The 46,626-nt window shown below is 72.6% G+C and carries 36 protein-coding genes and 2 riboswitches; of the genes, 22 read left to right on the top strand and 14 right to left on the bottom strand.

The annotated features are described in order from the left end of the window. On the bottom strand, positions 1–687 hold a 687-nt coding region (locus ACFOSY_RS31680; protein WP_394313600.1), incomplete at its 3' end, for a maltotransferase domain-containing protein. Positions 688–1,478: 791 nt separating this feature from the next. On the opposite strand from ACFOSY_RS31680, the gene ACFOSY_RS31675 reads away from it, so the two are divergent. After that, a complete protein-coding gene (locus tag ACFOSY_RS31675; protein WP_394313598.1) occupies positions 1,479–4,097 on the top strand; it encodes a glycosyltransferase family 1 protein in 2,619 nt (872 codons plus the stop codon). A gap of 341 nt (positions 4,098–4,438) precedes the next feature. Here ACFOSY_RS31675 and ACFOSY_RS31670 read toward each other — a convergent pair whose 3' ends face one another. From ACFOSY_RS31670 to ACFOSY_RS31640, 7 genes are all read right to left on the bottom strand, one after another. Next, positions 4,439–4,960, bottom strand: coding sequence for a DUF1990 domain-containing protein (locus ACFOSY_RS31670; protein ID WP_394313596.1), 522 nt, complete (start codon positions 4,958–4,960; stop codon positions 4,439–4,441). Between the two features lie 52 nt (positions 4,961–5,012). Beyond that, the gene (locus ACFOSY_RS31665; RefSeq protein ID WP_394313594.1) at positions 5,013–6,662 is read right to left on the bottom strand and encodes a M4 family metallopeptidase; all 1,650 of its coding nucleotides are present in this window, start codon (positions 6,660–6,662) and stop codon (positions 5,013–5,015) included. Positions 6,663–6,933: 271 nt separating this feature from the next. Continuing rightward, complete coding sequence (locus ACFOSY_RS31660) at positions 6,934–8,979, bottom strand: M4 family metallopeptidase (protein ID WP_394313592.1); 2,046 nt, start codon at positions 8,977–8,979, stop codon at positions 6,934–6,936. A gap of 311 nt (positions 8,980–9,290) precedes the next feature. Beyond that, the gene (locus ACFOSY_RS31655) at positions 9,291–11,057 is read right to left on the bottom strand and encodes an ABC transporter ATP-binding protein (RefSeq protein WP_394313589.1); all 1,767 of its coding nucleotides are present in this window, start codon (positions 11,055–11,057) and stop codon (positions 9,291–9,293) included. Beyond that, the gene (locus ACFOSY_RS31650) at positions 11,054–12,775 is read right to left on the bottom strand and encodes an ABC transporter transmembrane domain-containing protein (RefSeq protein WP_394313587.1); all 1,722 of its coding nucleotides are present in this window, start codon (positions 12,773–12,775) and stop codon (positions 11,054–11,056) included. Before ACFOSY_RS31650 ends, ACFOSY_RS31655 begins: the two co-directional genes overlap by 4 nt. A 51-nt stretch (positions 12,776–12,826) precedes the next feature. After that, positions 12,827–14,680, bottom strand: coding sequence for an ABC transporter ATP-binding protein (locus ACFOSY_RS31645; RefSeq protein ID WP_394313585.1), 1,854 nt, complete (start codon positions 14,678–14,680; stop codon positions 12,827–12,829). Beyond that, entirely contained in the window at positions 14,677–16,584 is a 1,908-nt protein-coding gene (locus tag ACFOSY_RS31640) for an ABC transporter ATP-binding protein (RefSeq protein ID WP_394313583.1), read from the bottom strand. Before ACFOSY_RS31640 ends, ACFOSY_RS31645 begins: the two co-directional genes overlap by 4 nt. Before the next feature lie 229 nt (positions 16,585–16,813). Here ACFOSY_RS31640 and ACFOSY_RS31635 point away from each other — a divergent pair, with 229 nt between their 5' ends. Genes ACFOSY_RS31635 through ACFOSY_RS31620 form a run of 4 tightly spaced genes read left to right on the top strand, consistent with a single transcriptional unit; the run spans position 16,814 to position 20,415 of the window. Next, positions 16,814–17,716, top strand: coding sequence for an ABC transporter ATP-binding protein (locus tag ACFOSY_RS31635; protein WP_394313579.1), 903 nt, complete (start codon positions 16,814–16,816; stop codon positions 17,714–17,716). Further along, positions 17,713–18,462, top strand: coding sequence for an ABC transporter permease (locus tag ACFOSY_RS31630; RefSeq protein ID WP_394313577.1), 750 nt, complete (start codon positions 17,713–17,715; stop codon positions 18,460–18,462). The genes ACFOSY_RS31635 and ACFOSY_RS31630 overlap by 4 nt, the downstream gene beginning before the upstream one ends. A gap of 26 nt (positions 18,463–18,488) precedes the next feature. Next, positions 18,489–19,742, top strand: coding sequence for a sensor histidine kinase (locus ACFOSY_RS31625; protein WP_394313575.1), 1,254 nt, complete (start codon positions 18,489–18,491; stop codon positions 19,740–19,742). Then, a complete protein-coding gene (locus ACFOSY_RS31620; RefSeq protein WP_394313573.1) occupies positions 19,732–20,415 on the top strand; it encodes a response regulator in 684 nt (227 codons plus the stop codon). The genes ACFOSY_RS31625 and ACFOSY_RS31620 overlap by 11 nt, the downstream gene beginning before the upstream one ends. Before the next feature lie 773 nt (positions 20,416–21,188). Here ACFOSY_RS31620 and glgX read toward each other — a convergent pair. Further along, positions 21,189–23,441: a glycogen debranching protein GlgX gene (gene glgX, locus ACFOSY_RS31615; RefSeq protein ID WP_394313571.1), complete on the bottom strand. Its 2,253-nt coding sequence runs from the start codon at positions 23,439–23,441 to the stop codon at positions 21,189–21,191. 187 nt (positions 23,442–23,628) lie between these two features. Here glgX and ACFOSY_RS31610 point away from each other — a divergent pair, with 187 nt between their 5' ends. The 7 genes from ACFOSY_RS31610 to ACFOSY_RS31580 all read left to right on the top strand — a co-directional run bounded on the left by ACFOSY_RS31610 (position 23,629) and on the right by ACFOSY_RS31580 (position 30,100). Next, the gene (locus ACFOSY_RS31610) at positions 23,629–24,855 is read left to right on the top strand and encodes a L,D-transpeptidase (RefSeq protein ID WP_394313569.1); all 1,227 of its coding nucleotides are present in this window, start codon (positions 23,629–23,631) and stop codon (positions 24,853–24,855) included. A gap of 152 nt (positions 24,856–25,007) precedes the next feature. Beyond that, positions 25,008–26,249 (top strand): L,D-transpeptidase, encoded by a 1,242-nt coding sequence (locus ACFOSY_RS31605; protein ID WP_394313566.1) that lies wholly within the window; start codon positions 25,008–25,010, stop codon positions 26,247–26,249. A 136-nt stretch (positions 26,250–26,385) separates the two neighbouring features. Next, the gene (locus ACFOSY_RS31600) at positions 26,386–27,153 is read left to right on the top strand and encodes an enoyl-CoA hydratase/isomerase family protein (RefSeq protein ID WP_394313563.1); all 768 of its coding nucleotides are present in this window, start codon (positions 26,386–26,388) and stop codon (positions 27,151–27,153) included. A 232-nt stretch (positions 27,154–27,385) separates the two neighbouring features. Beyond that, positions 27,386–27,994 (top strand): ATP-binding protein, encoded by a 609-nt coding sequence (locus tag ACFOSY_RS31595; RefSeq protein ID WP_394313561.1) that lies wholly within the window; start codon positions 27,386–27,388, stop codon positions 27,992–27,994. An 82-nt stretch (positions 27,995–28,076) separates the two neighbouring features. Beyond that, entirely contained in the window at positions 28,077–28,991 is a 915-nt protein-coding gene (locus ACFOSY_RS31590; RefSeq protein ID WP_394313559.1) for a helix-turn-helix domain-containing protein, read from the top strand. Between the two features lie 42 nt (positions 28,992–29,033). Continuing rightward, on the top strand, positions 29,034–29,246 hold the full coding sequence (locus tag ACFOSY_RS31585; RefSeq protein WP_006134168.1) for an EF-hand domain-containing protein: 213 nt from the start codon (positions 29,034–29,036) through the stop codon (positions 29,244–29,246). A 173-nt stretch (positions 29,247–29,419) separates the two neighbouring features. Further along, positions 29,420–30,100, top strand: coding sequence for an NADPH-dependent F420 reductase (locus tag ACFOSY_RS31580; protein WP_394313557.1), 681 nt, complete (start codon positions 29,420–29,422; stop codon positions 30,098–30,100). Positions 30,101–30,127: 27 nt separating this feature from the next. On the opposite strand, the gene ACFOSY_RS31575 is transcribed toward ACFOSY_RS31580, so the two are convergent. The 5 genes from ACFOSY_RS31575 to gcvT all read right to left on the bottom strand — a co-directional run bounded on the left by ACFOSY_RS31575 (position 30,128) and on the right by gcvT (position 35,215). Then, positions 30,128–30,682 (bottom strand): glycoside hydrolase family 25 protein, encoded by a 555-nt coding sequence (locus ACFOSY_RS31575; protein WP_394313555.1) that lies wholly within the window; start codon positions 30,680–30,682, stop codon positions 30,128–30,130. A 103-nt stretch (positions 30,683–30,785) separates the two neighbouring features. Then, complete coding sequence (locus tag ACFOSY_RS31570; RefSeq protein ID WP_394313553.1) at positions 30,786–32,153, bottom strand: L-serine ammonia-lyase; 1,368 nt, start codon at positions 32,151–32,153, stop codon at positions 30,786–30,788. Positions 32,154–32,309: 156 nt separating this feature from the next. Next, positions 32,310–33,569, bottom strand: coding sequence for a serine hydroxymethyltransferase (glyA, locus tag ACFOSY_RS31565; RefSeq protein WP_394313551.1), 1,260 nt, complete (start codon positions 33,567–33,569; stop codon positions 32,310–32,312). Positions 33,570–33,582: 13 nt separating this feature from the next. Then, a complete protein-coding gene (gcvH, locus tag ACFOSY_RS31560) occupies positions 33,583–33,960 on the bottom strand; it encodes a glycine cleavage system protein GcvH (RefSeq protein WP_006134173.1) in 378 nt (125 codons plus the stop codon). 136 nt (positions 33,961–34,096) lie between these two features. Further along, positions 34,097–35,215 (bottom strand): glycine cleavage system aminomethyltransferase GcvT, encoded by a 1,119-nt coding sequence (gcvT, locus tag ACFOSY_RS31555; RefSeq protein WP_394313548.1) that lies wholly within the window; start codon positions 35,213–35,215, stop codon positions 34,097–34,099. 36 nt (positions 35,216–35,251) lie between these two features. Continuing rightward, a riboswitch (glycine riboswitch) is annotated at positions 35,252–35,374 on the bottom strand. Beyond that, positions 35,375–35,475, bottom strand: a riboswitch (glycine riboswitch). Positions 35,476–35,699: 224 nt separating this feature from the next. Between gcvT and ACFOSY_RS31550 the strand changes: the two genes are divergently transcribed. From ACFOSY_RS31550 to ACFOSY_RS31505, 10 genes are all read left to right on the top strand, one after another. Then, positions 35,700–36,368 carry an AAA family ATPase gene (locus ACFOSY_RS31550; RefSeq protein WP_394313546.1) on the top strand — a complete coding sequence of 223 codons (669 nt, stop codon included), beginning with the start codon at positions 35,700–35,702 and terminating at the stop codon, positions 36,366–36,368. Positions 36,369–36,419: 51 nt separating this feature from the next. Beyond that, the gene (locus ACFOSY_RS31545; protein WP_225655251.1) at positions 36,420–37,196 is read left to right on the top strand and encodes an enhanced serine sensitivity protein SseB; all 777 of its coding nucleotides are present in this window, start codon (positions 36,420–36,422) and stop codon (positions 37,194–37,196) included. Between the two features lie 373 nt (positions 37,197–37,569). Beyond that, a complete protein-coding gene (locus ACFOSY_RS31540; protein WP_394313543.1) occupies positions 37,570–38,352 on the top strand; it encodes an enhanced serine sensitivity protein SseB C-terminal domain-containing protein in 783 nt (260 codons plus the stop codon). A 430-nt stretch (positions 38,353–38,782) separates the two neighbouring features. Further along, on the top strand, positions 38,783–40,453 hold the full coding sequence (locus ACFOSY_RS31535; protein WP_394313541.1) for an ABC transporter substrate-binding protein: 1,671 nt from the start codon (positions 38,783–38,785) through the stop codon (positions 40,451–40,453). Positions 40,454–40,560: 107 nt separating this feature from the next. Further along, positions 40,561–41,565, top strand: coding sequence for an ABC transporter permease (locus ACFOSY_RS31530; RefSeq protein ID WP_394313539.1), 1,005 nt, complete (start codon positions 40,561–40,563; stop codon positions 41,563–41,565). 1 nt (position 41,566) lies between these two features. Next, entirely contained in the window at positions 41,567–42,526 is a 960-nt protein-coding gene (locus ACFOSY_RS31525) for an ABC transporter permease (protein WP_394313536.1), read from the top strand. A gap of 6 nt (positions 42,527–42,532) precedes the next feature. Further along, positions 42,533–43,534, top strand: coding sequence for an ABC transporter ATP-binding protein (locus tag ACFOSY_RS31520; RefSeq protein ID WP_394313533.1), 1,002 nt, complete (start codon positions 42,533–42,535; stop codon positions 43,532–43,534). Further along, the gene (locus ACFOSY_RS31515) at positions 43,531–44,895 is read left to right on the top strand and encodes an ABC transporter ATP-binding protein (protein ID WP_394313531.1); all 1,365 of its coding nucleotides are present in this window, start codon (positions 43,531–43,533) and stop codon (positions 44,893–44,895) included. Before ACFOSY_RS31520 ends, ACFOSY_RS31515 begins: the two co-directional genes overlap by 4 nt. 69 nt (positions 44,896–44,964) lie before the next feature. Further along, a complete protein-coding gene (locus ACFOSY_RS31510; RefSeq protein WP_394313528.1) occupies positions 44,965–45,633 on the top strand; it encodes a trimeric intracellular cation channel family protein in 669 nt (222 codons plus the stop codon). Between the two features lie 81 nt (positions 45,634–45,714). After that, positions 45,715–46,572, top strand: a complete 858-nt coding sequence (locus ACFOSY_RS31505; RefSeq protein ID WP_394313526.1) for a thioesterase family protein — start codon at positions 45,715–45,717, stop codon at positions 46,570–46,572. Positions 46,573–46,626: the final 54 nt, after the last annotated feature.

The raw sequence follows: 46,626 nt of genomic DNA, 5'->3' as shown, positions 1-46,626 counted from the left end.
CAGCTCCCGCAGCGGATGCCTGGCCAGCACCGCGTCCACCTCCGGCGTCAGCGCCGCCGCCAGCCGTGCCGGCGCCGGGCGCTCCGTGTCGCGCAGGGCGTCCACGGCCGCGCGCAGCACCTCCCGGTCACCCGAGCCGGGCGCCTGCTCCGCCGCCCGCTCGTGCAGCCGCGCCCCCTCCTCCAGCACCACCTCGGTGTCCATGCCCGCCGGGATCTTTATCTGCGCGTGGTGCCGCCAGGTGGTGACCGGGTCGCCCCACGCCTCCACCGCGTACGTCCACAGGCCCGTCGCCGCCGGGGTGACGGTCGCCCCCCAGCGGTCCGTGCCGGGCGCCAGCTCCCGCATCGGCGTGAACGGACCCGGACGTCCCTCCGGGTCCCGCAGCACCACGTTGGCCGCCACCGCGTCGTGCCCCTCCCGGAACACGGTCGCCGTCACCTCGAACGACTCGCCCACCACCGCCTTCGCCGGCCGGCGGCCCTGGCGCACCAGCGGCCGGACGTCCAGCACGGGGATGCGTCCCACGGAGGTCTCGGGAGGGGCCGGTGCCGCGGGCGTGGCCGGGGCGGACGGGGCCGGGGCGGACGGGGCGCGCCCGGCGGCGGCCGGCCTGCCGCGTGGGGCGCCGGACGGTGTCCGGGGCGAGCGGGACGAGGGGGACGACGAATGGTGCTTGGCGGGCATGACCGCTCCTGTCCGCGTCAACGAGGGTGGGCGGATGACTGTGGGGAGGTGGGTCCTGCGGGGTCTCAGTGGGGTGTACCCGCAGGAGCCTTCCCACACCGTTCGGGTGGGCAATCCGGCCCTTTGTTAACTACTCACGCGTATGTCGACACTCAAGACCGGCCGGGGCCCTTCGGCACCCGACGGGTCCGGAGGACGCCCGTCCTGGGCGCGTTCCCACCGGCGCGCGGGGGCGAGGGCGCCTTGAAGCACGCGAGGCGCTCCCGCGCACGCGGGCCTCCTAGCGGACGGGGTGCGCGCGCCGTGGGTACGCCGTCCGCCGCACCCCGTGACCAGCGGCTCCGCCGCCCGCCCCGCCCTCCGCCGGCACGGGGTGCGGCGACACGCCCGCGTCCTGCCCGTACGGCGGCATGTGACCGCTGGGGAAGGCGGGGCGGAAGGGGCGCGAGGGGACGGAACACCGGGGGTGACCCGGGTGCGGGTCGGACGGCCGGCGGAAACGGCCGGTTTCTTGCCCCGCCCGGCGTCCGGCCGGGACGCGCGGGACGTCAGGGGTCCGGGCAGGGTCCGGGAGGGGCCGGGGAGGGGTGGCGCGACGCGCGGAGTGAAGTACGACAAGGCCGTACATGGGGGCGGAATCGGCCATGTCCACTGTGCGGTGAATCGTTTGGACGGGGCAGGCGCGGTACCCGTGTCTTCCGGCTTCCCCCGCGGACGGTCTCCGCGCCGGTACTGTCGGCTGCGATACCCGGACGCACACCGCGTCTCTCACGAACGCGCCGAGGTGGCTTGTGAAGGCTATCCGTCGATTCACCGTCCGACCCGTGCTCCCCGAACCCCTCCGGCCGCTGAGCGACCTGGCCCGCAATCTGCGCTGGTCCTGGCACGCCGGGACCCGGGACCTGTTCCGCTCCGTCGACCCCGAACGCTGGGCCGCGGCCGGCGGCGACCCCGTGCGCCTGCTGGGCAGCGTGCCCACCGAGCGGCTCGCCGAACTGGCCGGCGACCGCGACTTTCTCGACCGCCTCGCCGCGGTCGCGGGCGACCTGGACACCTACATGACCGGCGACCGCTGGTACCAGCGGCAGAGCGGCCGGCTGCCCGCGGCCGTCGCCTACTTCTCCCCCGAGTTCGGCATCACCGCCGCCCTGCCGCAGTACTCCGGCGGGCTCGGCATCCTGGCCGGCGACCACCTCAAGGCCGCCAGCGACCTCGGCGCCCCCCTGATCGGCGTCGGCCTGCTCTACCGGCACGGCTACTTCCGCCAGTCCCTGTCCCGGGACGGCTGGCAGCAGGAGCACTACCCCGTCCTCGACCCGCACGAGCTGCCCCTGGACCAGCTCAAGGAGGCCGACGGCGCCCCCGCCCAGATCACCCTCGCCCTGCCCGGCGACCGCTCCCTGCGCGCCCGCGTCTGGGTCGCCCAGGTGGGCAGGATCCCGCTGCTGCTGCTCGACTCCGACATCGAGGAGAACGACCTCATCGAGCGCGGGGTGACCGACCGGCTCTACGGCGGCGGCAGCGAGCACCGGCTGCTCCAGGAGATGCTCCTCGGCATAGGAGGTGTCCGCGCGGTCCGCACGTACTGCCGGCTCACCGGGCACGCGGCGCCGGAGGTGTTCCACACCAACGAGGGGCACGCCGGGTTCCTCGGCCTGGAGCGGATGGCCGAGCTGCGCGCCGAGGGGCTCGACTTCGACGCGGCCCTGGAGGCGGTGCGCGCCGGGACCGTGTTCACCACGCACACGCCCGTGCCGGCCGGCATCGACCGCTTCGACCGCGAACTGGTCGCCCGGCACTTCGGGCCGCACGCGGAGCTGCCCGGCCTGGAGGTCGACCGCATCCTGCGGCTCGGCATGGAGACCTACCCCGGCGGCGAGCCCAACCTGTTCAACATGGCCGTGATGGGCCTGCGCCTGGCGCAGCGGGCCAACGGGGTCTCCGTGCTGCACGGCCAGGTCAGCCGGGAGATGTTCGCCGGACTGTGGCCCGGGTTCGACCCCGAGGAGGTGCCCATCACCTCCGTCACCAACGGGGTGCACGCGCCCACCTGGGTCGCCCCCGAGGTGTACCGGCTCGGCGCCCGGCAGATCGGCACCCAGCGCGCGGAGGAGGCGCTCAGCGTCGGCGACTCCGACCGCTGGGACTCCGTCGCCGACATCCCCGACCAGGACATCTGGGAGCTGCGCCGGTCGCTGCGCGAACTGCTGGTGCTGGAGGTGCGGGAACGGCTGCGGGCCTCCTGGCGGCAGCGCGGCGCCGGGACCGCCGAACTGGGCTGGATCGACGGCGTGCTCGACCCCGACGTGCTCACCATCGGCTTCGCCCGGCGGGTCCCCTCGTACAAGCGGCTGACGCTGATGCTGCGCGACCGGGACCGGCTGATGGACCTGCTGCTGCACCCCGACCGGCCGGTGCAGATCGTGGTCGCGGGCAAGGCGCACCCGGCCGACGACGGCGGCAAGCGGCTCATCCAGGAGCTGGTCCGCTTCGCCGACGACCCGCGCGTGCGGCACCGGATCGTGTTCCTGCCCGACTACGGCATGGCGATGGCGCAGAAGCTGTACCCCGGCTGCGACATCTGGCTGAACAACCCGCTGCGGCCGCTGGAGGCGTGCGGCACCAGCGGGATGAAGGCCGCGCTCAACGGCGGCCTCAACCTGTCCGTGCTGGACGGCTGGTGGGACGAGTGGTTCCAGCCCGACTTCGGCTGGGCGATCCCCACGGCGGACGGCGTCGGAACCGACGCGGACCGGCGCGACGACATAGAGGCCGCGGCGCTGTACGACCTGCTGGAGCAGCGGGTGACCCGCGCCTTCTACGAGCGCGGGCGCAGCGGGCTGCCGGACCGCTGGATCGAGATGGTCCGGCGGACGCTGAGCCTGCTCGGGCCGAAGGTGCTGGCCGGGCGCATGGTGCGGGAGTACGTGGAGCGGCTGTACACGCCGGCCGCGCACGCGCACCGGGCGATGAACGCCGATGCCGCCCGGGAGCTCGCGGAGTGGAAGGCGACGGTGCGGGGGGCGTGGCACGGGGTGACCGTCGACCACGTCGAGACGTCCGTGGCCTCGGCCACCGCCGAACTGGGCAGCACGCTGGCCCTCCGGGTGCGGGTGGGGCTGGGGGGTCTGCGGCCGGAGGACGTCGAGGTGCAGGCGGTCGCGGGGCGGGTCGACGAGGAGGATCGCATCACGGATGCGGCGGCTGTGCCGTTGAAGCCGGTGGGGGCGCCGGGGGCGGGGGGTGAGTGGGTCTACGAGGGCCCGCTGTCCCTCGACCGGACGGGTCCGTTCGGCTACACCGTCCGGGTGCTTCCCAGCCATCGGCTGCTGGCGTCGGGCGCGGAGTTGGGCCTGGTGGCGGTCCCGTCGGAGGACGTGGCGGAGGCAGCGGGCCTACTCATGCGCTGACGCGCCCGTCAGGGGCGCGGGGAACTGCGCCCCCAGCCCCGCACGACCCGCACCCGGCGTGCGACAGTTCTCGGCACCTCGGTGGCCGCCGGGGGCGCGGGGAACTGCGCGACCGGCCCCGTGCGGCCTGCACCCGGCGTGCGACAGTTCCCGGCACCCCGGTGGCCGTACGGGGTTGAACGCAGGCCTGCTGGGGGGTGCCGCCTGCGCCCACCCGTGCCGCCCCAAGCGGCACGACTGCCCGCAGGCGGCAGGCGCCTCAGGGGCGCGGGGAACTGCGTGATCGGCCCCGTGCTGCCCGCACCCGGCGTCGGACCGCCCCCGGCACCCCCGTGCGCCGGTCAGGCGTCCGAGACCCCCCGGGTCGCAAGTCTGCGTAGGACCTTGCCGCAGCGGCGCGCGTAAGCGTGCTGGAGGCTTCGGGTGGCCGGGCCGCCCGCCCGCGCGTACCAGCGGGCCGGCCTGCTGAAGGCCGAGACGGTCAGCCACACCGTCCCGTCCCCCGTCCGGTGGACGACGAACGCCTCCTCCCCGCTCTCCGGATGCCCCGCCAGCGTCCCGTACGCCCAGCCGGCCCGGCGGTACTCCTCCTCCGCCCACACCACCCGGCAGGGCGCCCGCACCACCCCCGCCAGGGTGACGGTCACGTCGACGTCGGACGCCGCCCGCTCCGCGGACGCGTCGACGCCGACGCCCATCTCCCGGTGCATCTCCCAGCCGAACAGCGCGTCCGCGGCCTGGCGGAACACCTTCTCGCCCTCGCCGAGCCGGGTGCGCTCCCTCAGGTGGTGAAAACCCGGAGGGCAGTAGTCGGGATCCCGGCTCGCGCCGACGTGGTCGTAGGTGAAGTCCGCCGAAGACATGGGACCCAAGCCTAGGCGGTGGCCTCGCGGCCACCGCCGGCACCGGTCGGCCTCAGCTGACGTTCACCGCCTTCCAGGCCGCGTCGACCGCCCTGTACTCCGCGCTGCCCGACCCGTACAGCGCCGACGCCGCGCTCAGCGTGCCGGTGCGGGCCGCCTTGTAGTTGGTCGTCGAGGTGAAGTACGTGGTCAGCGCCTTGTACCAGATCTGCAGCGCCTTCGCGCGGCCGATGCCGGTGACCGTGGAGCCGTCGTACGTCGGCGAGTTGTAACTCACGCCGTTGACGGTCCTGGCGCCGCTGCCCTCGCTCAGCAGGAAGAAGAAGTGGTTCGCCGGGCCCGAGGAGTAGTGCACGTCGACCGAGCCGAGGTTGGAGGACCAGTAGTCCCGGGACGCGCCGTCCTTGCTCGGCTTGTCCATGTACCGCAGCGGGCTGCCGTCGCCGTTGATGTCGATCTTCTCGCCGATGAGGTAGTCGCCGGCGTCGGCGGAGTTGGCCGCGTAGAACTCCGCGCCGGTGCCGAAGATGTCGCTGGTCGCCTCGTTGAGGCCGCCGGACTCGCCGCTGTAGCGCAGGCCGGCGGTGTTGGCGGTGACGCCGTGGCTCATCTCGTGGCCGGCGACGTCCAGCGAGGTCAGCGGGTTGACGTTGCCCGTGCCGTCGCCGTAGGTCATGCAGAAGCAGCTGTCCTGCCAGAAGGCGTTGACGTAGTTGCTGCCGTAGTGGACGCGGGAGTAGGCGGCCCTGCCGTCGTTCCTGATGCCGTTGCGCCCGAAGGTGTTCTTGTAGAAGTCCCAGGTGATCTGGGCGCCGTAGGCGGCGTCCACGGCCGCGGTCTGGTCGCTCGAGGAGCTGGAGGCGGTGCCGGTGCCCCAGGTGTCGTCGGCGTCGGTGAACAGGGTGCCGGTGCCGGAGGTGGAGCGCGCCAGGTTGTAGGTCTTGTGACCGCCGCGCGAGGTGTCGTTCAGCTGGTACGTCGAGCCCGACCTGACCGTGCCGAGGGTGACGGTGCCGGAGTACAGGCTCCGGCCGGTGCCGGTGTGCACGGCCTGCCACTCGTGCAGCTTCTCGCCGGTGGTGGCGTCGGTGACGACGTGCAGCTCGTTCGGGGTGCCGTCCTCCTGGCGGCCGCCGACGACGGTCTCGTAGGCGAGGACGGGCGTGCCCTCGGCGGCCCAGATCACCCGGCGGGGCGCGGAGCCGGCCTCGGCGCGCTCCGCGCCGGCCTTCCCGGCGGCGGCGAGGGCCTGCGCCTCGGCCTGGGCCGCGCCGACCTTGGGCGTCACGGAGGGAACCGCGACGGCCGCCCGCACGGCCTTGGTGACGGTTCTGGCGCCGTCCGCCGGCTGGTGCACGACCAGGTCGCCGCCGAGCACGGGCAGTCCGGCGTAGGTGCGCTCGTAGCGGGTGTGGACCGTGCCGTCGACGTCCCGCACGACGTCCTTGACGATCAGCTTCTCCTGGGCGCCGAGGCCTATCGCGTCGGCGGTCGCGTCGGCCGTGGCCTGCTGCTCCTGGATGAGGGAGGTGCGGGCCGCGGCGGACAGCGGCACGGAGGCGCCGCCCAGGGCCGGCGTGCCGGCGGGGGCGGAGCCTGCGGTCGCGGTGCCGGTGGCCAGTCCGGTGGTGAGCAGGGCGCCGGCCACGACCGCGGTGGCGGCGGCCAGGGCGGTACGGCGACGCGCGTAGAGGGGAGTCACTCGAAGCTCCTCGGGGGTGAGTGGGGGGGTGCGGACGGTGGGGGGCCGTCCAGGTGGTGCACCGAGCGAGGGAAGAGTGACACCTGCGTCGCGTACATGTCAGGAGGGTCGGATGACGTTGGCCGAAAATCGACGTCCGGATGAATGTTGCATGCGTGCGAACCCGCGTGACCTCGGCAAAGACGCAACCCGTGGCACGTATGGGGTCGGCAAAAACGGCGCCGTCCCGGGCGGTGGCGACCACCCGGGACGGCGCCGTGACGGGGTCCGTCTACGGGAAGGTCAGGCTCCAGCCGTTGATGTAGCCGGTGTCGTAGCGGGCCACGTCCTGCACCCGCAGCTGCCAGGTGCCGTTGGCCGACTCCGACGACGCGTTGACCGTGTACGTCTCGTTGATGTCGTCCGCCGAACCGCCGGTGCGGTTGCGCAGCCGGTACGACGTGCCGTCCGGGGCGACCAGGTCGACCACCAGGTCACCGCTCCAGGTGTGCACGATGTCCACCGAGACCTGGAGGTTGGCCGGCGCGTTGCCGGTCCGGCCGGTGACGGTGATCGGGGACGTCACCGCGGCGCCGGCGTCCGGGATCGCCACGTCGGCGGAGGACTCGAAGCTGGTGCCGCCGCCCCCGGGACCGCCGGAGCGGGCGCCGACGTTGACGGCCGCCCAGGCGTCCTGCACCGCCTTGTACTCGGCGCCGTCCGTGCCGTACAGCTCACCGGTCGCAGCCAGGGTGCCGGTGCGGGCCGCCGCGTAGTTGGTGGTGGAGGTGAACTTCGTGGTGAGTGCGCGGAACCAGATCTTCTCCGCCTTGTCGCGGCCGATGCCGGTGACCGGCAGGCCGTCGGAGGTGGGGGAGTCGTAGGTGACCCCGTTGATGGTCTTGGTGCCGCTGCCCTCGCTCAGCAGGTAGAAGAAGTGGTTGGCCACGCCCGACGAGTAGTGCACGTCGATCGAGCCGATGCCGGAGTACCAGGAGTCCTTGGACCGGCCGTCCTTGCTCGGCTCGTCCATGTAGCGCAGCGGGGTGCCGTCGCCGTTGATGTCGATCTCCTCGCCGATGAGGTAGTCACCGACGTCGGAGGAGTTGTTCGCGTAGAACTCGACGGTCGCGCCGAAGATGTCGCTGGTCGCCTCGTTGAGGCCGCCGGACTCGCCGCTGTAGATCAGGCCCGCGGTGGACGAGGTGAGACCGTGCGACATCTCGTGCGCGGCCACGTCGATCGACGTGAGCGGGTTGGCGTTGCCGGAGCCGTCGCCGTAGGTCATGCAGAAGCAGCTGTCCGACCAGAAGGCGTTGACGTAGTTGTTGCCGTAGTGGACCCGGGAGTACGCGCCGACGCCGTCCCCGCGGATGCCGCTGCGGCCGTGCACGTTCTTGTAGTAGTCCCAGGTCAGCGCCGCCCCGTAGTGGGCGTCCGCGCCGGCCGACTCCGCGTTGGACGGGCTGCCGTTGCCCCAGACGTCGTCGGAGCCGGAGAACAGCGTCCCGGTGCCGGAGGTGCCGCGGTTGAGGTTGTACGTCCTGTGCCCGCCGCGTGCGCCGTCGGTGAGGTTGTACGACGACCCGGACTGGGTGGTCGTCAGGTCGACGGTGCCGCTGTAGACGGTGTGGCCGGTGCCGTTCTGCACGGCCTGCCACTCGTACAGCTTCTCGCCGGTGGTGGCGTCGGTGACGACGTGCAGCTCCTGCGGGGTGCCGTCGTGCTGGAGGCCGCCGACGACCGTCTCGTACGCGACGACCGGCCTCCCGTCCGCCGCCCAGATCACCTTGCGCGGGGCCCGGTCGACGTCCGCCTTCTCGGCCTTCTCGGCCTTCGCGGCGGACAGGGCCTGCTGCTCGGCCTTCGCGGCCGGCACCGTCGCGGCGGTGGTGGCGGGCTTCACCGCGGCACGGGTCGCCTTCACGACCTTGTCGGCCTCGCCGGCCGTGTCGCCCTGGACGACCAGGTCGCCGCCGAGGACGGGCAGTCCGTCGTAGGTGCGCTCGTAGCGCACGTGCACGGTGCCGTCGCGGTCCTTGAGGACGTCGCGGACGACGAGCTTCTCCTTGGCGCCGAGGCCGAGGTCCTTGGCGGTCTCGGCCTTGACGGAGTCCGCCTGGCGCATCAGCGCGGCACGCTGGGCGGGGGTGAGCGTGACCGACTCCGAGGCGGACGCGGCGGCGCTCGCGGCCCGCGGCGTCGTGCCGGGGGCGGCGGTGGCGGCGCCGGACTGCACGGCCGTGGCGATCAGCGCGGCCACGCCGGCGAGGGCGACGGCGGCGGCGCGGCGCTGCGTGGTGCGGGGGGTGCGTCTGTGGGACGTCCTGCTTCTCAACGCTGACTCCTTCTGCGGGGCCGCGGGGTTGCGCGGCCTGGGGAGACCGGCCGGCGGGTCAGCCGGCCGGGCAGAACGGAAGTGCACTCGAGCAGTGACCGCGCACAACGGGCAGCCGGGGCTGTGGGGTTGCTGTGAAGCGGCCGTGGGAAGAGTGGCAGGGGAGTGCGCTTTCTGTCAGGGGCGCGTCAAGAAGTTGGCCGGATTCCGTCCGGTGTCCGGGAGGGGGTGTCCGGCAATCGGACGACGGCGGACGGGAGGTGCTTCGGACGGCCGGGTGCGCCGCCTTGACGGACCCGGAACACCGGTTCCTACGGCGTGCCGCCGCCCGGCCGGTCCCCGTGCCAGGACCGCCACAGCGCCGCGTACACCCCGTCCGCCGCCACCAGGGCGTCGTGCGTGCCCAGTTCGGAGAGCCGGCCGTCCTCCATCACCGCCACCCGGTCCGCGTCGTGCGCGGTGTGCAGCCGGTGCGCGACGGCGACGACCGTACGGCCCTCCAGCACGGCGGCCAGCGCGCGCTCGGCGTGCCGGGCGGTCGCCGGGTCGAGCAGCGCGGTCGCCTCGTCGAGGACCAGCGTGTGCGGATCGGCCAGCACCACGCGCGCCAGCGCCAGTTGCTGCGCCCGCGGGCCGTCCGTGGGGTGACCGCCCTCGCCCAGCTCGGTGTCCAGACCGCGCGGCAGCTCCCGCACCCAGCCGTCCGCCCCCACCACCGCGAGCGCCGCCCACAGCTCCTCGTCCCCGGCGTCCGGCGCGGCGATCCGCAGATTGTCCCGGACCGACCCCAGGAAGACATGGTGCTCCTGCGTCACCAGCACCACCTGCCGGCGCAGCCGCTCCGGGTCCAGCGACGCCACCGGCACCCCGCCCACGGTCACGCTCCCGGCGGCCGGCGCGTCCACCCCCGCCAGCAGCCGGCTCAGCGTGGTCTTGCCCGCGCCCGACGGCCCCACCACCGCCAGCCGTTCGCCCGGCGTCACCGTCAGGTCCACCCCGCGCAGCACCTCGCCGCCCCCGTCGTACGCGTAGCGCACCCCGGTCACGTCGATCCGGTCGTCCGCCGGGTCCGGGGCGGCGCCGCGCCCGGCCGCGCGCGGCGCCCGGGCCAGACCCTCCACCCGCGCGAACGAGGCCCCGCTGGACTGAAGTTGCTCCATCCGCATCAGCACCTCGTCCAGCGGACCGCTCAGCTGGAGCAGGTACAGCGAGGCCGCCACCACCGCGCCCAGGCTCACCGCGCCCCGCTCGTGCAGCCATCCGCCGCACAGCAGCACCCCGGCCACCGGCACGATGTACGACAGCTCGACCGCCGGGAAGAACACCGAGCGCAGGAACAGCGTCCGCATACGGGTGCGGCGGGACGTCTCCAGCGCCTCCCGGCTCGCCCGGATCCGTACCTCACGCATCCCGAACGCCTCCACCGTGCGGGCGCCCGCCGCCGTCGACGCGACCACCTCCGCCACGTCCGAATTGGCCGCGCCCTCGGCGAGATACGCCTGACGGGCCCGCCGCAGATACCAGCGCAGCACCAGCCAGATCGGGGTCAGGCACAGCAGCCCCAGCGCGCCCAGCAGCGGGTCCACGACCAGGATCGCGGCCGCCACGAACAGCGACTGCACCAGGTTGACCAGCAGCGACGGCCCGGCGTCGCGCAGCGTCGTGCCCACGGCGGTCACGTCCGCCGTGCCCCGCGTCGTCAGGTCGCCGGTGCCCGCCCGCTCCACCACCGCGGACGGCAGCGCCAGCACCCGGTCCACGAACCGCTCCCGCACCCGCGCCAGCGTCCGCTCCCCGAACCGGTGCCCCACGTAGCGGGCCCAGCGGGACAGCAGCAGCTGCGCCACCGCGCACGCCAGGATGACCGGGGCCAGCCGGTCCACCACCGCGGTCCCGCCGCCCGCCCGCACCTCGTCGACGATCCGCCCGAGCAGCCACGGCCCGGCCAGACCGGCGAGCGCCGCCGCGCCGTTCAGCGCCAGCACGCCCGCGAACGCCCGCCCGTCCGCCCGCACCAGCTCCCCGGCCGCCCGGCGCACATCGGCCGGTTCCGCCACCGGCAGCCGCTCCCCGCTCATCCCGCCACCTCCTCGGCGACGCCCTGCTCGGCGTCCCTGGCCACCAGGCGCCGGTACTCCGGTTCGCCGTCCAGCAGGTCGCGGTGGGCGCCGCTCGCCGCCACCTTGCCGTCGACCAGGAACAGCACCCGGTCGGCCCGGTCCAGCACCAGCGGCGACGTGGTGACCAGCACCGTCGTACGGCCCTCGCGCGCGGTTCGCAGCCGGCCGGCGACCAGAGCCTCGGTGTGCGCGTCCAGCGCCGAGGTCGGCTCCACCGCCAGCAGCACCTCCGGGCCGGCCAGCAGCGCCCGCGCCAGCCGCACCCGCTGCCGCTGACCGCCGGACAGGCTGCGGCCCTGCGCCGACACCACCGAGGCCGGTCCGTCCGGCAGCCCGCGCACCACGTCGTCGGCGGCCGCCGCGTGCAGGGCCCGCAGCACCTCCTCGTCGGACGCCTCGCACCCGCCCGCGACCACCTCGCGCAGCGGGCCCGCGAACAGCGCCGCCTCCGGGTCGGCGACCAGGATCCGCTCCCGCACCCGGGCGAGCGCGATCTCGTCCAGCCGGACCCCGCCCCACGTGACCTCCGACGGCGTGTACCGGCCCAGCCGGTCCACCACGGCCGCCGCGTCCGCCGGCCGGGCGCACACCAGCGCGGTCAGCCGCCCCGGCAGCACCCGCACCCCGGACTCCGGGTCCTCCAGCGCGGACGGCTCCGCCGGCGGGTCGGCGGTGGCCGCGTCCGGCGGCGGCTGGATCCGCAGCAGCGCCGTCACCCGGCCGGCCGCGACCACGCCCCGGCTGAGGTAGTAGCCGGACTCGATCAGGAACATCACCGGCCACACCAGCATGGTCACGTACCCGTACACCGACACCAGTTCGCCGATGCTGATGTCCCCCTGCGCGGCCTGCCGCGCCGCGATCCATGTCACCACCGCGAGGAACAGCGTCGGCAGGCCCGCGGACAGCGCCTGCATCCAGCTCGTCACCGCCCCCACCCGGTAGCCCTGCTCCCGCAGCCGCCCCGAGTCCCGGCGGAACGCGTCCGCGACCAGCCCCTTGCCGCCGAGCCCGCTCAGCACCCGCAGCCCGCCCGCGAGATCCCCGATCCGCGCGGTCAGCACGCCCTGCCGCTCCCGGTACTCCGTCTCCGCGCCCTGGAGCCGCCCGGCCAGCGGCCCCACCACCAGCGCGATCACCGGCACCCCCAGCAGCACCACCACGGCCAGCAGCGGCGACACCTCCAGCAGCAGCCCCGCCACCGCCGCGTACGCCACGACCGCGCCGATCCCCGGCCCGACGGCGGTGAGCGCCTGCGCGATCACCTGCACGTCGCCCACGCCGATCGTCACGACCTCCCCGGCCCCCGCCCGCCGCTCCAGCGCCGCGCCCAGCCGCACCGTGTGCCCGACGACCACCTTCACCGTGCGGAAGTTGGCGTCCATCCGCACCTTCGTCATGGTGCGGTGCCGCATCATGCTCAGCCAGGCGTTGAACGCGGTCACCCCGACCAGGGCGGCGGCCCAGCCGGCCAGCGCCGCCATGTCGCCCGTCTGGAGCCCGTCGTCCACCGCCCGGGACATCAGGTACGGCGTGGACGCCAGCAGCACCATCCACACGCTGCCGTACACCGCCCCCGCCGCGCAGCGCCCCGGCTGCCGGCGCACCAGCCACCACAGGTAGCCGGCCCCGCCGCGCCCGTCGGGCGTGCCGGGATCCTCGTAGGCGTCGATCACGTCAGTTCCCCTCCCCTGGACGCGGCTCCCGCGGGCCCGCGACGGTGCTCGTCAGGCCAGGCTGTCCCGCCAGGCCCGGTGCAGATCCGCGAACCGGCCCGTACCGCCGACGAGTTCGTCCGGGGTGCCGTCCTCGACGATCCGCCCGTGCTCCATCACCAGCACCCGGTCCGCGATCTCCACGGTGGACAGCCGGTGCGCGATCACCACCGCCGTACGGCCCTTCAGCACCGTCGCCATGGCCCGCTGCACCGCCCGCTCGCCGGGAATGTCCAGCGAGCTGGTCGCCTCGTCCAGGATCAGCACCGCCGGGTCCGCCAGCAGCGCCCGCGCGAACGCCACCAGCTGCCGCTGACCGGCCGAGATGCGGCCGCCGCGCTTGCGGACGTCCGTGTCGTAGCCGTCGGGCAGCGCGGCGATGAAGTCGTGCGCGCCGATCTCCTTGGCGGCCCGCTCGATCTCCTCCCGGCCCGCCTCCGGACGGCCGATCGCGATGTTCTCGGCGACCGTCCCGGAGAACAGGAACGCCTCCTGGGTCACCATCACCACCTCGCGCCGCAGATCCCGGCCCCTCAGGTCGCGCAGGTCCACGCCGTCGAGCAGCACCCGCCCGTCGGAGGGGTCGTAGAACCGGGCGAGCAGCTTCGCCAGCGTCGACTTGCCCGCGCCGGTGGAGCCGACGACCGCGACCGTCTGCCCGGCCGGCAGGGTGAGGCCGAAGCGGGGCAGCACCTCGCCGCCGGTGCGGTACGCGAACCGCACGTCGTCGAAGACCACCTCGCGCCCGGGCAGACCGGAACGCCGCCCCGGCAGCTCACGGGGCGTCGCAGGCTCCGGCACCGACGGCGTCTGCGCCAGCAGCCCGGCGATCTTCTCCAGCGAGGCCGCCGCCGACTGGTAGGAGTTGAGGAACATGCCGAGCCGGTCGATCGGGTCGTACAGCCGCCGCAGATAGAGCACGGCCGCCGCCAGCACACCCAGCGCCAGCGTCTGACCGGCCACCCGGTAGGCGCCCCACAGCACGATCAGCGCGACCGTGGTGTTGGCGGTCACCCGGGAGCCGACGACGTAGCGCGCCATCTCGATCAGCGCGTCGCCGTTGGTCTTCTCGTGCCGCCGGTTCAGCACCGCGAAGTCGGCGTCGTTGGCCTGCTCGCGGCGGAACGCGCGCACCGGGCGGATGCCGTTCATCGTCTCGACGAACTTCACGATCACCGCGGCGATCGCCGTCGACCGCCTCCGGTACACCCGCTGCGCCCGCCGCTGGTAGGAGCGCACCAGCAGGTACAGCGGCACGAACGACGCCACCGCCACCGCGCCCAGGCCCAGGTCCAGCCAGAGCAGCAGCACCGAGATGTACACGGCGGACAGGATCGTCATCACCAGTTCCTGAAGGCCCTCCTCCAGCAGCTCCCGCAGCGACTCGACGTCGGTGGTGGAGCGGGAGATCAGCCGCCCGGAGGTGTAACGCTCGTGGAAGTCCACGCTCAGCGCCTGCGCGTGCCGGAAGATCCGGCCGCGCAGGTCCAGCAGCACGTCCTGGCTGACCCGCGCGGAGGCGGTGATGAACGCGTACTGCAACGCCCCGGCCGCCGACGCGCACAGCAGATAGCCCACCGCCACCGCGATCAGCGGCCCGTGGTCGTCCCCGCGGAAGGCGGGCACCGCCCGGTCGATCGCGTACGCCACCAGCAGCGGGCCCGCCTGCACGGCGGCCTGCTGGAGCAGCAGCAACAGCGCGGCGACGGCGACCCGGCCGCGCATCGGCGCGAGCAGGGAGCGCAGCAGCGCGCCGGTGGCGCCCGGGGGAGTGGGAAGGACGTCCCGGTCGAAGGGGTCGCCGTCCTTGTGCCTCGCCCGGTCGTCGTCCTCGTCGCGGACCGGTGCGGTCGTGGCCGCCGTCATCGCTGCTCCTCCCGTTCCTCCGCCGGGTCGCCCGACATGAGGTGGGCGTACTCGGCATTGCCCCGCAGCAGTTCGTGATGGGTGCCGACCGCCGTGATCCGCCCGCCGGACAGCAGCGCCACCCGGTCGGCGAGCAGCACCGTGGACGGGCGGTGCGCCACGATCAGCGCGGTGGTGTCGGCGAGCACCCGGCGCAGCGCGGCCTCGACCGCGGCCTCGGTGTGCACGTCCAGTGCGGACAGCGGATCGTCCAGCACCAGGAAGTCGGGGCGCCCGACGACCGCGCGCGCGAGGGCGAGCCGCTGCCGCTGCCCGCCGGAGAGGCTCAGCCCCTGCTCGCCGACCTGGGTGGCGGTGCCCTGGGGCAGGGCGTGGGCGAAGTCGGCCTGGGCGACGGCCAGGGCGCGCTCCAGGTCCTCCTCGCCGGTGCCACCGCCCATCAGGACGTTCTCGCCGACGGTCGCGGAGAACAGGGTGGGTTCCTCGAAGGCGACGGCGACGCGGGAGCGGAGTTCTTCTCTGGACATCTCGGTGATGTCCCGGCCGTCGAGGGTGATGCGGCCCTCGGTGACCTCGTGGAGGCGGGGGACCAGGGCGGTGAGGGTGGTTTTGCCGCTGCCGGTCGCGCCGACGAGGGCGAGGGATTCGCCGGGGTGGATGTGGAGGTCGATGCGGGTCAGGACGGGGGGTGCGCTGTCGGGGGCGTCCGGGTAGCGGAACGTGACGTTCTCGAAGCGTAGGCCTCCAAGGCTGCCGGTGTCGGTGTCCGCCGGGGGTTGGTTGCGCCGCTCGGCGCTGCGAGGTGCCGCTGCGCCCACCCTCCCCCACTCTCGGCTTCGCTCGAGCGGGGGGACCCCCATCGCCCCAGCGGCACGACTGCCCGCAGCGGCGGCGGACGCCGTCGTCCCCGACTCCTGTTCCGCGTCCATCACCTCGAAGTAGCGTTCCGTGGCCGTTGCCGCCTCCTGGCTCATGGCCAGCAGGAAGCCGATCGAGTCCACCGGCCAGCGCAGCGCCAGTGCCGTGGACAGGAACGCCACCAGCGTGCCCGCCGACAGCGTGCCGTCCGCCACCTGCACCGCGCCCAGCACCAGCGCCGCCCCGATGGCGAACTCGGGCAGCGTCACGATGATGCCGAGGATCGTCGCCAGGAGCCGCGCCTTGTGCAGCTCCGTGCCCCGCAGCTTTCCCGACAGCTCCCGGAACGCCAGCGCCTGGCTGCGGTGCCGGCCGAACCCCTTGATGATCCGGATGCCGAGCACGCTCTCCTCGACCACCGTCGTCAGGTCGCCCACCTGGTCCTGGGCCTGCCGCGCGGCCAGCGAGTACCGCTTCTCGAACACCACGCAGGTGATCAGCACGGGCGCCGCCGGCACCAGGATGACCAGCCCCAGCGCCCAGTCCTGCACCAGCATGATGATCACGCCGACCAGGATCGTCACCCCGTTGACCAGCAGGAAGGTCAGCGGGAACGCGAAGAACATGCGCAGCAGCGCGAGGTCCCCGGTGGCCCGGGACAGCAGCTGGCCCGAGGCCCAGCGGTCGTGGAAGGCGATCGGCAGCCGCTGGAGATGCCGGTACAGGTCCGCCCGCATCTCCGCCTCGACGTGCGACAGCGGCCGCGCCACCAGCCACCGCCGGAACCCGAACAGCAGCGCCTCCGCGAGCCCGAGCAGCAGCAGGTACAGCGCGCCGAGCCACACCCCCGCCGGGTCACGGTCGGCGATCGGACCGTCCACCATCCACTTCAGGACGAGCGGGATGACCAGCCCGATGCAGGACGCCAGGACGGCGATGAACGCGGCGGAGAACAGGCGCGCCCGCACGGGGCGCACGTACGGCCACAGCCGCAGCAGCGTCCGCACGGTGGAGCGGGGCTCCCGGGGAGAAGGTGTAGTGGGCATCAGCAGTGAGAGTACGGTTCGCCACTGACGCTGCCCACCGAATTCCGGCCCGGTCCGCCTCGGCCGCGGGTCCTACGACCGGCGTCCCGGGGCGGCCGGACCTGGGCGAACGGCCCTCCGGTGACCCGGGGGACGGGGAGTCGTACCACTCCATCGGCCGATCGGACGATGCGCGGCCGAGCGCGACGGCCGATGTGCGCGCACCCCGCTCGCCGGAACACTGACCGTCATGTCCGTCATCGATGTCACCGACCTGCGCAAGGCCTACGGCGGCCGGCCCGCCGTCGACGGGGTGTCCTTCTCCGTCGACGAGGGCGAGATCTTCGGCGTCCTCGGCCCCAACGGCGCCGGCAAGACCACCACCGTGGAGTGCGTGGAAGGGCTGCGCGTCCCCGACGCCGGGCGGGTGCGGGTCGCCGGACTGGACCCCGTCGCCGACCACGACGAGGTCACCCGCGTCCTCGGCGCGCAGCTCCAGCAGAGCGAACTCCAGCCCAGGCTGACCGTCCGCGAGGCCCTGGAGCTCCACGCCTCCTTCCATTCGCGCCCCGCCGACTGGCGCACGCTCGCCGAACGGCTGGGGCTCACCGCGCAGCTGGGCACCCGGTTCGCGAAGCTGTCCGGAGGCCAGAGGCAGCGCCTGTTCATCGCGCTCGCCCTGATCGGCGACCCGCGGATCGTCGTGCTGGACGAGCTGACCACCGGCCTCGACCCGCGCGCCCGGCGCGACACCTGGGAGCTGATCGAGGACGTCCGCGCGGGCGGCGTCACCGTCCTCCTCGTCACCCACCTGATGGAGGAGGCCCAGCGCCTGTGCGACCGCATCGCGGTCATCGACAAGGGGCGCGTCGCCGCCCTCGACACCCCGGCGGGACTCGTACGCCGCTCGGCCGGGGCCACCGTCATCAGCTTCACCCCGTCCGCCCCGCTCGACGACGCCGACCTGAACGCGCTGCCCGGACTCGCCTCGGTCGCCCGCAAGGACGCCCGGATCACCCTGTCCGGCACCGACGACACGGTCAACGCCGTCGTCACCCTCCTCGCCCGCTCCCGCGTCACCGCCCACCAGCTGCGCGTCACCGACGCCACCCTGGACGACGCCTTCCTCGACCTCACGGAGACCACGGCATGAGCACCGGACTCGTCAACACCGCGGTGCTGCGCACCGAGTTCCGCCTCTTCCGGCGCGAACCCGCCGGTGTCTTCTGGATCACCCTCTTCCCGACCCTGCTGCTGGCGGTCCTCGGCTCCATTCCCTCCTTCCGGGAGGCCGACCCCGCCCTCGGCGGACTGCGCCCGGTCGACGCCTACGTACCGGTCGCCGTCCTCCTCGGCGTGCTCATCGGCGGACTCCAGGGCATGCCGCCCGTCCTCACCGGCTACCGCGAGACCGGCGTGCTGCGCCGCATGTCCACCACCCCGGTCCGCCCCTCCGCCCTGCTCGCCGCGCAGATGACGGTGGTCGGCGGCGCCTCGCTGGTCTCCGCGCTGCTCACCCTCGCCGTCGGGCGGCTCGCCTTCGGCGTCGCCCTGCCCGCACAGCCGTTCGGCCACCTCCTGGCGCTGCTGCTCGCCCTGGCCGCCTCCCTCGCACTCGGCGCGCTGCTCAGCGCCCTGGCCCGCACCGCGAAGATCGTCACCGCGGCCGGTTCCGCCGCGCTCTTCCCGGCCATGTTCACCGCGGGCGTGTGGCTCCCGGTCGAGGCCATGCCGGACCTGATGGCGCGCATCGTCGGCTGGACCCCGTTCGGCGCGGCCGCCCAGGCCCTGAACGAGGCGTCGGCGGGCGACCGGCCGTCAGCGGCGCACCTCGCGGTGACGGCGGGCTGGGCGGTGCTGCTCACCTCCGCCGCCGTGCGCCGCTTCCGCTGGGAGTGAGGACGGCCGTGCCGGACACTGGTGCCATGAGGGAGACGGCCCGTCTGGAGGACCGCTGGGCGGTGTTCCACCGCTGGGGACCGTACGGCCTGCTGCTGATGAGCAGCCTGATGGCGTGGGCGGTCGCCGACGCCCTCGGCATGGGCGCCGGCGAGCTGTCGGCCTGCGGCGCGCTCGTCGTCACGGCCGTCGCCGCCGAGCTGTGGTGGAGCCGGGCCGGGCGCGGCCGGCCCGCGGGACCCTCCCCGGCCGGGGTCCTCCTGTACGCCACGCGCTGGGCCCTCGGCTTCGCCCTCACCTGGCTCAACCCGCTGTTCGCCTTCTACGCCGTCCTCGGCTACTTCACCACCGGCCTGCTGCCGCGCCGGCTGCGCGGGGCGGGCCTGTTCGCCACCGCCGTGACCGTGGCCGGCTCCCAGTCGGGCGGACTGCCGCCGGACGGCCGCACGGGCTGGGCGCTCTTCGGCGGGCTCCTCGCCGCCAACAGCCTCCTGGTGTTGCTCTTCGGCCACTTCGCCGACCTGGAGGAGGACCGCGCCCGCACCCAGGCGACGACCATCGCCGAACTCGAACGCACCAACACCGCCTTGCAGCAGGCGCTCGACGAGAACGCCGCCCTGCACTCCCAGCTGCTGGTCCAGGCGCGGGAGGCCGGGGTCGCCGACGAGCGCCGCAGGCTCGCCGCGGAGATCCACGACACCCTGGCGCAGGGCCTGACCGGCATCATCGCCCAGCTCCAGGTCGCCGCGAACACCCCCGACCCGGCCGCCGGCCGCGCCCATCTGGACCGGGCCCTCGCCCTGGCCCGCGAGAGCCTCGGCGAGGCCCGCCGCTCCGTGCACAACCTCTCCCCGGTCGCGCTCGCCGACGGCGGACTGCCCGAGGCGCTGAAGCGGACCGTCACCGAATGGGCCGAACGCAGCGGTGTGCGGGCCGAGTTCACCGTCACCGGGACCGCCGAGCCGCTGCACGACGAGCTGGCGGCCACCCTGCTGCGCATCGCGCAGGAGGCCCTCGCCAACACCGCGCGGCACGCGCGCGCCGCCCGGACCGGCGTCACCCTCTCCTACATGGGGGACGAGGTCACCCTCGACATCCGCGACGACGGCCGCGGGTTCGACCCGCTCGCCGTCCCCGCGCGCACCTCCGCCGGCGGCTTCGGCCTCGACGGCATGCGGGCCCGCGCCGAACGCGTCGCCGGGTCCCTCACCGTCGAGTCCGAGCCGGGCGGCGGCACGGCCGTCTCCGTTCGCGTACCGTTGGTCCGCCATGAGCCATGACGCCGCGTCCGGGACGCCCGCGGAGGCCGCCCCCGCGGAGCCCGTGATCACCCTGCTGGTCGTCGACGACCACCCGGTCGTCCGGGACGGCCTGCGCGGCATGTTCGAGTCCGCGCCCGGCTTCCGTGTGCTCGGCGAGGCGGCGGACGGCGCGGCGGCGCTGGAGCGGGCGGCGGAGCTGGACCCCGACGTGATCCTGATGGACCTGCGGATGCCCGGCACGGGCGGCGTGGAGGCCATCCGTGAGCTGACCCGCCGGGGCGCCCGTGCCCGGGTCCTCGTGCTGACGACGTACGACACCGACACGGACACGCTGCCCGCGATCGAGGCCGGCGCGACCGGCTATCTGCTCAAGGACGCCCCGCGGGAGGAACTGTTCGCGGCCGTCCGGGCCGCCGCCGAGGGCCGCTCCGTGCTGTCCCCGGCCGTCGCCTCCCGGCTGGTGTCCGCCGTCCGCACCCCCCGCACCCCGGGCGCGGAACCGCTGTCCGCGCGGGAGCGGGAGGTACTGGCACTGGTCGCCAAGGGCACCTCCAACCGTGAGATCGCCCGCGAACTGTTCATCAGCGAGGCCACGGTGAAGACGCACCTGACGCACATCTTCACGAAGCTGGACGCCAAGGACCGGGCGGCGGCGGTGGCGACGGCGTACGACAGGGGCATCCTCGGCTGACCGCGAACCGGCGCGCGCCGGTTCGCGGTGGTTGCCGTACCCACGGCGCCGGGTGTCAGCCGCCGCACCTGCCGCGCCGGGCGCCAGCGGTCGCGCCCGCTGCACGCCCGGCGTCAGCCGCCATACCTGCCGTGCCGGGTGTCCGGACCGTACCCGTCGCGCCGGGCGTAGGGACCGCATCCGTCGCATGCCAGGCGGCAGCCGGCCCACCCGCCGCACGCCGGGGCCGGCCCTCGTACCTGTCACGCCGGATACCGGCCGTGGCGCTTGCCGTGCCGGGCGTCGGCTGCCGTGCCTGCGGCATGCCGGGGGGTTGGCCGTCGCGCTTGCCGTGCGTTGGGCGTTTGCCGCCGTGCCTGCGACACGCTGGCGTCGGCCGTGGTGCCTGCCACACGCCGGGGGTTGGCGGTCGCACCCGCCGAGCAGGGCGTCGGCTGCCGTGCCTGCGGCACGCCGGGGGTTGGCCGTGGCGCTTGCCGTGCCGGGCGTCGGCTGCCGTGCCTGCGGCATGCCGGGGGTTGGCGGTCGCACCCGCCGAGCAGGGCGTCGGCCGCCGTGCCTGCGGCACGCCAGGGTCAGCCGTCGCACCTGCCGTGCTGGGCGCCAGCCGCCGTGCACGCGGCAGGCTGGGCGTTGGCCGTGGTGCCTGCCGTACGCCGGGTGTCAGTCATCGCACCTGCCGCGCCGGGCGCCAGCCGCCCCACCCGCCGTGCCCGGCGTCAGCCACCCCCCCGCCGCCCCGGGCGTCAGGACCGTGCCCCCCGCCCCCCTCGTCAGGACCGCACCCGCAGCACCAGCACCGACCGTCCCGGCACCGTGACCCGCCTCCCCGCCGCGTGCGTCACGTCGGGTGCGGCGTCCTGTTCCTCCCTCGCCGTGTCCACGACCACCTCGTACCGTTCCGCCCACGGTGGGCCCGGGAGGACGAAGTCCACCGGGTCCGCGCCCGCGTGCAGGACGGCCAGGAAGCTGTCGTCGAGCACCGGCGCGCCCTGCTCGTCGCGGCCCGGGATGTCCCGTCCGGAGAGGTACATGCCGAGGGTCGCGGCCGGTGCGTACCAGTCGTCCTCGGTCATCTCCCGGCCGTGCGGGGTGAACCACGCCAGGTCGCGCAGACCGTCCGCGGAGTGCGCGCGGCCGGAGAAGAACGAGCGGCGGCGCAGCACCGGGTGCCGGTGGCGCAGCGCGACCAGCCGTGAGGTCAGCTCCAGCAGGGGCCGCCACTCCGGGTCGTCCCGCAGGCTCCAGTCCACCCAGCCGGTCTCGTTGTCCTGGCAGTAGGCGTTGTTGTTGCCGCGCTGGGTGCGGCCCATCTCGTCGCCCGCGACCAGCATCGGCACGCCCGTCGACAGCAGCAGCGTGGTCAGCAGGTTCCGCAGCTGCCGCCGGCGCAGGGCGCGGACGTCCCCGTCGTCCGTCTCGCCCTCCGCGCCGCAGTTCCAGGACCGGTTGTCGTCCGTGCCGTCGCGGTTGCCCTCCCCGTTGGCCTCGTTGTGCTTGCGGTCGTACGACACGAGGTCGCGCAGGGTGAAACCGTCGTGCGCGGTGACGAAGTTGACCGAGGCGTACGGCCGCCGCCCGCCCCAGGCGTACAGGTCGCTGGAGCCGGACAGCCGGTAGCCCATCTCCCGTACGTCCGGCAGCGCGTGGCGCCAGAAGTCCCGTACGGCGTCCCGGTAGCGGTCGTTCCACTCCGTCCACAGGGGAGGGAAGGCACCCACCTGGTAGCCGCCGGAGCCCACGTCCCACGGCTCGGCGATCAGCTTCACCCGCCGCAGCACCGGGTCCTGCGCGATGACCGCGAGGAACGGCGAGAGCATGTCGACGTCGTGCATGGAGCGGGCCAGCGCCGCCGCCAGGTCGAAGCGGAAGCCGTCGACGCCCATCTCGGTGACCCAGTAGCGCAGCGAGTCCGTGATCAGGCGCAGCACGTGCGGCTGCACCACGTGCAGGGTGTTGCCGCAGCCGGTGTAGTCGGCGTAGCGGCGGGCGTCCGGCTGGAGCCGGTAGTAGCCGCGGTTGTCGATGCCCTTCAGGGAGAGGGTCGGGCCGAGTTCACCCGCTTCCGCCGTGTGGTTGTAGACGACGTCGAGGATCACCTCGATGCCGGCCGCGTGCAGCGCGCGCACCATCCGCTTGAACTCGCCGACCTGCTGCCCGGCCGTCCCGGAGGCCGCGTAGCCGGCGTGCGGGGCGAAGTAGCCGATGGAGTTGTAGCCCCAGTAGTTGCCAAGGCCCCGGCGCAGCAGATGGTCCTCGTGCGCGAACTGGTGCACCGGCAGCAGTTCGACGGCCGTGACGCCGAGGCGTACCAGGTGCTCGATCGCCGCGGGGTGTGCCAGCCCGGCGTAGGTGCCGCGCAGCTCCTCGGGGATGTCCGGATGGCGCTTGGTGAAGCCGCGCACGTGGAGTTCGTAGATGACCGAGTCGGACCACGGCGTCTTCGGCCGCCGGTCGTCCGCCCAGTCGTCGTCGTCATGGACGACGACCCCCTTCGGCACGTACGGCGCCGAGTCCCGGTCGTCCCGCACGGTGTCCGCGACATGCTGCTCCGGCCAGTCCCGGACGTGCCCGTACACCTCGGGCGGCAGCACGAAGTCGCCGTCCACGGCCCGGGCGTACGGGTCGAGCAGCAGCTTGGCCGGGTTCCAGCGCGCGCCGGTCCACGGGTCCCAGCGGCCGTGCACCCGGTAGCCGTACCGCTGCCCGGGCATCACCCCCGGCACGAAGCCGTGCCAGATGCCGTGCGTCAGCTCGGTCAGCCGGGCCCGGCTCTCCCGGCCGTGCTCGTCGAACAGGCACAGCTCCACGCCCTCCGCCCCGCCCGCCCACAGCGCGAAGTTGGTCCCCGCCACCCCGTCCGGGCCGGTGCGGAACCGGGCGCCCAGCGGCGTCGGCCGGCCCGGCCGGACGGGCACCGTGGGCACGGGCGGCGCCGGCCGCGCGCCGTTCACGACGACGGCCGGGCGCCCGTCCCCGGTGGCCCGCTCTCCGGCCACCGCCTCCTGCTCGGCTGCGCTGGACACCTGTCAGCCTCCCGCGGCTCGTGGAGGGACGACGGCGGACGGGTGAGCCACGGCCCGTGCGGCTCCGGCCGCGGCTCCCCGGTGCGTCGTCCTCCCACAGTTCTGCCCAGAGCGCGCCTCGCACTCACGTTTCCCCGAGGGGCGGCACGGTCGTTTCCCGGAGGCGAGGCCCGTCGTTGGGTACCGCGTGAGGCACGTACAAGGGCGCGCACGGCGCGCGAGGGCCGCGCTGGCCGTCGTAGTGACATGGGCAGGACTGCTGACCGCGACCGCCGGGTGCAGTCCGGAGGGCCCCGTCCCGGGGGCGTTCGGGCCGCCGGGACGCGGGGACGTCATCCAGGTGTCCCCCGGCGACGGCAGCAAGGGCGTACGCCCCGGCGAGCAGCTGCGGGTGCGGGTCGCGGAGGGCCGGCTGGAGTCGGTGAAGGCGGTCGTGTCGCAGGACGCGCGCGAGTCACCGGTCCCGGGCCGGATCTCCGGCGACGGGCGCACCTGGCGGCCCGACGACGAACGGCTGGCGCTCGCCGCGAAGTACACCGTCGACGCGGTCGCCGTGGACGGCTCCGGACGCCGCTCCGCCCGGCACACCACGTTCACCACGCACGTCCCGGAGGAACGCTTCATCGGCTACGTCGCCCCCGAGGACCGCTCCACCGTCGGCACCGGGGCGATCGTCTCCCTGGAGTTCAACCGGAAGATCACCCGCCGGGCCGCCGTGGAGCGCGCCGTCCGGGTCACCGCGCGCCCCGCCGTCGAGATCCGCCCCCACTGGTTCGGGAAAACGCGCCTGGACTTCCGCCCCGAGCACTACTGGAAGCCCGGCACCGAGGTCACCGTCGAGCTGAACCTGCGCGACGTCGAGGGCGCGCCCGGCGTCTACGGCCTCCAGCGGCGCACCTTCACCTTCACCGTGGGCCGCAGCCAGGTGTCCGTGGTCGACGCCGCCGCGCACACCATGCGGGTGCGGCGGGACGGGGAGCTGCTCGCCACCGTGCCGGTCACGGCGGGCGCGGCGAAGACGCCCACGTACAACGGCAAGATGGTGATCACCGAGCTGCTCGAGGTGACCCGCATGAACAGCCGCACGGTCGGCTTCGGCGGCGAGTACGACATCCCCGACGTGCCCCACGCCATCCGGCTGACCAGCTCCGGCACCTTCCTGCACGGCAACTACTGGGCCGACCCGGAGGTGTTCGGCAGCGACAACGTCAGCCACGGCTGCGTCGGCCTGCGCGACGTGAAGGGCGGCGGCGCGGACACCCCGGCGGGCTGGTTCTTCGACCGCAGCCTGATCGGCGACGTCGTCGAGGTGGTCAACAGCAAGGACCGCACGGTCGCGCCGGACAACGGGCTCGGCGGCTGGAACATGAACTGGAAGGAGTGGAAGGCGGGCAGCGCGGTGAACCGCCGCTGACCGCACCCCCTCGGCCGGGCCGTTGAACTTGGAACGGAACGGTGACAAAACCTCCGCCTCCCAGGCTCCTGGCCTGTGGTTACCATTCGCCGTGTGCGCGAGGGGCGCGCTGGGGGGCCGGGTCCGGTCAGACCCGCCGAGGGGAGAAACAAGTGAACGTGGGGCCGATATCGGGGGCGTCGGTGGGCGCGCGGCGCGGCGGCAGGAAGCTGGCGGCGCTGGCACTCGGGGTGATGCTGGCGGTCACCGCCTGCGGCGGGGGATCGGAGCCGGGGTCCGGCGGGGACGACGGCAAGGGCAAGGGCAAGGACTCCACGGCGGCGCGCAGCACGAAGTCCGAGGCCCAGGTCACCATCGCCCCGCGCGACGGCGCCAAGGCGGTCGACACCAGCGGTGAGCTGAAGGTGACGGCCGCCAAGGGCAAGCTCACCGAGGTCGTCGTCAAGAACGCCAAGGGCAAGGCCGTCGAGGGCGCGATATCCAAGGACGGCGCCACCTGGACGCCGTCCACCCACCTCGCCGCCGACACCGCCTACACGGTGCACGCGGTCGCCAAGGACGCCGAGGGCCGCACCACCGCGCAGGACTCCCGCTTCACCACCCTGACGCCGAAGGAGACGTTCGTCGGGCACTTCACCCCCGAGGACGGCTCGACCGTCGGCGTCGGCATGCCCTTCTCCCTCAACTTCACCCGGGGCATCACCCACCCCGACGACGTCGAGAAGGCCATCCGCATCACCACCGAGCCGGCCGTCGAGGTCGAGGGCCACTGGTTCGGCAACGACCGCCTGGACTTCCGCCCGCAGACCTACTGGAAGGCCGGCACCAAGGTCACCGTCGCCCTCGACCTCAACGGCGTCGAGGGCCGCGACGGCGTCTACGGCGAGCAGACCAAGACCGTCTCCTTCACCGTCGGCCGCAGCCAGATCTCCGTGGTCGACGCCAAGAAGCACACCATGAAGGTGATGCGCGACGGCAAGGTGATCAAGACCATCCCGGTCACCACCGGCGCCCCGGGCTACGAGACCTGGAACGGCAAGATGGTCATCAGCGAGAAGCTGACGGTCACCCGGATGAACGGCGAGACGGTCGGCTACGGCGGCGAGTACGACATCAAGGACGTCCCGCACGCCATGCGCCTGTCCACCTCCGGCACCTTCATCCACGGCAACTACTGGGGCGGCGACGCCTTCGGCAACCGCAACGCCAGCCACGGCTGCGTGGGCCTGCGCGACGTGCAGGGCGGCTGGGACAAGAAGGCCCCGGCGGCCTGGTTCTTCACCAACTCCCTGATCGGCGACGTGGTCGAGGTCAAGAACAGCGAGGACGCGGTCATCGCCCCGGACAACGGCCTCAACGGCTGGAACATGTCGTGGGAGAAGTGGAAGGCGTAAGGCTTCAGCCCGACGACGGCCCCGGTGTCCGCACCGGGGCCGTCGTCGTACCTCCCGGGGACAACCCACGGACCCCCGGCCGGGTGTGAGCCACGGCACCGGCGCAAGCAGCGTTAGTCACCGTTAACCTGCTGGCATGACCGTACATCTCGAAGTCGCCGAAGGCGTCGGCACGCTGCGGCTGGAGCGGCCGCCCATGAACGCGCTGGACGTCGCCACGCAGGACCGTCTCAAGGAGCTCGCCGAGGAGGCCTCGCGGCGCGACGACGTGCGCGCCGTGGTGATCTACGGCGGCGAGAAGGTGTTCGCGGCGGGCGCGGACATCAAGGAGATGCAGGCCATGGATCACGCGGCCATGGTGCTGCGGGCCCGTGCCCTCCAGGACTCCTTCACCGCCGTCGCCCGCATCCCCAAGCCGGTCGTGGCCGCCGTCACCGGGTACGCGCTCGGCGGCGGGTGCGAGCTGGCGCTGTGCGCCGACTACCGGATCGCCGGGGAGAACGCCAAGCTGGGGCAGCCCGAGATCCTGCTCGGGCTCATCCCCGGCGCGGGCGGCACCCAGCGGCTGGCCCGGCTGATCGGCCCGTCCAAGGCCAAGGACCTGATCTTCACCGGCCGCCAGGTGCGGGCCGACGAGGCGCTCGCCCTCGGTCTGGTGGACCGCGTGGTCCCGGCCGACGAGGTCTACGCTCAGGCGCACGCCTGGGCGGCGAAGCTGGCGCAGGGGCCGGCGATCGCGCTGCGGGCGGCCAAGGAGTCGGTCGACACCGGGCTGGAGACGGACATCGACACCGGCCTGGCGGTCGAGCGCAACTGGTTCGCGGGCCTGTTCGCCACGGAGGACCGCGAGCGGGGCATGCGCAGCTTCGTGGAGGAAGGGCCCGGCAAGGCGAAGTTCCTGTGACGGGCGTGACGGGCGTGACGGGCGCGGCGCGCGTGATCAGCGGGACTACGTGACCAGCGGATGAAATCCCCGCACAGGGCTTGCAGTTGACGTCATGTCTGATCCGGTCCCCTCGGCGGTACGCATTATGGGAGCCTTAACGCACCCTTAAGCCGTTTCCGTCGAGGGGGCCCGTCGATTGCCCGAGCGTGAGTCGTTGTCGCAGGTCGAGCAGGCTTTCGAGGGCATCGACATGCCTGTGGCACATGCCGGAGGACCGGCGTCGGACAGGGGCGCACGGGGGGCGTATTCCCTCGAGACGGCCCCGGCCGCCCCGATGGGTGGCCATGATGGGGTCATGGCGGGGCTGGAGGGCATGGAACAGCCGCGGGGAGACGGACGCGCCATCGCGTCACGCTGGTCGCCGACGGTTGAGGACGAACGTGCCGTGCACGCACTGGAGGTGCACGGGGACCCCTCGGAGGGTGAAGTTCCGCTCCCGTCCCTTCCCGAGTCCGCCGCCGTCGCCCGCCGACTGGTCCAGATCGTCGTCCTGCGCCGCTGGGGCCTGACCCCGCAGCTCACCGAGGACGCCGTGCTGCTCGTGTCGGAACTCGTCGGCAACGCCGTACGCCACACCGGCGCCCGTGCCTTCGGCCTGCGCATGCGGCACCGCCGGGGCTGGATCCGCGTCGAGGTCCGCGACCCGTCCCGCGCCCTGCCCTGTCTGATGCCGGTGCAGGACCTGGACATCAGCGGGCGCGGCCTGTTCCTCGTCGACAAGCTCGCCGACCGCTGGGGCGTCGACCTCCTCTCCCACGGCAAGACCACCTGGTTCGAGATGCGCGTGGTGGACCGCTGAGGCACGCGCCCCGGGCGGCCGGGAAGGCCCCCGCGGGACTCCGCTTGAGTCTCCACCCGCTGGAAGGCCCACACTCCCCGACATGACCCACGACGGCACCGGGCTCCTCACCATCGGGGCGCTCGCCCGCGCCACCGGCCTGTCCGTGCGCACCATCCGCTACTGGTCCGACGAGGGCGCCCTGCCGCCCGTGGCGCGGTCCGCGGGCGGCTACCGGCTCTACGACGCCGCCTCCGTCGCCCGGCTGGAACTGGTCCGCACCCTGCGCGAACTGGGCCTCGGCCTCGACGACGTACGCCGGGTGCTCACCGGCGAGACGACGGTCGCCCAGGTCGCCGCCGCGCACGTGACCGCCCTGGACGCGCGGATCCGGTCGCTGAAGGTGACCCGCGCGGTGCTGTCGACCGTGGCCCGACGAGGCTCGACCGCCGAGGAGACGACCCTGATGAACCGACTGGCCCGACTGTCCGCCGCCGAGCGCGCCCGCATCCTCGACGACTTCATGACCGAGATCTTCGAGGGCCTCGACACCGCGGACCCCGACATCCGGAGCCGTCTGCGGTTCGCCGCGGCCGACCTGCCCGACGACCCCACCCCCGAGCAGGTGGACGCCTGGGTGGAACTGGTCGAGCTGATCCAGGACCCGGAGTTCCGCACCACCATGCGCAGGATGATCGAGTTCAACGCCGCGGACCGGGGACCGGACGTCCCCAGCGGCAGCTCCCTGTGGTTCATGAGCCGCCTGATCCGCACCGCCGGCGACGCCCTGCGCGAGGGCGTCGAGCCCGGCACCCCCCGCGCCGCCGCCGTGCTGCGCGAGCTGATCGGCGACGCCGACCCGGCCGCCGTGCTGAAGCGCCTCGCGGCGGTGGCCGACCCGCGCCTCAACCGCTACCGCGAACTGTCCGCCGTGGTGAACGGCGTGGAACGGCCCTCCGCCCACGCCGAGGAGTTCGGGTGGGTGGTCGCCGCACTGGAGGCGCGGGCCGCCGGATAATCTTGCCCGCGTCAGTACCAGCACGAAATGAGGGGCGGATCGGTGGCGGACATCGAGGAAGCACGCAAGCAGTTCGAGCGGATCGACACGAACGGGGACGGGTTCATCACCGCTGCCGAGTTCAAGACCGCGCTCGCCCAGGGCGGTGACTGGAACGTCACCGAGGCGGTCGCCGAGGCCGTCATCAAGTCGCGGGACCTCGACGGCGACAAGCTCCTGTCCTTCGACGAGTTCTGGGCCCACCTGAACAAGTAGGACCCGATCCGTGGGACAGGACATTCCCCGGCGCCGGAATCCCGGCGCCGGGGAATGTTCCGTCCCGCCGCGCAGAGCCGGACGGGTGAAAGTCCCGGAATAGCCTGCCCGCGCCCGGTGTTGGAGCCGCTCGTCGGAGTTTCCCTGGAACCTCGGCGACATCGACCCCCGGAATGGCGAGGCGAACAGACATGAAGATCGGCATCATCGGCGCGGGCAACATCGGCGGAAACCTCACACGGCGGCTCACGGCCCTCGGTCACGACGTGTCCGTCGCCAATTCCCGCGGCCCGCACACGCTGAAGGACCTGGCGGAGGAGACCGGCGCGACCCCGGTGAGGGTCGAGGAGGCCGCCCGCGGCGCCGAGATCGCCGTCGTCACCGTGCCGCTCAAGGCCGTGCCGGACCTGCCCTCCGGACTGTTCGACGAGGCCGCGGAGGGCCTGGCCGTCATCGACACCGGCAACTACTACCCGCGCGGGCGCGACGGCAGGATCGCCGGCATCGAGGACGAGGGCGTCACGGAGAGCCGCTGGACGGAGGGCCGGATCGGGCACCCCGTCGTCAAGGCGTTCAACGGCACCTACGCCCAGGACCTGCTGGACCGGCACCGCCCGAAGGGCGACCCGGAGCGCATGGCCCTGCCCGTCGCCGGCGACGACGAGGCGGCCAAGCGCAAGGTCCGCGACCTGATCGAGGAGCTGGGCTTCGACACCGTCGACGCGGGCGGCATCGACGACTCCTGGCGCCAGCAGCCCGGCACCCCCGTCTACGGCCTGCGCGGCGACGCCGACGCCGTCACCCGTGCCCTCGCCGAGGCCTCCCCGGAACGCCAGGAGGAGTTCCGCGGCTAGGCCGTCACGCCGAGAGGCCGGGGCGCCTCAGCCCCCGGCCCATTCCCGCAGCGCCGACTCGCTGGAGAAGTCCGCGACGTTCCTGTCCAGCGGGTCGTCGGTGTACTGGTGGAAACGCCAGTCCGCCTGGATGCGCGGCTTCCCGGCGGTGACGTAGTCGGCGATCCAGAGCCCGTCGCCTGCGTAGGAAGTGGTGTCGACGTTGAGCCAGAAGTGCCTGTTCGCATAAAGGATCACCCTGTGGTGCGGCCTCAGCTCCTTTACCTTGCGGATGAAGCGGTCCTTCTCCGCGTTGCTGGCCCGCGTTCCCTCCCCCGTCGTCTCCCAGTCCACCGCGAGGATGTCGCCCCGCTTCTCGGGCGCCTTGGCGACGAAGTACTCGGCCTGTGCGGTGAGATTCCCCGGCCAGAGGAAGTGGTAGAACCCGACGACCAGACCGGCGTCCCGGCCCCGCTTGGTCTGGGCGGCCAGTTTCGGATTCACGTACGAACGGCCCTCCGTCGCCTTGACGAAGACGAAGGAAAGGCCGTCCGTGTCGTACGAGGAGGACTGGTGGGAACTGACGTCGATGCCACGCAGCATGCAGGTTCTCCCGTGTGGTGCCGTGGGGGGACGGGAGTTGTATTGTTCCCCGTTTCAACCTGCCTGACGCAAAGCCCTGTTCAGCACCCGTCGGAGCACGCGCTCAGCACTCGATGATGTTCACCGCGAGCCCGCCGCGCGCGGTCTCCTTGTACTTCACCGACATGTCCGCCCCGGTCTCCTTCATGGTCTTGATGACCTTGTCCAGGGACACCTTGTGCGAGCCGTCGCCGCGCATCGCCATCCGGGCGGCGGTCACCGCCTTCACCGCGGCCATGCCGTTGCGCTCGATGCACGGGATCTGCACCAGGCCCCCCACCGGGTCGCAGGTCAGCCCCAGGTTGTGCTCCATGCCGATCTCGGCCGCGTTCTCCACCTGCTCCGGGGAGCCGCCCAGCACCTCCGCCAGCGCGCCCGCCGCCATCGAGCAGGCGGAGCCCACCTCGCCCTGGCAGCCGACCTCGGCGCCGGAGATGGAGGCGTTCTCCTTGAAGAGCATGCCGATGGCGCCCGCCGCGAGCAGGAAGCGGACCACGCCCTCCTCGTCGGCGCCCGGCACGAAGTTCATGTAGTAGTGCAGGACGGCCGGGATGATGCCGGCCGCGCCGTTGGTCGGCGCCGTGACGACCCGGCCGCCGGCCGCGTTCTCCTCGTTCACCGCCATCGCGTAGAGGGTGATCCACTCCATCGCGAGCGCCTGCGGGTCGCCCTCGGAACGCAGCTTGCGGGCGGTGGTGGCGGCCCGGCGGCGGACCTTCAGGCCGCCCGGCAGGATGCCCTCGCGGGACATGCCCCGCTCCACGCAGGCCCGCATCACGCGCCAGATCTCCAGCAGCCCTTCGCGGATCTCCTCCTCGGTCCGCCAGGCGCGCTCGTTCTCCAGCATCAGCGCGGAGATCGACAGGCCGGTCTCCCGCGTCAGCCGCAGCAGCTCGTCGCCGGTGCGGAAGGGGTACTTCAGGACCGTGTCGTCCAGCACGATGCGGTCCGCGCCCACCGCGTCCTCGTCGACGACGAAACCGCCGCCGACCGAGTAGTAGGTCTTGGCCAGCAGCTCGGCGCCGGCGGCGTCGTACGCCCATAGGGTCATGCCGTTGGCGTGGTAGGGGAGCGCCTTGCGGCGGTGCAGCACCAGGTCGTCGTCGAAGGAGAACGCGATCTCGTGCTCGCCGAGCAGCCGGATCCGGCCGCCGTCCTTGATCTTCTCCACCCGCTCGTCGGCCGACTCCACGTCCACCGTGCGCGGCGAGTCGCCCTCCAGGCCGAGCAGCACCGCCTTGGGCGTGCCGTGGCCGTGCCCGGTGGCGCCGAGGGAGCCGTACAGCTCCGCCCGGACCGAGACGACCGAGTCCAGCAGGTCCTCGTTGCGCAGCCGCCGGGCGAACATCCGGGCCGCCCGCATCGGGCCGACCGTGTGCGAGCTGGACGGGCCGATGCCGATCGAGAACAGGTCGAAGACCGAGATGGCCACGGGAGGACTCCTAAGCGTGTGACGGACGGCGCTGTCCGCCGGGGGAGGGTGGTACAGGGAGCGCGCGGGAGGCGCGCGGCACGGAGCGGGGCACCGCGCCCACTGACCCAGTGTGCGCGATGCCCCGGATGTCCGTACGTACGAAAGCGTACGGAACTACTTCAGACCGGGGTACAGCGGGTGCTTCGCGGCCAGCGCCGCGACCCGGCCCCGGAGCGCCTCGGCGTCGTACGACGGCTTCAGCGCCTCGGCGATCACGTCCGCGACCTCGGCGAAGTCCTCGGCCGTGAAGCCGCGGGTGGCGAGGGCGGGCGTGCCGATGCGCAGGCCCGAGGTGACCATCGGCGGGCGCGGGTCGTTCGGGATCGCGTTCCGGTTGACGGTGATCCCGACCTCGTGGAGCCGGTCCTCGGCCTGCTGGCCGTCCAGCTCGGAGTTCCGCAGGTCGACCAGGACGAGGTGCACGTCGGTGCCGCCGGACAGCACGTCCACGCCCACGGCCTTCACGTCGTCCCGCACCAGACGCTCGGCCAGGATGCGGGCGCCCTCCAGGGTGCGGCGCTGGCGCTCCTTGAAGTCCTCGCTCGCGGCGACCTTGAAGGCGACGGCCTTGGCGGCGACGACGTGCTCCAGCGGACCGCCCTGCTGACCGGGGAACACCGCGGAGTTGATCTTCTTGGCCAGCTCGGCCGTGGAGAGGATCACACCGCCGCGCGGACCGCCGAGGGTCTTGTGGGTGGTGGTGGTCACGACGTGGGCGTGCGGCACCGGGTTCGGGTGCAGGCCCGCGGCGACCAGACCGGCGAAGTGCGCCATGTCGACCATGAGGTACGCGCCGACCTCGTCCGCGATCCGGCGGAACGCGGCGAAGTCCAGCTGACGCGGGTACGCCGACCAGCCGGCGACGATCAGCTTCGGCTTGTTCTCCTTGGCGAGGCGCTCGACCTCGGCCATGTCGACCTGGCCGTCGTCGCCCACGTGGTACGCGACCACGTTGTAGAGCTTGCCGGAGAAGTTGATCTTCATGCCGTGGGTCAGGTGCCCGCCGTGCGCGAGGTTCAGACCCATGATCGTGTCGCCGGGCTTGAGCAGCGCGAACATCGCGGCCGCGTTGGCCTGGGCGCCCGAGTGCGGCTGGACGTTGGCGTGCTCGGCGCCGAACAGCTCCTTCACCCGGTCGATGGCGATCTGCTCGATCACGTCGACGTGCTCGCAGCCGCCGTAGTAGCGGCGGCCGGGGTAGCCCTCGGCGTACTTGTTGGTGAGGACCGAGCCCTGGGCCTCCATGACCGCGACCGGGGCGAAGTTCTCCGAGGCGATCATCTCGAGGGTGGACTGCTGCCGGTGCAGCTCTGCGTCGACCGCGGCGGCCACCGCCGGGTCGAGCTCGTGCAGAGGCGTGTTCAGAAGCGACATGCGGTTAGGCTCCTCAGCCCGCGACGAACGCGTCGTACTCGGCGGCGGACAGCAGGTCGGCCGGCTCCTCGGCGACCCGCACCTTGAACAGCCAGCCGCCCTCGAAGGGGGCCGAGTTCACCAGCGCCGGGTCGTTCACGACGTCCTCGTTGACCTCGGTGACCTCGCCGGAGACGGGGGAGTACAGGTCGCTGACGGACTTGGTGGACTCCAGCTCGCCGCAGGTCTCGCCCGCGCTCACGGTGTCACCGACCTCGGGGAGCTGCACGAAGACCACGTCGCCGAGCGCGTTGGCCGCGTGCTCCGTGATGCCGACCGTCGACACGCCGTCCTCGGCGGCCGACAGCCACTCGTGCTCCTTGCTGTAGCGCAGCTGCTGGGGGTTGCTCATGGCCTGAATTCTCCTGTACGCGGGAAACTGCTGGTGAACGGGGACGGCGCGGAACACGGCCGGACGGGTGGAACGCCCGCGCCGCACACACGCGCGAGAACTGCCGAGGACTGCCCGGAGGCTGTCTACGACGGTGTCACTTCTGCCGCTTGTAGAACGGCAGCGCCACGACGTCGTACGGCTCGTGGCTGCCGCGGATGTCCACGCCGACGCCCTCGGTGCCCGGCTCCGCGTGGCGCGCGTCGACGTAGGCCATGGCGATCGGCCTGCCCAGGGTGGGGGAGGGGGCGCCGGAGGTGACCTCGCCGATCTTCTCGCCGCCGGCCACCACCGCGTACCCGGCGCGCGGCACCCGGCGGCCGTGGGCGACCAGGCCGACCAGGACGCGCGGCGGGTTCTGCGCGGCGCGCTCGGCGGCCTCGGCGAGGGCGGCGCGGCCGACGAAGTCGCCCTCCTTCTCGAACTTCACCACCCGGCCCAGACCGGCGTCGAAGGGCGTCAGCGAGGTGCTCAGCTCGTTGCCGTACAGCGGCATGCCCGCCTCCAGGCGGAGCGTGTCCCGGCAGGACAGGCCGCACGGCACCAGACCGTGGCCCTCGCCCGCCTTGGTCAGCGCCTGCCACAGCTCCACGGCGTGCTCCGGCTTCACGAACAGCTCGAAGCCGTCCTCGCCGGTGTAGCCGGTGCGGGCGATGAGCGCGGGGACCCCGGCCACGGTGCCCGGCAGGCCGGCGTAGTACTTCAGGCCGTCCAGGTCGGCGTCGGTGAGGCTCTGGAGGATCGCCGGGGACTCGGGGCCCTGCACGGCCAGCAGCGCGTACGCGTCGCGGTCGTCGCGCACCTCGGCGTCGAAGCCGTCGGCCCGCTCGGTGAGGGCGTCCAGCACGACCTGGGCGTTGGAGGCGTTGGCCACGACCATGTACTCGGTCTCGCCGAGCCGGTAGACGATCAGGTCGTCCAGGATGCCGCCGTCCTCACGGCAGATCATCGTGTAGCGGGCGCGGCCCGGCTTCACGCCGGAGATGTTGCCCACCAGCGCGTGGTCGAGGAGCGCGGCGGCCCCCGGGCCGGTGACGGTGATCTCGCCCATGTGCGAGAGGTCGAAGAGGCCGGCCCTCGTGCGCACGGCGTTGTGCTCGTCGCGCTCGGAGCCGTAGCGCAGGGGCATGTCCCAGCCGGCGAAGTCGGTCATGGTCGCGCCGAGCGACCGGTGCAGGGCATCGAGCGCGGTGCGACGGGGTTCGGTACTGCTCATCGGTCGGTCTCCCAGGGGGCATGACGGCGAGGTCGTTCCTCCCCATCTGTCATCGGAACCTGAGAGGTTCGCCATGACCACCGGCGGACGGGGGCCAGGACTTGCACCTTGGGTGGGGCAGCCGGAGCACTGCGACGGCGGCCCGCTTTTCAGATGTGCCTCGCCCGCGCGGTAACGGTGCCTGAGAGATTCAAGGGAGGGACTTGCTCCTTCGGCGCCCCGGCGGCACACGGTGCCGGGGACTCTCCCGCGCGGATTCAAACGGCCGGTATGCAGTTAGGCGCGCACATCATTGCACGCATCGCGGGACACCGTCAGGGGGACCCTTGCCGGGGGTGCACCGCTCGTGCAGGCTCGGTCACAGGGAGCTGTGACAGGCCTGTAGCGGTATGAGCACGCAACCGAGAGCGACCCGGCATTACCTTCTCTTTACACGCGGCGGGGACGGGACCTTCATATCCGGCCCCAGGGGAGGACGACCACGGTGAACAGGCCCACGGCGTACGCCGGCACCACAGGCGTCGCGCTGCCCCGGCAGCACGCGCTCCGGGCCGGTGGCGCCCGCGACGCGGCGCCCGCCCCCCTCGTCCAGGATCTGCGCGCCCGCTCCGGCCGCAGCCCGCGCGCCCTGCTCTTCGGCCCCCGTGACCTCGTCGTGGTCACCGGGCTGCCCGGCAGCGGCAAGTCCACGCTGATGCGGCGCGCGGTGCACGACGCCCGCGTCGACTCCCAGGACGCCCGCGACCGCTGGGACCGCCGTATGCCCCGCCTGCTGCCCTACGCGGTCTACCGCCCGCTGGTCCGCCTCGCCCACTACGCGGGACTGCGCCGCGTGCTGCGCTCCGGCCGGCCGGTCGTCGTGCACGACTGCGGCACCCAGGCCTGGGTGCGGCGCTGGCTGGCCCGCGAGGCCCGCCGTCGCGGGGCCGCACTGCATCTGCTGGTGCTGGACGTCCCGGCCGAGGAGGCCCTGGCCGGCCAGCTGGAGCGGGGCCGGGGCGTCTCGCGGTACGCCTTCCGGCGGCACCGCACCGCGTGCGGCCGGCTGCTGGAGGCGGTGGAGTCCGGCCGGGTGCCGGCGGGCTGCGCCTCGGCGGTGCTCGTCGACCGGGACGCCGCGGACGCCCTGCGCCGGATCGGCTTCGCCGGCTGACCGGCTAGCCTTTCCGCCAAGCAGTGGTACCAGGCAGACGGTGGGCGACAGATGGACTTCCCGGCGGACATCCCGGACCGGACGCACTTCCACCCGCACGGCGGGTGGCCCGGCAACGAACTGGAGGAGGCGCTCTCCGCCTCCCTCGGCGTCCCCTCGGCGGGGGCACGGATCGTCGAGGTGCTCGGCCGCAGCTTCCTGTGGGTGCCCCTGCCCAACGGCGGCGGCCCGCACAGCGGCCCCCTCGACCTGCCCACCATGGACCTGGACGGCCAGGTGTACGTGCCGGTCTTCAGCTCCGAGGAGCAGTTCCGCCAGGTCGTCGGCTCCCACATGGGCTGCACCATCGCGCCCGCCGTGGAGTTCGCCCGCGGACTGCCCCCGCAGGCCGGCATCGTGGTCAACCCGGGCGGCACGGTCGCCGTCCCGCTGCCGCCGGCCGCGGTGGCCGACCTGTGCCGGGCCGGGCGCTCCCCGCTGGACGGCCCGGCGGGCGGCGGCCGGGTCCGGCTGTTCGAACCGGACTGGCAGGACGACCCGGTGGACTTCCTCGCCGCCGCCTCCCAGGAGTTCGAGGCCCTCGGGGTGGTGGCGACCGCCCGCCGCTGCCTGGCCGCCATCGAGACGGCCGACCCGGTGCTGTTCGTCGGCGTGGAGCTGCTGCACTGGGAGGGCGACCCCCGCGCGCTGCCGCTGGACGCCCTCGGCCGCGCCCTGGGCCGCAGCCCCGCCCGCTGGCCGGTCAACCTCGTCGTCCTCGACGTGGCCCAGGACCCGGTCGCCGACTGGCTGCGCCACAAGGTCCGCCCCTTCTACCAGCGCGCCTGACGCGCCCGCCCGATCCGCCGCCAGGGCCTTTCGTTCGGATCAGGCCGACCGTGAAGCGCGGTGCCCCGTCGACCGGCCCGGACCGGGTCCGGGGCGTGCAGCCGCAAGGCGGAGGAGGGCGTCAACGCGATGGGGGCCCCGCCCGCACGGGCGCAGTCGAGCGTGGGGGAGTTGGCAACCGACGACAACGCCGCTGGGGGTGCTCACGCCCGTTCAGGGCGGTGGGGGAGTGCGTGCCAGGCCACCGACGCCGGGGTGATCCGAACGAGAGGCCTCATCGCCCGCCTTCCGGCACTGACCGCAGACCGGCGGTGGCCGTCGGCTTAAGCTAGGGGCATTGGCCGGCAGGGTGTTGTACGGAGGGGCGATACAAGTGAGCGCTGGCACCGCGGCGGCCGGACAGGTCGAGCACATGCTGCGCCAGGTGACGCCCGGGCGTTACGACGCCTACGAGGCCTTGCTGCGCGCCCTCGCCACCCCCTCGTCCGGCCGGGTCTGGATGCTGCTCTGGCACGGCCAGGCCGGCTCGCCCGACGCCCAGTACGGGACCATGGAGGTCGAAGGGCACGGCTACGCGCCCTGCGTGACCTCCGCCCAGGAGCTGTCCGCCAGCGGCTGGAACCGCTCGTACGAGGTGGTCGACGGCCTGGAGGTGGCCCGCGCGCTCTACCCGGACCGCTACGGCCTCTGGCTCAACCCGCACGCGCCCGGCGGCGGCGTCGGCATCCCCTGGCTGGACCTGCGCCGTATCGCCGGCGGACTCGACCAGCAGCCCGCAGGGCCGCTGCGGCTGTCCGAACCGGCCATCGAGATCCCGCAGTTCTACGCCCTTCTCGCGCAGAACGCCCACCGCACCCCGGCCGTGCGCGCGCTGCGCCGCGCCTGGGTGCAGCCGGCCCTCGGCGCCCCGTACCTCGCCATCGGCCTGGACGTCTACGACACCTCGCCGCCCGCCGTGGAGTCGGTGCGGGCGATGATGCGGCAGTCGCTGTCCGCGGTGCCCGACGGGCTGCCCGTCTCCACCGTCGCCATGGCCGACGCGCACGACCCCGTGGCGATGTGGCTGCGCGTCAACGCGCGCCCCTTCTACGACCGTGAGGCGCACGCCCCGGCCCCCGCCACGGGCTACGGCTATCCGCCCGCGCACCGCCTCTGACCGGTGGGTCTTCCCGATGCCCCCGGCGGCTGACCCGCTGCCGGGGGTTTCCCGTACGGTGACGCAGCGTGACCGTGTCCAGAATATGGACAGGGGTGGCCATCGGGGCTTCCGTTCTGAGTCGTCCACCGCTGATTTTGCGTCAGATTCCGGCGAGTGCGGTCAGCTACCTCTCGTTGACCGCCTGTCACCTGCGCTTTCACCGCGTCTCCACGTCATCCCGGGCCTCATGAGCGGCACTTGTGAGGGCGTCAGATGTGTCCGGAGCGTTAAATCGACGCGCTGGGACGCCGGAACAGTCCCTTATGTCAAGTGTTCAGATCTCAGGTAGGTATCACCGCTATCCGGACTGTTCCTGACTCACTGCGAACGTCTGTAGTGTTCGGCCGGTCAAGATGCATCCACATAGCGGACCCGGAGTGGCCCCAGTATGCGCATATTCAAGACCCGAGCCGCTCGGGCGATCACGGCCGCGGTCGCGGTCGGTCTGATCGCCACGGGCTGCGCCAGCGAGCGGGACAGCGACAACGAGAGCGGCGGCGCGAAGGACACCTTCGTGTTCGCCGGTGCAGGCGACCCGGGCTCCCTGGACCCTGCCCTCGCGAGTGACGGTGAAACCTTCCGTGTGACCCGCCAGGCGTTCGAGGCCCTCCTCGAGCACGAGCCCGGCGGAACCAAGCTGGTCGGCGGCCTCGCCGAGACCTGGTCGAGCAACGACGCGGGTACCGTCTGGACCTTCAACCTCCGCAAGGGCGTGAAGTTCCACGACGGCGAGGCGTTCAACGCCGCCGCGGTCTGCGCCAACTACGACCACTGGTTCAACTGGAAGGGCACCTACCAGTCGAGCGCGGTCTCCTACTACTGGCAGACCGTCATGGGCGGGTTCGCGAAGAACGAGGACCCGGAGACGCCCGAGGCCAACTACAAGAGCTGCACGGCCAAGGACGAGAACACCGCCGTCATCGAGGTCAAGAAGCCCACCGCCAACCTCCCCGGCGGCTTCTCGCTGAACGCCCTCGCCATCCACTCGCCGAAGGCGATCAAGGAGTACGAGAAGCAGGAGGCGACCGCCAAGGGCGACGCCATCACGTACCCCAAGTACAGCCAGGAGGCCGGCACGGTCGCCGGCACCGGCCCGTACAAGATCGTCAAGTGGAACAAGGGCAACAAGGAAGTCACCCTCGAGCGCTTCGACGACTACTGGGGCGAGAAGGCCAAGATCAAGAACCTGGTCTTCCGTACCATCGACACCGAGGAGGGCCGCCGCCAGGCGCTCCAGGCCGGTGACATCGACGGCTACGACCTCGTCGCCCCGGCCGACGTCAAGACCCTGGAGAACGAGGGCTACGTCGTCCCGACCCGTGGTGTCTTCAACCTCTTCTACGTGGGCATGAGCCAGTCGGCGAACCCGGCCCTGAAGAAGAAGGAAGTCCGCCAGGCGATCGCGCAGGCGATCGACAAGGAGAACCTGGTCAAGACCCAGCTGCCCGAGGGCGGCAAGGTGGCCGACCAGTTCATGCCGGACACGATCGCGGGCTACTCCAAGAACGTCACGCAGTACCCGTACGACCCCGCCAAGGCCAAGCAGCTGCTGAAGAAGGCCGGCGCGCAGAACCTGACCATCGAGTTCTGCTACCCGACCGAGGTCACCCGCCCGTACATGCCTGCCCCGCAGGACCTGTTCGAGCTGATGAAGGCCGACCTGGAGAAGGCCGGCATCAAGGTCAAGCCGAAGGCCATGAAGTGGGCCCCGGACTACCTGGACGCCACCGAGGCCGGTTCCTGCGCCCTGCACATGCTCGGCTGGACCGGTGACTTCAACGACGGCTACAACTTCATCGGCACCTGGTTCGCCGAGTACGACAAGCAGTGGGGCTTCCGGGACAAGAAGGTCTTCGACGCCGTGAACGCCGGCTCGAAGCTGGGCAAGGCCGAGGAGCGCACCGCGGCCTACCAGAAGGCCAACGAGGTCATCATGGACTACCTGCCCGGCGTCCCGATCTCGTCGTCCCCGCCGGCCATCGCCTTCGCCAAGAACGTCAACCCGCCGAAGGTGTCGCCGCTGACGCAGGAGATCTTCGCCGAAGCCTCCTTCAAGTAGGCGAACCGGCAGAAAACCGATAACGGGGGGGTCCGCCCGGCCGTCGCAACTCGGCGGCCGGGCGGGTCCGTTCATGTAAGACAACACGCAAGAAAGGGGCAAGCGGGGTGCTGCGTCTCGTCGTACGAAGACTGCTCCAGCTCATACCCACGCTGCTCGGCCTGTCGGTTCTGCTCTTCCTGTGGCTCGACCGGCTGCCCGGTGGACCCGCCTCAGCGATCCTGGGGGAGAGGGCCACCGACGCCGAAGTGGCGCGCATCAACCGTGCGCTCGGACTGGACCAGCCCATTTACGTCCAGTACTGGCGCTTCCTCAAGCGCATCTTCCAGGGCGACCTGGGAACCTCCGTCCAGACCGGACAGCCCGTCACGGACGAGTTCTTCCTCCGGTTCCCGGCCACGGTGGAGCTGTCCCTGCTGGCCATGATCATCGCGGTGGCCGTCGGCATCCCCCTCGGTTACCTCGCCGCCCGCAAGCGCGGCGGCTGGCTCGACGTCGGCGCGGTCTCCGGCTCGCTCGTGGGCATCTGCATCCCCGTCTTCTTCCTGGGCCTGATCCTCAAGGAAGTCCTGGCCGTGAAGCTGGGCTTCTTCCCCAGCTACGGACGCCTGGACACCGGCATCAACGCCACCGAGGTGACCGGCTTCGCGGTATTGGACGGCGTCCTCACCGGCGAGTTCGACGCCTCGTGGAACGCGATCCACCACCTGATCCTGCCGGCCGTCACCCTCGCCTCCATCCCGCTCGCCGTCATCGTGCGCATGACCCGCGCCAGCGTGCTCGAGGTGCAGGACGAGGACTACGTGCGCACCGCGCAGGCCAAGGGTCTCAAGCGCCGTGTCGTCCGCGGCCGTCACGTGCTGCGCAACGCCCTGCTGCCCGTCATCACGTCGGTCGGTCTGCTCACCGGCTCCCTGCTGTCCGGAGCCGTCCTCACCGAGTCCGTGTTCTCCTTCAACGGCATCGGCAACTTCATCAAGACGTCGATCGACGGCCGTGACTACCCGGTGCTGGTCGGGTTCATCATGTTCATCGCGATGGTGTACGTCCTGATCAACCTGCTGGTGGACCTGGCGTACAGCATCATCGACCCGAGAGTGCGGGTGCACTGACATGGCTGTCGCCACCAAGTCCGAGAAGATCCAGCGTCTCGCGGAACTGACGGCCGTCAGCGAGACCAGCACCGGCGCCAGCCTCTGGCGGGAGGCCTTCCGCCGGCTGAAGTCCAGCAAGATGGCGATCGTCGGCGCCGTCATCATCGTCCTGTTCGTGCTCATCGCGGTCGTCGGGCCGTTCCTCGCGCCCTACTCGCCGAGCGCGCAGACCTGGCGCAGCGAGGTCTTCCCCAACCAGGGCAAGTTCGTCGGGGCCCGCGACGGCAACTGGTTCGGCCTCGACCACCTGGGCCGCGACCTGTTCTCCCGGATGCTCGTCGGCGCCCGGCAGACCCTGCTCGTCGGCATCGTCGCCACGCTGATCGGCCTGGTCGCCGGCTTCCTGATCGGCATCGTCTCCGGCGCCGCGGCCACCCTCGGCGGCGACACCGGACGGCGCGTCGACTCCGTCATCATGCGTTTCATCGACATGATGCTGGCGCTGCCGTCGCTGCTGCTGGCCGTCTCCATCGCCGCCGTCATGGGCCAGTCGCTGACCACGGTGATGATCGCCGTCGGCGTGGTGCAGGTGCCGGTGTTCGCCCGTCTGCTGCGCGGCTCGATGCTGGCGCAGGGCAGCGCGGACTACGTCCTCGCCGCCCAGTCCCTGGGCGTGCGCAAGCGCCGCATCGTGCTCTCGCAGATCCTGCCCAACTCGCTCAGCCCGGTGATCGTGCAGGCCACGCTCTCCCTGGCCACGGCGATCATCGAGGCGGCCGCCCTGTCCTACCTGGGGCTCGGCAACCCCGACCCGGCGATCCCCGAGTGGGGCGTCATGCTCGCCCAGGCGCAGCGCTTCTTCAGCTACGCCCCCGCGATGGCGGTCTACCCCGCCGTCGGCATCATCATCACCGCCCTCGGCTTCACCCTCCTCGGCGAGGCCATGCGGGAAGCCCTCGACCCGAAGCTGAGGGGCTGAACCACCATGTCTCTGCTCACTGTCGACGAACTGACCGTCACCTTCGGCGGCCGCGGCCGCAAGGAGTCCCGGGCGGTCGACGGCATCTCCTTCGAGGTCGACCAGGGCCAGGTCGTGGGCCTGGTCGGCGAGTCCGGCTGCGGCAAGTCCGTCACCTCCCTGGCCCTGATGGGCCTGCTGCCCGCGAAGGGTCTCACCATCGGCGGCCGTGCCGAGTTCGACGGCACGGACCTGTTCACCATGAACCCGTCCGCACGCCGCGACCTGCGCGGCAGCGAGATGGCGATGATCTTCCAGGACCCGCTGTCCTCGCTGAACCCGGTCGTCCCGATCGGCGTGCAGGTCACCGAGATCCTGGAGCGCCACCGCGGGATGAAGGGCGAGGCCGCCCGCAAGGAGGCCGCCCATCTGCTGGACCGGGTCGGCATCCCCGACCCGACCCGGCGGCTCAAGGAGTACCCGCACCAGCTCTCCGGCGGTATGCGCCAGCGCGCGCTGATCGCCATGGCGGTGGCCTGCGCCCCGCGCCTGCTCATCGCCGACGAGCCCACCACGGCCCTCGACGTGACCATCCAGGCGCAGATCCTGGAGCTGCTCAAGGAGCTCGTGGACCAGGAGGGCACCGCCCTGCTGATGATCACCCACGACCTCGGTGTGGTCGCCGGCCTCTGCGACCAGGTCAACGTGCTCTACGCGGGCAAGGTCGTGGAGTCCGCCGGGCGCCGCGAGGTGTTCGCCCACCCCACCCACCCCTACGCGCACGGACTGCTGGGCTCCATCCCGCGGCTCGACGCGCCCCGGGGCGAGCCGCTCAACCCCATCCGCGGCTCGATCAACGACCGCATCGCCTGGGCCGACGGCTGCGCCTTCGCGCCCCGCTGCGACCGGTACGAGATGGGCTGCCTGACCGGCACCCCGCAGCTCGCGGAGCCCCGCGCGGCCGGTCACCAGGTGCGGTGCGTCAACCCCGTACTCGACGACGCGAAGGCCGAGGAGGTCCCCGCATGAGCCTGCTCGAACTGGACGGCGTCAAGGTCCACTTCCCCATCAAGAAGGGCCTCCTGTTCGACCGCACGGTCGGCCACGTGTACGCCGTGGACGGGGTCTCCCTGAAGGTCGAGGCCGGCGAGACCTACGGTCTGGTCGGCGAGTCCGGCTGCGGCAAGACCACCCTCGGGCGGTCGGTGCTGCGGCTGGTGGACATCACCGACGGCTCGGTCGTCCTCGACGGCACCGACCTGGCGAAGCTGCCGGGCGAGGAGATGCGCCGCTTCCGGCGCCGGCTCCAGATGGTCTTCCAGGACCCGCTGGGCTCCCTCAACCCGCGGCAGAACATCGAGTCGATCCTGTCCGAGGGCATGATCGCCCACGGCATCGGCAAGAACCAGGAGGAGCGCCGGGAGAAGATCAAGGCCATCCTGGACAAGGTCGGCCTGCCCTCCAACGCGCTCGCCCGCTACCCGCACGAGTTCTCCGGCGGCCAGCGGCAGCGCATCGGCATCGCCCGCGCCCTCGTCCTCGAACCGGACGTGATCATCTGCGACGAGCCGGTCTCCGCGCTCGACGTGTCGGTCCAGGCCCAGGTCATCAACCTGCTGGAGGAGCTCCAGGAGGAACTCGGCCTGACCTACGTGGTGATCGCCCACGACCTCGCGGTGGTCCGGCACATCTCCGACACGATCGGCGTGATGTACCTGGGCGCGCTGGTCGAGGAGGCGCCGAGCGACGCGCTCTACGCCGAGCCGAAGCACCCGTACACCAAGGCCCTGATGTCGGCCGTGCCGGTGCCGGACCCGGAGGTGGAGGACAAGCGCGAGCGGATCCTCCTCACCGGCGACCTGCCCTCGCCGGCGAACCCGCCGACCGGCTGCCGGTTCCACACCCGCTGCCCGTGGGCCCAGGCCGAGCGCTGCTCGACCGAGCGCCCCCAGCTGCGGGACATCGGCGGCGGCCACCGGGTGGCCTGCCACTACGCCGAGGACATCGCGTCCGGGAAGCTCCAGCTGACCAAGGGCGAGGTCGTGTCGGCGACGCGCGAGGGCGTCGACGACAACCCGACGGAGGACACGCCGGAGGCGGAGACGCCGGCGGCCGAGGCTCCGGCGAAGATCCCGGCGCAGAAGCGGAAGCCGGCGGAGGCCGCCGAGGCGGAGGAGCCCGCGGAGGCCGAGAAGGTCACGGAGGCCGCCGAGGCGGAGAAGCCCGTCGAAGCCGAGGACAAGGCGGCGAAGGCCGAGAAGCCCGCCAAGGCCGAGAAGCCCGCCAAGGCCGAGGACAAGCCGGCGAAGGCCGAAGCGGCCAAGGCTTCCCCGAAGCCCGAGGCTGCCGACGAGCCCGAAGCCTCCGAGGAGCCCGAGAAGGCTGTCTGATCGGCGTCAGAAAGAAGCCCTCGCCTTGCTTTGCAAGGCGAGGGCTTCTTTCTACGCCACAATATGCAAGTGCTTCAGCAACTGTTCAGTCCGTCCGTCCTGCACACACTCGACCTGATCGGCATCTTCGTCTTCGCCATCTCCGGCGCCCTGCTGGCCGTCCGGAAGAACTTCGACGTGTTCGGGATCGCCGTGCTGTCCGAGATCACCGCCCTCGGTGGCGGTCTCTTCCGCGATCTGATCATCGGCGCCGTCCCGCCCGCCGCGTTCACGGATCTGGGGTACTTCGTCACCCCGCTGCTGGCCACCGTCCTCGTCTTCTTCCTGCACCCGCACGTCGAGCGCATCCAGAGCGCCGTCAACGTCTTCGACGCGGCCGGCCTCGGCCTCTTCTGCGTCGTCGGCACGACCAAGGCGTACGACTACGGGCTCGGCCTCACCGCGTCCGCCTGTCTGGGCCTGGCCACGGCGGTCGGCGGCGGCGTGCTGCGGGACGTGCTCGCCAACGAGGTGCCCTCGCTGCTGCGCTGGGACCGCGACCTGTACGCGGTGCCCGCGATCGTCGGCGCGGCCATGGTCGCCCTGTGCCTGCGCTTCGACGCGCTCAACCCGGTGACCAGCACCACCGCCGCCGTGACCGCCTTCGTGCTGCGGCTGCTCGCCATGCGGTACCACTGGCGGGCGCCCCGCGCCTGGCACCGCCGTTCGACGGTCGCGGAGGAGCAGCCTCCGTCCTGAGGTACCGGGCGGTGCGGCCGCCCGACGCTCACGGGGCGAACAAAGCTACCGCTTAGTACTATCTTCTTGTACTGTTCAGCCATGCCAGAAGCAGCCTCCGCCCAGGCCATCCGGGCCGTCATCGGTGACAGTGAGTTCGACCGCGACACCGCGCTCACCGCGCGGGAACCCGGCGTCTACGACATCGACCTCTCCGCCGGCTGGACGATCATCAACGCCGTCAACGGCGGTTACCTGCTGGCCGTCCTGGGCCGCGCGCTCGGGGACGCGCTGCCGCACCCCGATCCGTTCACCGTCTCCGCGCACTACCTGACGGCCTCTCGGCCGGGACCGGCGGTCGTCCGCACCGAGACCGTCCGCACCGGGCGCACGCTGTCCACCGGGCAGGCGTCCCTCTTCCAGTTCGACGAGCAGGGCGACGAGGTGGAGCGCATCCGGGTCCTCGCCTCCTACGGCGACCTGGACTCCCTCCCCGACGACGTCCGTACGACCGCCGCGCCGCCCGCGCTGCCGCCGATGGACCAGTGCTTCGGTCCCGAGGACGGCCCCGCCCCGGTCGACGGAAGCTCCGAGATCGCCGGCCGGCTGATGCTGAAGCTCGACCCGTCGACCCTCGGCTGGGCCCTCGGAAAGCCGTCCGGCAAGGGCGAGATGCGCGGGTGGTTCGGACTCGCCGACGGCCGGGACCCCGACCCGCTGGCGCTGCTGCTCGCGGTGGACGCGCTGCCGCCGACCGCCTTCGAGATGGGCCTGACCGGCTGGGTGCCGACGGTCGAGCTGACCGTTCACATCCGCTGCCGCCCGGCGCCGGGCCCGCTGCGCGTCTCCATCACCACCCGCAACCTCGCGGGCGGCTTCCTGGAGGAGGACGCCGAGGTCTGGGACAGCGCCGACCGCCTCGTCGCGCAGTCCCGCCAGCTGGCCCGGGTGCGGCTGTGACAATCAGCCCCTCCGGCGATTGAGGAGCGGGCGCCCCGGGGGCAGCGCCCCCGG

Source organism: Streptomyces lusitanus (genome assembly GCF_042647945.1).
GTDB lineage: Bacteria > Actinomycetota > Actinomycetes > Streptomycetales > Streptomycetaceae > Streptomyces > Streptomyces pseudogriseolus.
The sequence above is the reverse complement of the archived record's forward strand: the minus strand, read 5'-3'. Positions and strand labels throughout refer to the sequence as shown.

Bases quoted from the DNA above. Each gene is read 5' to 3' on its own strand.
- ACFOSY_RS31520 (WP_394313533.1), top strand. From the start codon at position 42,533: ATGTCTCTGCTCACTGTCGACGAACTGACCGTCACCTTCGGCGGCCGC.
- ACFOSY_RS31640 (WP_394313583.1), bottom strand. From the start codon at position 16,584: ATGCCCACTACACCTTCTCCCCGGGAGCCCCGCTCCACCGTGCGGACG.
- ACFOSY_RS31635 (WP_394313579.1), top strand. From the start codon at position 16,814: ATGTCCGTCATCGATGTCACCGACCTGCGCAAGGCCTACGGCGGCCGG.
- glyA (WP_394313551.1), bottom strand. From the start codon at position 33,569: ATGTCGCTTCTGAACACGCCTCTGCACGAGCTCGACCCGGCGGTGGCC.
- gcvT (WP_394313548.1), bottom strand. From the start codon at position 35,215: ATGAGCAGTACCGAACCCCGTCGCACCGCGCTCGATGCCCTGCACCGG.
- ACFOSY_RS31505 (WP_394313526.1), top strand. From the start codon at position 45,715: ATGCCAGAAGCAGCCTCCGCCCAGGCCATCCGGGCCGTCATCGGTGAC.
- ACFOSY_RS31580 (WP_394313557.1), top strand. From the start codon at position 29,420: ATGGCGAGGCGAACAGACATGAAGATCGGCATCATCGGCGCGGGCAAC.
- ACFOSY_RS31515 (WP_394313531.1), top strand. From the start codon at position 43,531: ATGAGCCTGCTCGAACTGGACGGCGTCAAGGTCCACTTCCCCATCAAG.
- gcvH (WP_006134173.1), bottom strand. From the start codon at position 33,960: ATGAGCAACCCCCAGCAGCTGCGCTACAGCAAGGAGCACGAGTGGCTG.
- ACFOSY_RS31535 (WP_394313541.1), top strand. From the start codon at position 38,783: ATGCGCATATTCAAGACCCGAGCCGCTCGGGCGATCACGGCCGCGGTC.
- ACFOSY_RS31590 (WP_394313559.1), top strand. From the start codon at position 28,077: ATGACCCACGACGGCACCGGGCTCCTCACCATCGGGGCGCTCGCCCGC.
- ACFOSY_RS31670 (WP_394313596.1), bottom strand. From the start codon at position 4,960: ATGTCTTCGGCGGACTTCACCTACGACCACGTCGGCGCGAGCCGGGAT.
- ACFOSY_RS31655 (WP_394313589.1), bottom strand. From the start codon at position 11,057: ATGAGCGGGGAGCGGCTGCCGGTGGCGGAACCGGCCGATGTGCGCCGG.
- ACFOSY_RS31525 (WP_394313536.1), top strand. From the start codon at position 41,567: ATGGCTGTCGCCACCAAGTCCGAGAAGATCCAGCGTCTCGCGGAACTG.
- ACFOSY_RS31600 (WP_394313563.1), top strand. From the start codon at position 26,386: ATGACCGTACATCTCGAAGTCGCCGAAGGCGTCGGCACGCTGCGGCTG.
- ACFOSY_RS31545 (WP_225655251.1), top strand. From the start codon at position 36,420: ATGGACTTCCCGGCGGACATCCCGGACCGGACGCACTTCCACCCGCAC.
- ACFOSY_RS31625 (WP_394313575.1), top strand. From the start codon at position 18,489: ATGAGGGAGACGGCCCGTCTGGAGGACCGCTGGGCGGTGTTCCACCGC.
- ACFOSY_RS31595 (WP_394313561.1), top strand. From the start codon at position 27,386: ATGCCTGTGGCACATGCCGGAGGACCGGCGTCGGACAGGGGCGCACGG.
- ACFOSY_RS31575 (WP_394313555.1), bottom strand. From the start codon at position 30,682: ATGCTGCGTGGCATCGACGTCAGTTCCCACCAGTCCTCCTCGTACGAC.
- ACFOSY_RS31620 (WP_394313573.1), top strand. From the start codon at position 19,732: ATGAGCCATGACGCCGCGTCCGGGACGCCCGCGGAGGCCGCCCCCGCG.
- ACFOSY_RS31645 (WP_394313585.1), bottom strand. From the start codon at position 14,680: ATGACGGCGGCCACGACCGCACCGGTCCGCGACGAGGACGACGACCGG.
- ACFOSY_RS31630 (WP_394313577.1), top strand. From the start codon at position 17,713: ATGAGCACCGGACTCGTCAACACCGCGGTGCTGCGCACCGAGTTCCGC.